This window comes from Betaproteobacteria bacterium, from assembly GCA_016720065.1.
Taxonomy (GTDB): domain Bacteria; phylum Pseudomonadota; class Gammaproteobacteria; order Burkholderiales; family Rhodocyclaceae; genus SSSZ01.
Genome location: JADJXY010000002.1, coordinates 2748212 through 2802245 on the forward strand (window position 1 = coordinate 2748212; position 54034 = coordinate 2802245).

The following is a 54034-nucleotide window of genomic DNA, read 5'->3' on the forward strand; positions in this document are numbered from 1 at the left end:
GCAGCCGCGACATCTTTGTCGGCGTCAACGCGGTGGACTACTCCGGCTATCCCGATTGCCGCCCCGAGTACATCGCCGCCTTCGAGCGCCTTGCCAACCTCGCCACCAAGGCCGGCGCCGAGGGGGCCGCCTTTACGGTGCATGCCCCGCTCATCCACCTTTCCAAAGCGGAAATCGTGGCGACCGGAGCGGCCCTGGGGGTGGACTACGGGCTCACCGTGTCCTGCTATCAGGCCGATGCGGCCGGACGGGCCTGCGGCATTTGCGACTCCTGCCGCCTGCGCCGGGAAGGCTTTGCTGCTGCCGGGTTCGCGGACCCGACCCGCTACACGCCCTGAACCATGGATGGAGACAGGCCTCCGCGCGCACGGGCGCTACGCCCACCCCGCAAGTCCTGGCCGAACGGAGAGGGGGGCAGCGCCGCAACGCCGCCCAGCGCTTGCCCTGAACCATGAGCCAGTCCACCGCCGTCCTCATCCTGGCCTTCGCCGCCGGGGGGCTCTTTGGAGCCCTTTCCCAGAAGACTCGCTTCTGCACCATGGGGGCGCTGGCCGACCTGGTGCTGATGGGCGACCGGCTGCGGCTGCGCATGTGGCTCATGGCCATCGCCGTCGCCATACTGGGTACCTGGGGGCTCCAGGCCGGTGGCTGGGCAGACCTGGGGAAAAGTCTCTATCGCGGGGCAACCCTGCCCTGGCTTTCCCACCTGATTGGCGGTGCGGCCTTCGGCGTCGGCATGGTGCTGGCCTCGGGCTGCGGCGCGCGGACCCTGGTGCGCATCGGCGCGGGCAACCTGAAATCCCTGGTCGTCTTCCTGGTCGTCGGCCTGGGCGCCGCGATGACCCTGCGCGGAGTGCTGGCCGTGGGGCGTGTGGCCTGGCTCGACCCGCCGACCCTGCGCTTCGAGGGCGGCCAGGATCTGGCGTCCTTGGTCGCGGGCCTGGGGCTGGCTCCGGGGGTCGCCCTGGCCGTCGTCAGCCTGACCCTGGGCGGAGGGCTCGCGGCCTATGCCCTGGCCGACGCCCAGTTCCGCCAGCGCGACCCGCTGCTGGGCGGGGTCGGCATCGGCCTCGCCGTGCTGCTCGCCTGGTGGGCAAGCGCCCACTTCGGTTATCTCGCCGAAGATCCGGAAACCCTGCAAGAGGCCTTTCTGACCACGCAGTCCGGCCGGCCGGAGTCCTTGAGCTTTGTCGCCCCCTTCGCCCACACCCTGGACCTCCTGACCCTATGGTCCGACACCAGCCGCAAATTGAGCTTCGGCGTCGCCGCCTGCGCCGGCGTGGTGGCCGGCGCAGCCGTCATGGCCTTGGCCGAAGGCAGTTTCCGCTGGGAGGGTTTCGCCGGGCCCGCCGACACCGCCCGCCACCTGCTCGGTGCCCTGCTGATGGGTTTCGGCGGCGTCACGGCCCTGGGCTGCACCATCGGGCAGGGGATCAGCGGGGTATCGACCCTGGCCCTCGGCTCCTTCCTCACCCTGGGCGCCATCGTCGCCGGGGCCGTCTGTGCCCTGAAGATCAGTGAACGCACGGCGGGCAACGCCTGAAGGACTGCCTTGGGCCCCGCCTTGCGCAGCGTCCGGCGGGGGTGTCCCCCAGGGAGCACAGGCGGGTGCCCTCCCTTTACCCCGCGCTCCAGGTGACGGCGCTCGGGCCGCCGCAGTTTGACAGCCTCCGGCGGCCTCAATATAATCGCGCCTCCCTGCTGGGTCGGTAGCTCAGTCGGTAGAGCAGCGGACTTTTAATCCGTTGGTCGCGAGTTCGAATCTCGCCCGACCCACCACCCGCAGAGCATGGCAGCCTTGGGCTGTCGCAGGAAAAATTCTGGGTCGTTAGCTCAGTTGGTAGAGCAGCGGACTCTTAATCCGTAGGTCGAGTGTTCGAATCACTCACGACCCACCAGAATTCAAACGGCTTCCCGAGGTTTTCCTCCGGAAGCCGTTTCGTTTTCAGGCACCCTCCGCTGCAACGGGCGCGCGAGTGTCAGTCAAGCGATCAGGCGGCGACGCCCGGCTTGCCCGGTGGTCGGATCGCCTCGTTCCACGAGCGGGCGAAGCACTCGGACTGGGCGCCCATGGTGACGCCGTGGCGCGATTGGGCGGTGAGGCAGAGGGCGAGACCGGCCTGGTCCACGGCGGTCACCGCGCTGGTGTCGATTTCCTGTACGCCCACCCGGGTGAGGGCATGCATGAAGTCATTGCGCAAGCCGCCGTTGAGACCGCCGCTGATACGCAGGACGCGCCGCCCGCCGGTCTCGTGAGTGCTGAGGATGGACGCCTTGCCCTGGGCCAGGGCGCCGTCGATGGCGTCGTCGATGGCCAGTTCGCTGATGGGGCCGGATTCGAAGCGCACGCCGTAGAGATTGCCCACCCGGCTGACGACGACCGCCGCTACGTCGACGACGGCGGAACCGAAGAGGGAGAATTCGCAGCCGCAATGGCGGCCGATGGTCATGTCGAGCCCACTGCGCAGCATCAGGCCCGCCAGGGAAAGATTCTCGATGGTGCCGATTGCCACCGATCCGCCATAACCGATGGAGATCGCGGGAGGTTCGCAGAAACGGATGCGCTGGTGGCGTCGCTGGTCGAGCATGGACAGAGCTCCGAGCGAAAAGTGGGGGGGAGGCGCCCATGTTACCAGCAGGCGGCAGTCCAGGGGAGGCGGCCGCTGGGCGCTGCGGAACCTCGATTGACTTTGCCTGACCATGTGGGTATCTTGCCCCAACCCGGGATTTCCGGCGGCGCCGATTTGACTTCAGCTTGCGGGCGCCCGACAAATGCGGCTAAAGCGAGGTCGGTTGAAAAACACCCGGTCCGCGATGAGCCACCGGGTTTTTCTTTTTCCGGAGCAGGAATGGCAGGAGAGCAACAAGGCGTCGGGCAGGTCGAAGCGCAGCGGGCCCATTTTTCCGAGCCCCTCAACTTGCGCAGCGGCGGGGTCATTCCCGAGTACGACCTCGTCTATGAAACCTACGGCAGCCTCAATGCCGCGAAGTCGAACGCCATCCTGGTGTGCCACGCCCTTTCGGGGCATCACCACGTCGCCGGTCACTATGCCGACCAGCCGGACAACCTCGGCTGGTGGGACAATATCGTCGGCCCGGGCCGGCCGCTGGATACCGACCGCTTCTTCATCGTCGGAGTAAACAACCTGGGGGGCTGCCACGGCTCCACCGGCCCTTCGTCGATCAACCCGGCCAGCGGCAAGCCCTGGGGAGCCGATTTCCCCATGGTCGCCGTCATCGACTGGGTCAAGGCCCAGGCCCGCCTGGCGGACCTTCTGGGCATCGATGCCTGGGCGGCTGTGGTCGGCGGCAGCCTGGGAGGCATGCAGGCCCTGCGCTGGACCATCACCTTTCCCGAACGGGTTCGCCACGCCGTGGTCGTCGCCGCGGCGCCTCGCCTGTCGGCCCAGAACATCGCCTTCAACGACGTCGCCCGCCAGGCCATCCTCACCGACCCCGATTTCCACGGCGGCCACTATTACGAGCACGGCACCCGCCCCATTCGGGGACTGCGTCTGGCCCGCATGCTGGGCCACATCACCTACCTGTCCGACGATCAGATGGGGGAGAAATTCGGGCGGGAACTCAGGAACGGCTCGTTCTCCTTCGATTTCGATGTCGAATTTCAGATCGAGTCCTATCTGCGCTACCAGGGCGACAAATTCGCCGGCTATTTCGACGCCAATACCTATCTCCTGATGACCAAGGCTCTGGATTACTTCGATCCGGCCCGGGAGGAGAACGGGGACCTGGTGGCCACGCTGGCCCGCAGCCAGGCTGGCTTCCTCGTCGTGTCCTTCACCACGGACTGGCGCTTTTCGCCGGCGCGCTCCAAGGAGATCGTGCATGCCCTGGTGGCGAGCGGCCGCGACGTGTCCTACGCCGAAATCGACCTCAATTTCGGCCACGATTCCTTCCTGATGGCCGATCCGCACTATCACGGCGTCGTCGGCGCCTATCTCGCCAACATCACGCTATGACCGACCACCTGGGGCGTCCCGACTTCGAACTCATCGCCGGCTGGGTGCTGCCCGGTCACCGCGTCCTCGACCTGGGGTGTGGCGACGGCTCCCTGTTGCGTCTGCTGATCGACAGCAAGGGCGTGCGCGGCTGGGGGGTGGAAATCGACGACGCCAACGTGCTGGCCGCGGTGCGACGGGGCATCAACGTCATCCAGGGCAACCTGGAGGACGGCCTTACCGGCTTCGCAGACGGGGCCTTCGACCATGTGGTTCTTTCCCGCACCCTGCAGACCGTCCGCCATACCGAGAGAATCCTGGCCGAAATGCTGCGCGTGGGGCGGGAAGCGGTGGTGTCCTTCCCCAATTTCGCCTACTGGAAGAACCGCCAGGCAGTGCTCAACGGCCGCATGCCCGTTTCCGAGGATCTGCCCTACGAGTGGTACGACTCGCCCAATCTGCGTTTCTTTGCCATTCCTGACTTCGAAGCCCTGGTGGGCAAGATGGGGCTCTCCATCCGGGAAAGACGGGTGCTGGACGAAAAGGGGCAATGGGTGACCGAGGAACCCAACTTCCTCGGCAGTCTGGCGGTCTACCGCCTGACCCGCCCCCGGTGAGCGGTTCCGCGCCGGCGTGGCTGGCGCCGCTCCTCACGCGGCGCATGGCGATTTGCGTCGTCACGGGGTTTTCATCCGGCCTGCCCCTCTTTCTCCTGCTCAATCTTCTGCCGGCCTGGCTCAAGACCGAGGGTATCGGCATTCGGGAAATCGGCCTCTTCGCCCTGATCCAGTTTCCCTACACCTGGAAGTTCCTCTGGGCGCCGCTGGTGGACCGCTACGCCCTTCCCCTCCTTGGCCGCAGGCGCGGCTGGATGTTCAGCAGTCAGGTTCTGCTGGCCCTGAGCATCGCCGCCCTGGGCTTCCTCTCCCCCCAGGCCGGCCTGGGCAGCATCGTGGGGGTCGCCGTGGCTGTCGCCCTGCTCTCGGCCACCCAGGACATCGTCCTCGACGCCTATCGCCGCGAGCTGCTGCTGGACAGCGAACTGGGCCTGGGCAATGCCGTGCATGTCAATGCCTACAAGATTGCCGGCCTCATTCCGGGTTCCCTCTCCCTTTGGCTCGCCGACCGCCTGCCCTGGAGCGAGGTGTTCGCCATCACCGCCTTGTTCATGTTGCCTGGCGCCCTCATGACCCTGGTGGTGCGCGAACCCGATGCGGTCGCCCTGGCTCCCAAGACCCTGGCCCAGGCGGTGACCGAGCCCTTCCGGGAATTCCTCGGGCGCCAGGGTCTGAACGGCGCCCTCCTCATCCTGGCCTTCATCTTCCTGTACAAGCTTGGCGATTCCCTGTGCACTGCGCTGGCTACGCCCTTCTACCTGGAAATGGGTTTCACCAAGAGCGAAATCGGGCTGGTGGCCAAGAACGCCGGACTCTGGCCCTCGGTCATCGGCGGCCTCCTGGGAGGCCTGTGGATGGTTCGCCTGGGCATCAATCGCGCCCTGTGGGTTTTTGGGGTGGTGCAGTGGGTCGCCATCCTGGGCTTTGCCGGTCTCGCCGCCCTGGGACCTGCCGCGGCGACGCCGGACCGCCTGTGGGCGCTGGCCGGCGTCATCGGCTTCGAGGCTCTCGGCGTCGGGCTGGGGACAGCGGCCTTCGTGGCCTACATTGCCCGCACCACGCATCCCGCCTTTACCGCGACCCAGTTCGCCCTGTTCACCAGCCTGGCGGCCGTGCCGCGCACCGTGGTCAATGCCTCGGCGGGCTGGCTGGTCGAGGGCCTAGGCTGGACGAATTTTTTCTTCCTGTGCGCGCTGCTCGCGGCCCCCGGCATGATGCTCCTGACCCGGGTCGCGCCCTGGCGGGAACGCTGATCGGCCAAAGCAGCGCCGCTGATGCGTCAGCGGCGTGGCCGGCGCCGGCGATCCAGCCACCAGGCGTATGCCGGAAGCAGTACCGCCGACCCGGGCAGCAACAGGAAGAGAAGATAGGGTGAAAGGTGGCTGAGGCGCCGCAAGTGGGCGATGAGCAGCATTTTGTCGCTGTCGCTCCAGGCCTGGCCATTGCGGGATTTCATCAGGAGGGGCATGAAGCCCCGCAGCGCGACCACCTGGGTTACCACGCGCTGCATCTCCCGCCGCTGGGAAGCCACGAGCAGGCGCCACCAGGGAACCGCGACCGGCAATTCCGGGGAAGTCATGACTCCGTAAAGCGCTTTTTGAGCGAGCGCCAACCGCGCCAGAGAAAGAAGCTGCGCTTGGCCCAGCGCCACGCCCGCGCAGGCCGCGCAGCGAGGAGAGCAAGGGCGAAGGCGGCGACCGGCTTGGGATTGGCCTTCACCCAGCGCCCTGCGGCCAGGAGGCGATCGACCCCCGCCAGGGCGCTCTCGATGGGCCAGGCGCTCTGCGCGAGGTCTTCCCGCTGCCGGGCGCAGCGGGCACGAAGCTCGCCCCGGCGCAGGGCCAGTTCGATGCGGCGGTCGCTCATCGCGGATCGCTGACGCTACGCTTGAGGCGGGCGAGGTCGCTTTCCAGTTCAGCCAGACTCTGGGCAAAGACCGGCGATCCCTGGCGGGCCGCCCCCGCCGCCCGGGCGGCGCAAATGGCCCCCACGAGGAGAAAGAGCAGGGCTGCCAGACCAAAGACGACCAGACGCTGCTCCCAAAAGGCGGCAGCGAGAAAAACGACGACCAGGATGATCCCCAGGCCCAGGAAAAAGAGCGCCGCGCCGGCATAGACGAGCATTCCCAGGAGGCGCAGCTTCTCCTCCTGCAATTCGACCGAAAGGAGCTCGAAGCGCGTCTTGCCGATGGCGACGGCCGTCGCCATCAGGCGCTTCAGGGCGGCGAAGCTGCCTTCGCCGCCTTCGCCGACCGCCATGGAATCAGCGGCGGCCGATCAGCACGCCGAGGGCAAGCCCCAGGGCGGCGGCGACGCCGACGGCCTTCCAGGGTTGCTCGTGGACGAAGTCATCCGTGGCAGTGGCGGCAGCCTTGGCCCGGTCGACGATGGCTGCTTCGGCGTCAGCCAAGCGCTCCTTGGCGTCCCGCAAGCGAATTTCGATCTTTTCCCGCAGGCCGGCCATCTTGTCGCCTGCCGCGCCCGCCGTGGCGCGCAGGATTTCTTCGGCGTCGGAAATGACGACCTTCATGTCGGCAACCAATTTGTCCTTGCCGGCGGTGGTGAGTTCTTGAGACATGTGTGACCTCGATGAGCAGGTGATGACGGGGGATTCCAAGGGTAGCGACTCCCGGCGGCGAAAGCAATGCGCCCGGGAGACGCGGCGGGAGCACCCGCGGTGTCGTTGTTTTTTCGCTGGCTCGACCCGGCAGAACCAAGGGCGGGGATCACCGGCTCACGCGCCCCCTGTTTCCCGATCGGCCGCGTTGGGGACCCGTCAGGAATGCTCGTACTCGACGATCAGCGGCGCGTGGTCCGAGAAACGTGCATCCTTGAATACCGTGGCGCTGCGGGCTCGCGCCGCGAGGGCCGGTGTGGCGATCTGGTAGTCGATGCGCCAGCCCACGTTCTTGGCCCAGGCCTGCCCTCGATTGGACCACCAGGTGTAGGCTTCCTCGCCGGCTTCGGGGTAGAGGCGGCGGTAGACGTCGACCCAGCCGATCTCGTCGAATATGCGGGAAAGCCAGGCCCGCTCCTCCGGGAGGAAGCCCGAATTCTTGCGGTTCCCTTTCCAGTTCTTGAGGTCGATCTCACGGTGCGCGATGTTCCAGTCGCCGCAGATGACCATGTCGCGGCCCTCGGCGTAGAGCCCGGCGAGAACGGGAAGAAATGCCTCCATGAAGCGGAATTTGGCCGACTGGCGCTCCGGCGATGATGACCCCGAGGGCAGATAGAGGGAAATGACGCTGAGATTGCCGAAATCGGCCCGCAGGAAGCGCCCCTCCGCGTCGAATTCCGGCAATCCCAGGCCTTCGACGACGCGGTCCGGCCTGGGGCGGGACCACAGGCCGACCCCGCTGTAGCCCTTCTTGTCGGCGCAGTGGTAAGCGGCGTTCAGGCCTGCGGGCGCAAGCATCTCGGCGCTCAGATCCGCCTGTTGCGCCTTGATTTCCTGCAGGCAAACCAAATCGGGCTGCTGTGCGTTGACCCAAGGCAGGACGCCCTTGCTCCACGCGGAGCGGATACCGTTGAGGTTGAGGGAGATGATGCGTAACATGGCGCTTTCACCGGCTCCAGCAGCCGAAATGACAAGATTCGAGGAGAGGATGGATTTCCGGCGGCAGTTTATCGGCTTCGCGCTCGACTGTAATGTCTTGCGCTTCGGCCAATTCACGACCAAGGCCGGGCGGCTTTCGCCCTACTTCTTCAATGCGGGCCTGTTCAACGACGGTGCCTCGCTGGGACAACTGGCCGAGTATTACGCTGATGCCGTGCAGGCCGGCAAACTGCCCTTCGACATGTTGTTCGGCCCGGCCTACAAGGGCATTCCCCTCGTCGCCACCATCGCCGTGGCCCTGGCGCGGCGCGGTCGCAATCTGCCCTTCGCCTTCAATCGCAAGGAAGCCAAGGATCACGGCGAGGGCGGCAGCCTGGTCGGTGCGCCCTTGCAGGGCCGGGTGCTGATCGTGGACGACGTCATCTCGGCCGGAACTTCGGTACGTGAGTCGGTCGAGTTGATCCGGGCGGCCGGGGCGACCCCCGCTGGCGTCCTGATCGCCCTGGATCGCATGGAGCGCGGTCAGGGTGAGTTGTCGGCGGTGCAGGAAGTCGAACGTGACTACGGCATTCCGGTCATCGCCGTGGCGACGCTCGCCGACCTCCTGGCCTTTCTCGAGAACAAGCCCGAATTTTCCCAGCACCAGCAGGCGGTGAGCCTGTATCGGAATACCTATGGTGTGGGCACTTAAGCTTCCTCTCGCCCTTGCTTTGGCGGCCGGCAGCCTGCTTGCCGAGGCGGCAAATCTTTACTGCTGCCAGGATCCCTCCACTGGACGCCGGGTGTGCTCCGATGGCCTGCCGGAGCAGTGCCGAGGCAAACCTTATCGCATCCTCGATTCGGCCGGGAACGTCATCAAGGAGGTCGAGGGGGCGCTGACCCCGGAACAGAAGGCTGAGCGTGTGGCGGAAGCGAAGCGCCAGCGTGCCCTGGAGGAAGCTGCCCGCATTCAGCGCCGCAAGGATCAGGCGCTCCTGGAGACCTACGGCAGCCTGGAAGACATTGATGCCGCCCGCCAGCGCTCCGAGGGTGAGGTGCGAGAGGCCATGCGACAGGCGGAGGAACGCATTGCCACGGTCCAGAAGGAGCGCAAGCATTGGGCCGATGAAGCCGAGTTCTACCGCCGCAAGACGGCGCCTCCGGAGGTAGAGACCGGGCTGCGCAACGCCGATTACGAGATCAAGGCGCAGACCGAGTTGCTGGAAGCCAAAAAACGCGAGATGGATCTGGTGCGGCAGAAGTACGAAGAGGATCGTCGGCGCTTCATCGAGATTTCCACCCACCTGCGGCAATTGCCTTCCCCGGCCAAACCGTAATACGCGCGCCGCCGGGACCGGTGCCGCTGCGCCGGCCCAATCAAGCCGTCAGGCCTGCAGTTTCTTGCGCAGCAGATCATTCACCTGCTGCGGATTGGCCTTGCCCTTGGCCGCCTTCATCACTTGACCGACGAGGGCGTTGAAGGCTTTTTCCTTGCCAGCCCTGAATTCCGCCACGTTGGCGGCATTGGCCGCCAGCACCGCATCCACCAGGGCTTCGATGGCGCCGCTGTCGGTGATCTGCTTCAGGCCCTGGGTCTCGATGATGGCGTCGGCACTGTCACCTTCGCCGTTCCACAGCGCCTCGAAGACCTTCTTGGCGATGGCGTTGGAAATGGTGTTGTCGGCAATGCGCTGGATGAGGCCGCCCAGTTGGTCCGCGGACACGGGTGAATCGGCCAGATCCTTGCCCTCCTTGTTGAGGCGGGCAGCCAGGTCCACCATGACCCAGTTGGCACAGGGCTTGGCATTGGCCCTGCCGGCGATGCCGACCACGGCTTCGAAGTAGGCGGCGGTTTCCTGGTTGGTGGTCAGCGTGGCGGCGTCGTAGGCGGAAAGCCCCAGCTCGGCCATGAAGCGCTCCCGTTTCTGGCCCGGCAGTTCGGGCAGTTCGCCCTGCACCCGCGCGATCCAGTCGGCGCCGATGACCAGAGGCAGGAGGTCGGGGTCGGGGAAGTAGCGGTAGTCGTGGGCGTCTTCCTTGGTCCGCATGGTGCGGGTCACGCCGCTGTCCGGGTCGAACAGCACCGTGGCCTGCTGAATCCTGCGGCCTTCCTCGATTTCGTTGATCTGCCACTGGACTTCGTAGTCGATGGCTTCCTTGAGGAAGCGGAAGGAGTTGAGGTTCTTGATCTCGCGGCGGGTGCCGAACTCGGCCTGTCCCTTGGGACGCACCGAGACGTTGGCGTCGCAGCGGAACGATCCTTCCTGCATGTTGCCGTCGCAGATGCCGATCCAGCGCACCAGTCCGTGCAGGGCCTTGGCGTAGGCCACGGCTTCGTCGGAGGAACGCATGTCGGGCTCGGACACGATTTCCAGCAGCGGCGTACCGGCCCGGTTGAGGTCGATGCCGGACTTGCCGTGAAAATCTTCGTGCAGGGATTTTCCGGCGTCTTCTTCCAGGTGCGCGCGGGTGAGGCGGACGGTCTTTTCGTAGCCCTTGTCAGCCTGGCCCACCTGGAGGGTCACCGCGCCGCCCACCACCACTGGCAGCTCGAACTGGCTGATCTGGTAGCCCTTGGGCAGGTCGGGATAGAAGTAATTCTTGCGGGCGAAGACCGACCTGGGCGCAACCTGGGCGCCGATGGCCAGACCGAAGCGGATGGCGCACTCGACGGCCGCCTTGTTGAGCACCGGCAGCACCCCGGGCAGCGCCAGATCCACGGCACAGGCCTGGGTGTTGGGCGCAGCGCCGAAGGCCGTGGAGGCGCCGGAGAAAATCTTGGACTGGGTGGCAAGCTGAGCGTGGGTCTCGATGCCGATGACGACTTCCCATTGGGTCATGACGGTTTTCTCACGTGCAACGGCCGGTCTTGGCATCCACCAGGATCGGCCAGAGATAGTTGAAAGCTTCGCCCTCGCAGGCCTTGGGGCAGCTGTTGAAGGCGATGGTGACTTCCTTGCCCTGTTCCCACATGCGGACGGAACACGCGGTGCCGTCCTTGGCCTTGAGCAGCGCCTGGGGCAGCGTGGCGGTCTGCTGGAAATTCTTGAGGTCGAAACGGCAGGTGCCCCGCTTGGGAATGGTCACCTGGGCGCTGAAGGTCTTGACCTGGGCATCCTGGACCAGGAGATTGAGACGGGTCTGGGTTCCCACCGCATCGCGATGGGCGCAGCGCGACTTCACATTGAGGGGACGGGTGGGCATGGGCTTCAGGTTGCGGCCCGCCAGGTGCTTGAGGGGCTGGGAGCGCAGGGGTTCCTCGGCGGGCGGTGCCGGTTCGGAGCGCACCTCAGGCTCAGGCTTGGGCTCAGGCGCCGGCGGGGTCTCGGCACAGGCGCCCAGGAGCAGGACGGCGGTGAGCCAGGGCCCGACCCGGCGCATCAAAGACCCTCCGGGGCCTGCCGGTGCCAGTCGGTCGCCTGCTGGTAGCGATGGGCGACGTTGAGCAGGCGCGCCTCGGAAAAATAATTGCCGATCAATTGCAGCCCCACCGGCAGGCGCGTCCCACCTTCGCTGACGAAGCCACAGGGGGCCGACAGCGCGGGCAGCCCGGCCAGATTGACGGCGATGGTGTAGATGTCGGAAAGGTACATCTGCACCGGGTCGGCGGCCTTTGCCCCCAGTTTGAAGGCGGGGGAGGGGGAGGTCGGCCCGAGGATCACGTCGCAGTGCTTGAAGGCAGCGGCGAAATCGTCGGCGATCAGGCGGCGGATGCGCTGGGCTTGCAGGTAGTAGGCGTCGTAGTAACCGTGGGACAGCACGTAGGCGCCGATCAGGATGCGCCGCTTGACTTCCGCCCCGAACCCCTGGGCCCGGGTCTTGGCGTACATGTCGTTGAGGTCGCTGTACTCAGGTGCCCGGTAGCCGTAGCGCACCCCGTCGAAGCGCGACAGGTTGGAACTGGCTTCGGCCGGCGCGATGACGTAATAGGCCGGGACCGAAAGGTGGGAATTGGGCAGGGAAACGTCGACGGTTCGTGCCCCGAGTTTTTCGTACTGGGCAATGGCGGTCCTTACGGCGGCCATCACGGCGGGATCGCAGCCTTCGCCGAAAAACTCCTTGGGCAGGCCGATGGTGAGGCCATCGAGTGTCCGGTCGAGGTCGCCGGCGTAGTCTTCCCGCGGACGGTCGAGGGAGGTCGAATCGTGCGCGTCGAAACCGGTCATGCTGGCCAGCAAGAGCGCACAGTCTTCGGCGCTGCGGGCCATGGGGCCGCCCTGGTCGAGGGAGGAGGCGAAGGCGATCATGCCGTAACGCGAGACCAGGCCGTAGGTGGGCTTCAGCCCGGTGAGGCAGCAGAGGGCGGCGGGTTGGCGGATGGAACCCCCGGTGTCGGTCCCCGTGGCGGCGGGAGCCAGCCGCGCCGCCACCGCGGCAGCCGAACCGCCGGAGGACCCGCCGGGAACCCGAGTCACATCCCAGGGATTCCTCACCGGGCCGTAGAAGGAAGTTTCGTTGGACGAGCCCATGGCAAACTCGTCCATGTTGGTCTTGCCCAGGCAGACCAGTCCGGCTTCTTCGTGCATGCGCCGGATCACCGTGGCGTCGTAGGGTGAGACGAAGTTGGAAAGAATCTTCGACCCGCAGGTCGTGAGCCAACCTTCGGTGCAGAAAATGTCTTTCTGGGCGATGGGAATGCCAGTGAGCGGCCCGGCATTCCCCGCGGCGATGCGGGCATCCGCTGCCCTGGCCTGGGCCAGGCTCGTTTCCGGATCGACCGTGATGAAGGCGTTGTACTCCGGGTTGAGGCGCGTGATGCGCTCCAGATAGAGCCCGGTAAGCTCAACACTCGAAATTTCCCTCGCCGCCAGGGCGGCCGAGAGTTCCTTGAGAGAACGTTCAATCATATGCGGCATGGCATGAGCAGGCGCCGACTCCTCGCCCCTCAACCCTCACTCCTCGCTATTCTATGACCCGGGGAACCAGGTAAAGGCCCGCTTCGATTTCAGGGGCAATGGCTTGAAAGGCCAGCCGCCGGTCAGGTTCGCTGACCGCGTCTTCGCGCAGGCGCTGAGCGAGATCCTGGGCGTGGGCCATGGGCTCCACGCCGCGGGTGTCCACCGCCTGCATGGCTTCGATCAGTTGGAAGATGCCGTTGAGGTGGCCGACGGTCGCTTCGGCCTCGGTCGCACTGACCTCGATGCGGGCGAGGTGCGCGATGCGCCGGACCTGTTCCAGGGTAAGGGACATGGGATCGTCTCGGGGTTCTGCCGGAGGGCGTTCTGCGTAAAAAACAGGCAGAAATCTTATTTCGTGAAGCGTTATAAGGTATCATAAAAGTTTTCCCTACCGCACCCTCGGCGGAGCTTCCCAGATGTTCGGATTCCTGAATAAATACTTCTCAAACGACCTTGCCATCGACCTTGGCACGGCCAATACCCTGATCTACGTCCGCGGCCGCGGCATCGTCCTCGACGAACCCTCCGTGGTCGCCATCCGCCTCGAAGGCGGCCCCAATGCCCGCAAGACCATCCAGGCCGTCGGTAAAGAGGCCAAGGAAATGCTCGGCAAGGCCCCGGGCAGCATCACCGTCATCCGTCCCATGAAGGACGGGGTGATCGCCGATTTCACGGTCACCGAGCAGATGCTCAAGCAGTTCATCAAGAAGGTGCACGACTCCAAGCTTTTCAGCCCGAGCCCCCGCATCATCATCTGCGTCCCCTCCGGCTCCACCCAGGTGGAACGCCGTGCCATTCGCGAATCGGCCTTGGGTGCAGGCGCCAGCCAGGTGTATCTGATCGAGGAACCCATGGCGGCTGCCATCGGCGCCGGCCTGCCGGTGGCGGAGCCTACCGGATCGATGGTCGTCGACATCGGCGGCGGCACCACCGAGGTGGGCGTCATCTCCCTGGGCGGCATGGTGTATGCCGGTTCCGTCCGCGTCGGCGGCGACAAGCTCGACGAAGCGATCATGAATTACATCAGCCGCAATTACGGCATGATGATCGGCGAGAACACGGCGGAAAACATCAAGAAGTCCATCGGATCGGCGTTCCCGGGCGCCGAGGTCAAGGAGATGGAGGTCTCCGGCATCAACAAGGCCGAAGGCATCCCGCGCAAGTTCACCATCTCTTCCAACGAAATCCTGGAAGCCCTCACCGATCCGCTCAACCAGATCGTTTCCGCGGTCAAGTCGGCCCTGGAGAAGACCCCGCCCGAGCTTGGTGCCGATATTGCCGAGAAAGGCATGGTGCTGACTGGTGGTGGCGCGCTCCTGCGTGACCTGGACCGCCTCCTGATGGAAGAAACCGGCCTGCCGGTGATCGTGGCCGACGAGCCCCTCACCTGCGTGGCCCGCGGTTCCGGCCTGGCCCTCGAAAAGATGGACAAGCTCGGGTCGATTTTCGCCTCGGAATAAGTTTTCTCCACAGCAGTGGCCGGCATCGACCACGCACCGCCGCCGTTCTTCAAGCGAGGGCCAGCACCGCTGGCCCTCCTGACTTTTTACGTCGCCGCTTCGGTCGCCCTCTTCGTGGTGGACCTGCGTTTCAAGAGCCTCGATTTCCTTCGCCAGAGCGTGGCCCTGGTCATCGACCCCGTGCAGCGGGTGGCCCAGACGCCGGGTAGCCTGGTAGATATCGCGCACGGCTATTTCGAGGGTATTGCCCTCCTGCGGGACGAAAACGCGGAGTTGAAGCATGCCAAGCTCAACAGCGCTCCCGATCTCCAGCGCCTCGCCCATCTGGAAGTGGAGAACGAACGCCTGCGCCGCCTGCTTGCCGTTCGCGACAGGGAAAGGGCGCAGGGACAGGTCGCCCAGATTCTGTACACCGCGCGGGATCCCTTTGCCCGCCGCATCGTCGTGGACAAGGGGCAGCAGGCCGGCATCGTCGCCGGCCAGCCCGCCATCGACGAAAACGGTGTGGTCGGCCAGGTGACGCGGGTCTATCCGTTTTCAGCCGAAGTGACCCTCATTACCGACAAGAATCAGGCCGTCCCGGTCCAGGTGGTGCGCAGCGGCCTGCGCTCGGTGGCTTTCGGCCTGGGCAATGGTCAGTTGGAAATGAAGTACATGCCCGCCAACGCAGATGTCCAGGAGGGAGATACCCTGGTCACCTCGGGTCTCGACGGCATCTATCTGCCGGGATTTCCGGTGGCCAGGGTGGTCAAGGTCGAGCGGGACAGCGCCTATTCCTTCGCCCGCATCTATTGTCAGCCGGTGGCGGCGGTCGAGAATTTCGGCGAAGTCATGATTCTCGACCGCCGCGAAAACCTGCCACCCCCACCGCCGGAGGAAGCCTCCCGCGCAACCGCGGAGAGCGAGAAGTCCGGCCTGCGCCCGGCAAAGCGGCGCGCCGCGAGAGGAACGCCCTGATGCAGCCGACATTCTCCTCGTCCCGCATCCTCCTGCCGGTACGCCCCTGGTACATCGCCCTGACCTTTGTCGTGGCCTTGCTGCTCAATCTCGTCCCCACCGCGCCCTGGCCGGGCGTCCCGGACTGGCTGGCCCTGGTTCTGTGTTTCTGGTCGGTGCGTGAGTTCCGTCGCGTCGGCATGGGATGGGCTTTCCTGTGTGGCCTCCTGATGGATGTCGCCGACGGAGCTGTCCTTGGCCAGCACAGCCTGGCCTATGTGCTGCTCGCCTTCGCCGCTTCGGCCCTGTCGCGCCGTATCCTGTGGTTCCCGTTGGCGCAGCAGGCCCTGCAGATTCTTCCCCTCCTGCTGCTCTGCCAGATCATCCAGGGGGCAGTGCGCCTTGCCGCGGGGGCCGATTTCCCGGGCTGGGGCTACTTTGTCGGACCCCTGATCGCCGCCCCGTTGTGGATCCCGGCCACCTTCGTTCTGCTTCTGCCCCAGTTCCAGCCGGTGGAGCGTGACGACAATCGCCCGATCTAGTCGGGACCGGCAGTGAGCGACTTTCACAATCCGGAAGGGAACCTGGAACGCTTTCGCTTCCGGGTGCTCGTTGCAGGATTCGCCATCCTCGGGGCCTTCGCGCTGCTGGTCGGACGCTTTACCTACCTGCAGGTCATCCAGCACGACTATTACCAGACCCGAGCCGAGGATAATCGTATCGCCCTGGTACCCATCGTCCCCAACCGGGGGGTCATCACCGATCGCAATGGCATTGTCCTGGCGCGCAACTACTCCGCCTTCACACTGGAAATCACGCCTTCGCGCGTCGCGGCCCTGGATGCGACCATCAACGGTCTGGCCGAACTGATCGATATCCAGCCCAAGGACCGCAAGCGCTTCAAGCGCCTGCTCGACGAAGCCAAGAATTTCGAATCCATTCCCATCCGCACTCGCCTTACGGACGAGGAAGTCGCCCGCTTCGCCGCCCACCGCTATCGCTTCCCCGGGGTCGAGGTCAAGGCCCGTCTCTTCCGCCAATACCCCCTGGGTTCGGTGGCATCCCATGCCCTGGGATACATCGGCCGCATCACCGACCGGGATCTGGAGTGGATCGGAGAGCGCGCTCAGGAGGCCAATTACAAGGGCACCGATCACATCGGCAAAACCGGGCTGGAACAGCGCTACGAGTTCGAATTACATGGCGAGACCGGTTACGAACAGGTCGAGATCGACGCCGGCGGTCGCGCCGTGCGTAGCCTGAAGCGCATTCCCCCAGTCTCCGGCAACAACCTCGTCCTGACCCTGGACGTGAAGTTGCAGGAAATGGCCGAGAAAGCTTTCGGGGACCGCATGGGTTCCCTGGTCGCCATCGAACCTGCCACGGGGGGCATCCTGGCCCTGGTCTCGACACCGACCTACGACCCCAATCTCTTCGTGGACGGCATCACCCCGGACAACTGGAAGGAGCTGAACGAGGATCCCCACAAGCCCATGGTCAATCGCGCCATCAACGGCGCCTACCCGCCGGGGTCGACCTTCAAGCCCTTCATGGCCCTGGCCGCCCTGGAAGCCGGCAAGCGCACCCCGGCCCAGGCCATCAGCGACCCGGGCTTTTTCACCTTCGGCAACCACACCTTCCGGGACGACAAGAAGGGCGGCCATGGCATGGTCGACATGTACAAATCCATCGTCCACTCCTGCGATACCTATTACTACATGCTGGCCAACGACCTGGGAATCGACGGTATCGCCCGCTTCATGGGAAGCCTCGGCCTCGGTCAGCGGACCGGTGTTGACCTCGGCAAGGACGAAAACGGCGAATCCAGGGGCGTTCTCCCGTCCCCGGAGTGGAAGAAACAGCGGTTCCGCAAGCCGGAACAGCAAAAATGGTACGCCGGAGAAACGATTTCCATCGGTATCGGCCAGGGCTACAACGCCTACACCCCCATCCAACTTGCCCAGGCCACCGCCACACTGGCCAACGACGGAATCATGTTCAGGCCCCATCTGGTGCGCGAAATCATCAATACACGCAGCGGCGAAAAGCGCCTCATCGAACCCCGGCCTCTGCGCGATCTGCAATGGAAGAGCCAGAACATCGAGGTCATCAAACACGCCATGGTGGGAGTAAACAAGGAGGGCACCGGCACCCGCGCGTTCGCCGGAGCCCCTTACCAGGCGGCGGGCAAGACCGGGACGGCGCAGGTCTTTTCCTTGAAGGGGGCTGACTACAAAGCCCATAGCGTGAAGAAGGAGCTGCGCGATCACGCCCTCTTCATCGCCTACGCTCCGGCCGAGAAGCCGGTCATCGCCTTGGCCATCCTGGTGGAAAACGGTGGCTTCGGTGCCCAGTCGGCAGCCCCCATCGCGCGCATGGTTTTCGACTACTATCTCGCGGGCAAGATGCCTGCCGGGGCGGCGGATGAGGACGCCGCCGCGGTCGAGAACGACAACGAGGAGGAATAGGGGCCCATGGTCAACTGGCGCGGATGGCTGCGGCGCGGCTGGAACGGCCTGGTAGGCCCCCTGGATGGCCCTCTTCTGGGCATCGCCCTCACCATCATGGCCATCGGGGTGGCGACCATCCATTCAGCCACCTATGACGGCGTCGATCGTAGCGCCTCCCAGACTCTGCACCTGGGTCTCGCCATGACCATCATGTGGGCTGCGGCGCGCGTGCCGCCCCAGAAGCTCATGCGTTTCGCCATTCCGCTCTACGTGCTGGGGGTCGTGCTCCTGGTCGGGGTGTTCATTTTCGGCGTCACGGTCAATGGCGCCCGGCGCTGGCTTCCCCTCGGCTTCACACGCATCCAGCCCTCGGAAATCATGAAGATCGCCATGCCCCTGATGCTGGCCTGGTACTTCCACAAGTACGAATCGGCCCTGAATTTCCGCCATTACGGAGTAGCCGCCCTCCTGCTCTTCGTCCCCTTCGCGCTCATCGCCAAGCAGCCCGACCTGGGAACGGCAATCCTCGTGGGGGCTGCCGGGTTCTATGTCATCTTTTTCGCGGGCCTGCCCTGGAAAGTGATCGGAGGCCTGGCCGCAGCCGGTGCCGCGGCGGCCCCCCTGCTCTGGAACCTCATGCACGACTACCAGAGAAAACGCATCCTGACCCTCATCGATCCCAGCAGCGACCCCCTCGGTGCCGGTTATCACATCATCCAGGCGACCATCGCCATCGGATCCGGTGGCCCCTTCGGCAAGGGTTACCTGAATGGCACCCAGACCCACCTGGAATTCATACCGGAGCGCCACACCGACTTCATCTTCGCCGTCTTCTCGGAAGAGTGGGGCCTGATGGGTAACCTGACCCTGGTCTTCCTCTACACCCTGCTCATCGGGCGGGGACTGATGATCGCCTCCGCGGCGCCCATGCTCTTTTCCCGGCTTCTGGCCGGCGCCATCACCCTGGGCTTCTTCACTTATGCCTTCATCAACATGGGTATGGTCAGCGGCATCCTGCCGGTGGTCGGCGTGCCGCTGCCCTTCATGAGCTACGGTGGCACGGCGCTCGTCACGCTCTTCCTCGCTATCGGCATCCTCATGTCGATCAACAGTCACCGCATGCTGGTCCAGAAATGACCCGGCTTCTCCGCCTGCGCGGCACCTTCAACCCGGCCGTGGTCGCGCTTGTCGTCACCGCCTGTGGCAGTGCGCCACCTCTGGCACCGGCCCCCGACTCCGGCGCCAGCCCCACTTCTGCGACACCCTCTTCCCGCACGCCGACCCGCAAGCCCCAGGTCACCCTCAAACGGGGGGGAGGCTTCTACAAGGACGATGGTCCCGGCGACGAGATCCCCGACGGTCTCGACGACGTTCCCGACGCGGAACCCCGCTGGGAGGCCCTGCACAAGCCCGCCCTCAGGCCCTACGTGGTCCTGGGCAAGGAATACGTCCCCAACACCGCGCTGCGGCCCTACAAAGCCCGCGGCATCGCCAGTTGGTACGGCAAGAAGTTCCACGGCCAGAAGACCTCCATCGGCGAACCCTACGACATGTTCGCCATGACCGCAGCCCACCCCACCCTGGCGCTCCCTTCCTACGTGCGGGTCACCCAGGTGCAGAGCGGCAAGTCTGTGGTCGTTCGGGTCACCGACCGGGGCCCCTTCCACGCCGACCGCATCATCGACCTCTCCTACACCGCCGCCTACAAACTGGGGCTCATCAACGGCGGCAGTGGCCTGGTCGAAGTCGAAGCGCTACTCCCTGGAGAAAGCGCCGTCGTACGGCCCCTGCCCCCGGCCGAAAGGGACGAGATCGAAGAACTCAGCCGCCGCCTGGCCCGGGAGGAAGCTCCCGCTCAGGCGGCCCCGGCGACCGACGGCCCTCTGGCACGAGGCGTCTATCTCCAGTTGGGCGCTTTTGGCAATGCGGACAATGCCGAGACCCTGCGCAATCACCTGATCCGGGAACTCGACTGGCTGAGCGAGCCGGTGCGCGTGGTTGCGGGCAGCGGGGTGCATCGCCTCCACCTCGGCCCCTACGGCAATCGTGCCGAAGCCGAGCGTGTGGCAGAAAAAATCCGCCTCGCCCTGGGCTATCGCCCGACCTTCGTGACGCGACCGTAGGGCTGCCCCCGCCGACCCCGGCCCAGCCCCTGGGGGCTATGCGCTGGGGGGACCAAGAAAAACCGTGGCGACGACCTCGTTGCCGCGGCCACGGTATTCGATATTGCCAAAACTCATCATCTTGGCCATGGCAATGCCGCGGCCATTGGGATCGAAGGCCCGTTCAGGGTCGAAATCGAGAAATTTCTTCCAATCGAAGCCTTCGCCCTGGTCGATGATGGTGAAGGTGATGCGGTCGGGGAAGCGCTCGCAGCGCACCGTCGCGAATCGTGCGCAAAACTGGGGTAGCGCCAGACGGCGGGTGATTTCCGCCTCCCATTGGCCTTCCCACTTGAGCAGCGCTTTTTCTTTGTAGGTGACCCCAAGGTTGCCATGTTCGACCGCATTCACCAGCAGGTCCGCCAGACCGGGCGCCACGGTTTCCGGCTGGGGACACAGCGCAGCCAAAAGGGGCACCAGACGGCTCACGTCCTCCAGGGTGGAGAAGCGTTCCTCGACCCCCAGGGCAACTCCCTCGCCGGGGCTGCCATCGCCGACTTCCTGCAGCACCCGTGCCCGGGTGCGCAAGTCGTCCAGGGCCGAACGCACGATCTGCACGAGCGCCTCGGGCTCGTAGGGCTTGGTGAGGTAGTAGTAGGCCCCGGCGTCCAGCCCCTCGCGAATCTGCTGTGGCGTCGAAGCGGCTGTCTGCATGATGACGGGGATGTCCACGAGGCGTTCCTCGGCCTTGAGCCGCCGCAGGAACTCCATTCCGTCCAGCTTGGGCATCATGCGGTCGAGCACGACGAGATCGAAGGGCTGTTGCGTGTGCAGCAGCGCATCCCAGGCCGCCACGGGATCGGGGAACAGTTCGAGGTCGAGCCCCTCTTCGGCGAGGAACTCCTCGATGATGAAAAGATTCATCTCTTCATCGTCGACGACGAGCACGCGCTCCTTCTTCATCGGGTCTGTCTCCTCTGCACCTGGCTCAGCGCCGCCACCCTTCTTTTCGGATCATCATACCCGAAGATGCCGCTGAAACCGGCCCTTGACCCGGATCAAGGGCCAATCCGGAGCGCCGACTATACTGCCCGGTCCGCCCCGCCATCCCTCGTCCATGTCCGCCCTGCCTGATCTCGTCTGCCCGGCCGGCAGCCTGCCTGCCCTCAAGGCCGCCGTCGACAACGGCGCCGACGCCGTCTATCTCGGCTTTCGCAACGACACCAACGCACGCAACTTCGCGGGGCTCAATTTCGACCCCGCCACCCTGGCCGAGGGCATTCGCTACGCCCGGGGCAAGGGCTGCGAAGTGCTGCTCGCCATCAACACCTTTGCGCAGCCCGGGCGGGTCTGCGAATGGCGCAAGGCCGTCGACGCCGCGGCCGATCTGAAAGTGGACGCGGTCATCCTGGCCGACGTGGGCCTCCTCGATTACGCCAGCCGCCACCACCCGGGCCAGCGCCTCCACCTTTCGGTCCAGGGATCGGCCACCAGCTACGAAGCCATCAACTTCGCCCACCGGGAATTCGGGGTGCGCCGGGCGGTGTTGCCGCGGGTGCTCACCCTCCCCCAGGTCGAGCACGTCATCCACAACACGCCGGTGGAGATCGAAGTCTTCGGCTTCGGCAGCCTGTGCGTCATGAACGAGGGCCGCTGCTGGCTCTCCTCCTACGCCTGCGGCGAATCGCCCAACACCGTGGGCGCCTGCTCGCCGGCCAAGTACGTCAAGTGGGACAAGGCGCCGGGGCGCATGGACACCCGCCTCAACGGAATCCTCATCGACCGCTTCGCCGACGACGAACCGGCGGGCTACCCAACCCTGTGCAAAGGCCGCTTCGAAGTGCAGGGGGAAACCTATTACGCCCTGGAAGAGCCCACCAGCCTCAACGTCCTTTCCATCCTGCCCGATATCGTCAAGGCCGGCGTGCGCGCCATCAAGGTTGAAGGTCGCCAGCGCAGCCCGGCCTACGTGGCCCAGGTCACCCGCACCCTGCGCGCCGCCCTGGATGCCCTGGCCACCGACCGGGAGCGCTACCATGTCCGCCCCGACTGGCAGGCCCAATTGGCCAAGGTCTCCGAAGGCACCCAAGCCACCCTGGGCGCCTACAACCGGCCCTGGCGGTGAGGATCGGTGTGAGGAGTGAAAGGGGCAACGCGAAGCGTGCAAAGACGTTCCCCGCTGACACTGCACCTCGCACCTCTCGCCTTGTACTTTTCACTCAAAAGCACCCATGAAACTCGCCCTCGGACCCCTCCTCTATTTCTGGCCCAAGAACCGGGTCCTCGAGTTCTACGCCGAGATGGCGGAGAACGCCGCCCTGGATGTGATCTACGTCGGCGAAGTCGTCTGTTCGCGGCGCCAGCAGATGCGCGTGGCCGACTGGATCGGTCTGGCCCGGGATCTGCGCGATGCGGGCAAAGAGGTGGTGGTCTCCGCCCAGGCCCTGCTGGAATCGGAAAGCGATCTCAAGGCCCTGCGTCGCCTGGTGGATGAGGCCGGTTGCCTGATGGAGGCCAACGATCTCGGGGCTGTCAATCTAGTGCGGGGCCAGGCCTTCGTTGCCGGACCCCATCTCAACATCTACAACGAGGCCACCCTGGAGACATTCGCCCGCTTCGGACTGAAGCGCTGGGTACCGCCCCTGGAGGCCGACCGCCGGCTGGTGGAAACCCTGCACCGGGCACGGCCGGCGGGGGTGGAAACGGAAGTCTTCGCCTTTGGCAGGCTTGCTCTCGCCTTCTCGGCCCGCTGCTTCACCGCCCGTCACTACAACCTGAACAAGGACGATTGCCAGTTCAAGTGTCTCGACCACCCGGAAGGGCTGACCCTGTCCACCCGGGAGGGTCAGGAATTCCTCAACCTCAACGGCATTCAGACGCAGTCGGCCCAGACCTACAACCTGCTCGCCCAGGTGCCGGGCATGGCTGCCCTGGGCATCGAGATCCTGCGCCTCAGCCCGCAGCCGGAACATACCGGCGCCGTCATCGCCGCCTTCGACGCCGCCCGGCGGGGACTGCCCGCCCGCGCCGACGCCGCCTGGAATCCCTGCGGGCTGGTGGATGGCTACTGGTTCGGTGACGCCGGCATCGCCCGCCACGCCATCCCATCCTCACCTGGGGTTCCCGCATGAGCACCGCCTTCACCGTACCCAAGTTCCGCCTTCCCCCTGCCGTGGCCGCGCTCGGCCGCCGTCTTCCCCAATGGCCCCACGCCCTGGCCCTGGTCGCCGGACTCAACGTTGCCCTGCGCCTGCGCCTCTTGCCCGCGGAGAGCCTGGCGGCCCTGGAAGACAAGCGCTTCCACGTTCGCGTCCTCGACAGTGGAGGAGAAGCCCGCTTCTGTTACCGCGGCGGACTGTTCCGGCCGACCTTGGGCGACACGCGCGAGGCTGACCTCTGTTTCTCGGCCAATCTCTCGGCCTATCTGCAACTCCTGGCCCGCCAGGAAGACCCGGACACCCTGTTCTTCAATCGGGAGCTGGAAATCACAGGCGACACCGAACTCGGGCTCCTGGTAAAGAACATGCTCGACGCCATCGAGTGGCCCAGCCTGCCGCGCCTGCCCCTGCCGAGTCGCTGAATCTCGAGGAACGACGCTGCTTCAACCTGGGTTCATCGAAAAGCTGGCGTCGACCCTGGGGTCGCCTTCTCTTTGGTGACTTTCTCTTGGCGAGACAAGGGAAAGTCACATGCCCTCAAGGCGGAACGCTGAGGTTCGGCAATCCCAACTGCCTCCGGAGAAAAAGACCAAGTCATTCCCGACCTCGCCGCACCAAGCCCGCCATTTCCGGCTGCCTACCCTCCAGCGCCGCCGCCAGACTCTCCCGATTCACCGCCGGCTGGTTCTGGCTCACCTTCCACTTCCCCTCCAGCCGATCGATCACGATTTCGATCCCGCAAATGGCCCGCAGCAACCTGTCCGTATAGTCGGCCGGCGCATCGCTCACGGCCCAGGGGTACGCCCGGCCTGCTTCGTGCTCCGAAGTCAGCGCACCAACCTGTGCGCGAATCCATTCGGCGTCGGGGTAAGTCCGCAGCACCCCGTGGGCATGGACCACGGCGTAGTTCCAGGTCGGGACCACCCGGCCATCCACGGCCTTGGTGGCGTAATCGCCCGGACTCACGTAGGTCTGCGGACCGTGGAAGATGACCAGAACTGGCGAACCGTCGGCAGCGGCCAGGGGATTGCCGCGGGCCACGTGGCCGCGCAGGACGCCCCATTCGCCGGCCTTGCCGTCGAGGACCAGGGGAAGGTGATTGGCGCTCAGGCCGTCGCCGTCCTGCATCACCACCGTGGCCAGGGGATGGGCGGCCATCAGGCCGTGAAGCTGGGCGCGGTCGGTGACGGCGAAGTGGGCGGGCAGGTACATGGGGCTACATCCGGAAAATGCCGAAACGGGTATCCCCGATCGGCGCATTGAGGGCGGCCGAGAGGCTCAGGCCCAGTACGCGCCGCGTATCCGCCGGGTCGATGATGCCGTCGTCCCACAGGCGGGCGCTGGCGTAGTAGGGGTGGCCCTGGCGCTCGTATTGGGCGCGGATGGGTGCCTTGAAGGCTTCCTCTTCCTCGGGAGTCCAGGGTTTGCCGGCGGCCTCCAGGCTGTCCCCCTTGACCGTCGCCAGCACGCCGGCCGCCTGCTCGCCGCCCATGACCGAGATGCGGGCATTGGGCCACATCCAGAGAAAGCGGGGGCCGAAGGCGCGGCCGGCCATGGCGTAGTTGCCGGCGCCGAAGGAGCCCCCGATGACGACCGTGATCTTGGGCACCGCGGCGGTGGCCACGGCAGTCACCATCTTGGCGCCGTCCCGGGCGATGCCGGCGTTTTCGACTTTGCGGCCGACCATGAAGCCGGTGATGTTCTGCAAAAAAACGAGGGGGATGTGCCGCTGGGCGCACAGTTCGATGAAGTGGGCGCCTTTGAGCGCCGATTCGCTGAACAGGATGCCGTTGTTGGCCACGATCCCGACCGGAGTGCCGAAGAGGCGGGCGAAGCCGCAGACCAGGGTGGTGCCGTAGCGGGCCTTGAATTCGTCCAATACCGAGCCGTCCACCAGGCGGGCGATGATTTCCCGCACGTCGTAGGGTTTCTTGGCATCGGTGGGGATGATGCCGTAGAGCTCCTCGGCGGCGTAGCGGGGCGCCACCGGCTCGCTCAGGGCCAGGCTGGGTGGCTTCTTCCAGTTGAGGTTGCCGACGATGCGGCGGGCGATGGCCAGGGCGTGGGCGTCGTTTTCCGCCAGGTGGTCGGCGACGCCGGAGAGCCGGGTATGGACGTCGGCGCCGCCCAGGTCCTCGGCGTTGACCACTTCGCCGGTGGCAGCCTTCACCAGGGGCGGGCCGCCGAGGAAGATGGTGCCCTGGTTGCGCACGATGATGGACTCGTCGCACATCGCCGGCACGTAGGCGCCGCCGGCGGTGCATGAGCCGAGGACGGCGGCGATCTGGGGAATGCCCCGGGCCGACAGGTTGGCCTGGTTGTAGAAGATGCGGCCGAAGTGCTCCTTGTCGGGGAAGACCTCATCCTGCAGGGGCAGGAAGGCGCCGCCGGAATCCACCAGATAGACGCAGGGCAGGCGGTTCTCCAGGGCGATCTCCTGGGCCCGCAGGTGTTTCTTGACGGTGAGGGGGGTGTAGGTGCCGCCCTTCACCGTGGCGTCGTTGGCCACCACCAGGCACTCGACGCCGGCAATGCGCCCCACCCCGGCAATGAGGGAGGCCGCCGGTACCTCGTACTCGCCGCCGTAGAGGCCGTAGGCGGCGAACTGGCCGATTTCCAGGAAGGGCGTGCCGGGATCGAGGAGGGCGTCCACCCGCTCCCGCGGCAGCAGCTTGCCCCGGGCGAGATGCTTCTGGCGGGCGGCTTCCGGGCCGCCCAGGGCGATGGTGCCGGCTTTCTCGCGCAGATCGGCCACGAGCGCCGTCATGGCGGCGGCGTTGGCCTGGAATTCGGCAGTGCGGGGATCGAGCTGGGAGCGGAATTCGCCCATGGCGATCTCAGTGGTGATGAGCGGGGCGTTCGCCCACCGGGTGGCCGGCCGTCTTCCAGGCCTTGAAACCGCCTTCTATATGGGCGATGGGCGCCAGGCCCATGTCCTGCAGGGCGGCGGTGGCGAGGCTGGAGCGCCAGGCGGACTGGCAGTAGAGGACGAACTCCTTGCCCGAGCCGAAAATGTCCTTGTAGTAGGGGCTATCCGGATCCACCCAGAATTCCAGCATGCCGCGGGGGGCGTGGAAGGCGCCGGGGATCATGCCTTCCCGCTCCAGTTCCCGCACGTCGCGGATATCGACGAAGACGACCTCGGGGTCGTCGAACTTGGCCCGGGCTTCGTCCAGGGAAAGGGTGCGGATGCGGGTGCGGGCCTCGGCGATGAGCTGCTGGCAGCCTTTGGTGATGGGCATGGTGCTTCTCCTCGTTAGAAACTGCCTTGCGCCAGCCAGCGTTCGAGCTGGGGCAGGCGGTCGGCGCCGAAGAACATTTCACCGTCCACGATCACGGTGGGGGAGCCGAAGACCCCTGCCGCGAGGGCACTCTCCACCTCGGTCTTGAGGCGCTCCTTGACTTCCGGGCTGACCAGGGCGGTGCCCAGGGCCGTACGGTCCACACCCAGGCCAGCGGCGATGTCCAGCACGGCTTCCGGGGAGGAAATATCCCGGTCGTCCACGAAAAGTGCCCGGTACGTGGCATGGGCGAAGGCCCGGGCCAGGGCACAGTCCTGGTCGTGGAGCCAGTAGTAGGCCCTGGCGGCCTGTTGGGTGGGGAGGGGAAACTTGGCCGGCAGCCGGAAGGGCACGCCCAGGAAGCGGGCCGAGCGGGCGAAATCCAGCTTGTAGTAGGCGGCTTTGGCCGGCCCCTGGAGGGTGAGGGGAGCGCTGTTCGTGGTCTGGAAGACGACACCGAGCAGCAGCGGCCGCCACTGCACCTTGCGACCGTGGCGGGCGGCGAGATCGTCGATCTTCTCGCTCATCAGATAGCCGTAGGGGCTGGAGAAGTCGAAGTAGAAGGTGATAGGTTCGGCCACGATGATCTCCTTGATTCACCCGCCTGCCGCGAGCGGCGTCACGGGCCCACGAGTCCGCGCCATCGGGATCATGAGCGGGATTGCTCGGGAAGCGTTGCCAGGGCGACACCGGCGATGACCAGAGCGCCGCCGGCCAGCACGGTGACCCCGAGGTGCTCATCGAGCAGCACAGCCGCCTGGAACACCGCAAATACTGGCACAAGGTTGATGAAAACGGATGCCTGACCCGCCCCCAGGCGATGGACGGCGGCGGTGAACCAGGTATAGGCCACGGCGGTGCCGAAAAAAGCGAGAAAGGCAGTACTCGCCCAAACGCGCCAGGACCAGGCCGCCGGGTCGACGTCTCCTTCCGCCAGGGCAGCCAGCCCAAGGAGCAGGGCACCGGCCAGACAGGCATGGAGCGTCGTCGCCACGGGCGACAGCGTGTCTGTCGCCCGGCGGCTGATGAAGGTATAGGCGGTCCAGGTGAGCACACAGCCCACGATCAGGGCTTCACCCAGTCCGACCGTACCGCGCACCAGTGCAAGCAAGTCGCCGTTGCCAATGACCAAAAGGCAGCCGGCCAAGGCCACCAGGCAGCCTGCGGCCCGGCGCGGAGTCATCCGTTCCTGGCCGCAGGCCCAGGCGACGAGGACGACGGTGACCGGGTTAAGGGCAACGACCAGGGCACCCCGACCGGCGGGGATGCGCTGCAGCCCGTAAAAGAAGCAAAGGCCGTAAAGGAAGATGCCGAAGAACCCCAGACCCCACACGATGCCCCAGCTCTGGCGGTCCGCCGGCAGGGGAATGCGACCTTCCCGGACCAGGGCGACCGCCGCCAGGACCAGTCCAGCCAGGAAAAAGCGCAGCGAGGCCACCGCCAGGGGGGCGGCCAGTTCCTTGGCGACGATGCGCCCGGCAATCCAGGTGCCGCCCCATATCGCCATGACTGCGACGAGTCTCGCGTAGTCGAGGGAGCGGCTTGCCGCGACCGGCACTCAGCAGACCTCCACGGCCAGGGCGACCGCTTCGCCGCCGCCGATGCACAGGGCGGCAACGCCTCGCTTGCCGCCGGTGCGGCGCAGGGCGCCGAGCAGGGTGACGACGATGCGCGCGCCGGTGGCCCCGATCGGGTGGCCCAGGGCACAGGCGCCGCCGTGGATATTGACCTTTTCCAGCGGCAGGTCGAGTTGGCCCAGGGCGGCCAGGGTGACGACGGCGAAGGCCTCGTTGATCTCGAACAGGTCGACATCCCCCGCCTTCCAGCCGCAACGGGCGAGGAGCTTCTCCACGGCCCGGCCCGGGGCCGTGGGGTAATCGGCGGGAGCCTGGGCGTGGCTCGCGTGGGCGACGATGCGGGCCAGGGGCGCGATGCCCAGAGCCTCCGCCCGGGAGGCGCGCAGGAGCACCACGGCAGCGGCGCCGTCGGCAAGCGACGAGGCATTGCCGGCGGTAATGGTTCCCCCTGCGCTGAACGCCGGTTTCAGGCCAGTGATCCTTGCCGGGTCGAAGCGTTGCGGACCCTCGTCCGTCGCGACGAGGCCCCCCCCTCCCGGGCCGGGAACGCCCACCGGCTCGATCTCCCAGGCGAAGGCCCCAGCCGCCGAGGCCTGCCGGGCGCGCTCCCCCGAAAGGCGGGCATAGGCATCCTGTTCGGCGCGGCCGATGCCCAGGCGGGCCGCGCAATCTTCGGCCAGGGCCCCCATCAGGCGGCCCCGGTCGGTGGCACCGCAGGCTTCTTCCAGACCGTCGAGGAAGAGGTGATCCACCAGTTGCCCGTGCCCCAGGCGATAGCCGCTCCGCGCCCGGGCCAGGAGATAGGGCGCTTGGCTCATGGATTCCATGCCGCCGGCGGCGACGACAGCGGCGGAGCCGGCCAGAAGGGCATCGTGGCCGAGCATGATGGCCTTGAGGCCCGATCCGCAGACCTTATTGACCGTAGTGCAGCCCGTGGCTTCGGGCAGACCGGCCATCAGGGCCGACTGACGGGCCGGCGCCTGGCCGAGGCCTGCGGTGAGCACGCAGCCCAGGAGCGCCTCGTCCACGCACGCGGGCTCGATCCTGCTGCGGGCAATGGCCCCCCGTAGCGCCGCCGCGCCGAGGGCCGTCGCCGTCAGGCCGGAGAGGCTGCCCTGGAAGGCCCCCAGAGGGGTACGGGCGGCGGCGGCGATGACGACGGGGTCGGCCATGGCGGTGTCAGGTCGGTGGGGGAACGCTCAGGGCGCCCAGGGCTTCGACGTAGCGCCGTTCCAGTTCGTCGGCGCTCTGCACCGTAAGCCCCAGGTTCTTGATGCGGCCGTCCTTGATACCGTAGATCCAGCCGTGCACGGTGAGCTTCTGATTGCGGTACCAGGCGTCCTGGACGACGTTGGTGCGGCACAGGTTGACCACCTGTTCGATGACGTTCAGCTCGCACAGGCGATCATGGCGGTGCTCGGGCGGAAGGGCTTCGAAGGCGCGGCGGTGCTTGTTGCGCACGTCTTCCACATGGCGCAGCCACAGGTTCACCAGACCCATCCATTGATTGTCCACCACGGCCTTCACGCCACCGCAGCCATAGTGGCCCACGACCATGATGTGCTTGACCCGCAGCGAATCCACGGCGAACTGGATGACCGACTGGCAATTGAGGTCGGTATGCACCACCACATTGGCGATATTGCGATGGACGAAAACCTCGCCGGGCAGGAGTCCCACGATCTGGTTGGCCGGCACGCGGGAATCGGAACAACCGATCCACAGGTAGTCCGGCGCCTGGAGCTTGGAGAGGCGATCGAAGTATTCCGGGTCGCGTTCCTGCATCTGGCGCGCCCAGGTGCGGTTGAAGTCGAAAAGATGATCCAGATTGGCGTTGTGGCGCTCGTCCTCGGACCAGTTCTCCAGGTCCAGGGCCAGGAACATCACGCCTTCCGCCGGGGTCTGGTAATAGCAGGGGGTTTCGGTGAAGCCGAGTTCGCGGTAGAGGCGCACGGCCATGCGCATATTGGGCAGGGTATCGACCAAGAGACGGCGATAACCCATGGTCTTGGCGGCCTTGATCGCCGCTTCGGCAAGGAGTTTGCCGACGCCCTGATTGCGGAATTCAGGGGTGACGTAGAGGCGCTTCATTTCACAACTGCCGCCTTCCCCGTAGGGACGTACGCCGACGCAGCCCGCGGGCTTGCCATCGACCTCGGCGTAGAAAAGACGGCCCGAGGGTTCCGCGTAAGTGCCCGGCAGGGCGGCCATTTCGCGGTCGAAGTTTTCGTAACTGAGGTCTACGCCCAGCCAGGCCGCGTAGCTGCGGAAGAATTGGCGGACGTGGTCGAGGGCGGCGGTATCGGCGGCGGAGAGGGTGCGCAGGCTGAGCATGGTGGGAGGGAAAGGGTGGATGGGCGGATTCTACCGTCGTCCCGGGAGCTTACCGGAGAGGCAGCGAGCAAGTCAGGAGTCTGGCCGCATCGGGCCGAGATCGCCTTGACTGCGGCTAAGTGTTGGCGCCTTCAACGGCTGATCTCGAACAATTCCCGTCCGATCAGCATGCGCCGAATCTCGGAAGTCCCCGCCCCGATCTCGTAAAGCTTGGCGTCGCGCCACAGGCGGGCGGCGGGGTAATCGTTGGTGTAGCCGTTTCCGCCCAGGGCCTGGATGGCCTCGCCCGCCATCCAGGTTGCCTTCTCGGCGGCGTAGAGGATGGCCCCGGCGGCGTCGCGGCGGGTGATCGATCCGCGGTCGCAGGCCTGGCCCACGGCGTAGACGTAGGCCCGGGCCGCGTTGAAGCCCACGTAGAGGTCGGCGAGCTTGCCCTGCATGAGCTGGAATTCGCCGATGGCCTGGCCGAACTGCCGCCGCTCATGGATGTAGGGCAATACCACATCGAGGCAGGCGGCCATGATGCCCAGGGGGCCGCCGGCCAGGACGGCGCGTTCGTAGTCCAGGCCGCTCATGAGCACCCGCACGCCTTCGCCCGCGACGCCCAGGACGTTTTCCTGGGGCACCGCGACATCGTCGAAAAAGAGGGGGCAGGTGTTGGAGCCCCGCATGCCCAGCTTGTCCAGGTGACTGCCGTGGCTGAAGCCGGCCATGCCCTTTTCCACCACAAAGGCTGTGATGCCGTCCTTGCCCGCCGGGCCGGTGCGGGCATAGACAACGAGGACATCCGCCTCGCCGCCGTTGGTGATCCACATCTTGGAACCGTTGAGGCGGTAGTGGCCGCCCCTCTTCCCGGCCCGCAGCTGCATGGCCAGCACGTCGGACCCGGCGGCGGGTTCCGACATGGCCAGAGCGCCCACGTGCTCTCCACTGAGCAGGCGGGGCAGAAATCTCGCCCGCTGCTCCGCGTTGCCGTTGCGCCAGATCTGATTGACGCAGAGATTCGAGTGGGCACCGTAGGAAAGGGCGACGCTGGCCGAGGCCCGGGAAAGCTCCTCCAGGGCGACGATATGGGCCAGATAGCCGAGGCCGGCGCCGCCGTGGGATTCGGGCACGGTGATGCCGAGGAGTCCCATGGTGCCCAGCTTGGGCCACAGGTCGGCGGGAAAGAGGTTGTCCCGGTCGATGGCCGCGGCCCGGGGAGCGATCTCCCGTGCCGCAAAGTCCTGCACGGCAGCGCGCAGGGCAACAAGGGTTTCGTCATGGTCGAAGGAGAGGCCCGGGATATCCACGCAATGCCCTTTCAGGGGGTCGTTTGGCCCCAGTACAGCAGAGCTGCGGGCTTTTTTCAATCGAAAGCCCTGTGGTAAGGTGGCCTCCCCTGCTCCCGATGCCCATGGCCCTTCTGACGCCCTTTCCCCAAGCCCCGGCCGCCGGCGAGACCCTGGAGGTCGCCCCCGGCGTGTTCTGGCTGCGCATGCCGCTGCCCTTCCAGCTCGACCACATCAACCTGTGGCTCCTGAAGGACGGGGAGGGGTGGACCGTCGTCGACACCGGCTTTGCCGGCGACGAAACCCGTGGGGCCTGGGAGAACATCCTTGGCCGCCTGGCAGGGCCTGTCCTCCGACTGGTGGTCACTCACTTCCACCCGGACCACCTGGGCCTCGCCACCTGGCTGCTGGAAAAGACCGGCGCCCAGCTCTGGATGACCGCCGCCGAATTCCTGACTGCCCACGCCGTGTGGAACGAGATCGGCGGCCATGGTGCCCGCTTCATGACCGAGCAGTTTCGCCAGCACGGCCTGAGTGGCGAACTGCTGCAGCGCTTTGCCCAGCGGGGATCGGGCTATACCCGGGCGGTCCCCGCGCTGCCCCAGCACTATCGGCGGCTTCTCGCCGGGGATCGCCTCGTTGTCGGCGGCTGCGACTGGAAAGTCGTCGTTGGCCACGGCCATTCGCCTGAGCATGCTGCGCTTTACTGCCGGGAACTCGGCGTGTTAATTTCGGGCGACATGCTTTTGCCGCGGATTTCCACCAACATCAGTGTGATGGCGGTCACCCCGGCGGCCGATGCCCTGGGCAGCTATCTGGCTTCCCTGGACACCATGGCCCGGGAAATCCCGGATTCGACCCTGGTGTTACCGTCCCACGGCCTGCCCTTCCAGGGCATCCGGGAGCGGGTCGCGGCTTTGCATGCGCATCATGGAGAACGCCTGCAGGCGGTGGAAGACGAATGTGAAGCGCCGAAGAGCGCTGCCGAGTTGCTCGCGACGCTGTTTCCGCGGCCGCTCGATACGCATCAGACGATGTTTGCGCTGGGCGAGGCGATCGCCCATCTCAATCATCTGGAAATCGCCGGACGGCTGTCGCGCACCCTAGGGGGCGACGGCGTCATCCGTTTCGCCAGGGCCGATAAGGTCCGTTTGGAAAACTGACAGAGGGAGTTTCACATGTCGCAGCACACCGAGGATAAGGCCGCCAGCCTGCCCAATCCGGCCGAAATGGCCCAGACCTATGCCGAAGTCGCCCAGCGCGCTTCCCGGCTTCTCACCCAGTTCATGGAAAAGAAGGCCAAGGATGGCGTCGATGCGCCTTCCGACGAACTCGGGGTCGCCAAGGCCTTCATGGATCTGTCTGCCCACCTGCTGGCCAATCCCTACAAGCTGGCCCAGACCCAGATGAACATGATGTGGGACTACTTCTCCCTCTGGCAGGGCAGCATGATGAAGATGATGGGCATGCCGGTCACCGGCCCCGTCGCCTCGCCCAAGAAGGGGGACAATCGCTTCCGGGACGAGGACTGGGAACAGCATTTCCTCTTCGATTTCATCAAGCAGTCCTACCTCATCACCGCGCGCCACCTGCACGACACCGTGAGCGGCGCCGAGGGCCTCGACGAGCACACCCAGCAGAAGGTCAATTTCTTCACCCGCCAGTACATCGACGCCCTGTCGCCGTCCAACTTCGCCCTGACCAACCCGGAAGTGTTCCGCGAAACGGTCAAGAGCCACGGCCAGAACCTCATCAAGGGGCTCAACAACCTGCTGCACGACGTCGAGCAGGGCGATGGTCAGTTGCGCATCCGCATGACCGATACGGCGGCCTTCGAGATGGGCAAGAACGTGGCCACCACTCCGGGCAAGGTCATTTTCCAGAACGAGCTGTTCCAGCTCATCCAGTACGACCCCACCACCAAGGACCAGTACAAGAAGCCCTTCCTCATCGTCCCGCCCTGGATCAACAAGTACTACATCCTCGATCTGCGCGAAAAGAATTCCCTGGTCAAGTGGGCGACCGACCAGGGCCACACCACCTTCATCATGTCCTGGATCAATCCGGACGAGAAGCTGGCCCAGAAGAGCTTCGAGAACTACCTGCTGCAAGGTTCCGTGGAAGCTCTCAATCAGGTCTGCGCCCACACCGGCGAGGACAGCGTCAACATGGCCGGCTACTGCCTGGGCGGTACCCTGCTCATGACCACCCTGGCCTACCTGACCGGCAAGAAGGACAAGCGGGTCAATTCCGCCACCTTCTTCACCACCATGCTCAATTTCTCCGAGCCGGGCGAACTGGGCGTCTTCCTGGACGAGAACGCGGTCGCCGGTCTGGAAAAGAAGATGGCCGAGCGCGGCTACCTGGAAGGCACCGAGATGGCCGGCACCTTCAACATGCTGCGGGCCAACGACCTCATCTGGTCCTTCGTGGTCAACAACTACCTGATGGGCAAGGATCCCTTCCCCTTCGACCTGCTCTACTGGAACTCCGATTCCACGCGCATGCCGGCGGCCATGCACAGTTTCTACCTGCGCAATATGTACCTGGGCAACAAGCTCAAGGATCCGGGCGGCATCACCCTGGACGGCGTCAAGATCGACATCGGCAAGGTCAAGACCCCCTGCTACTTCATCTCGACCATCGAGGATCACATCGCTCCGTGGAAGAGCACCTACATGGGCGCCTGCCTGCCTTCGGGCAAGACCAAGTTCGTGCTGGGCGGTTCCGGTCACATCGCCGGCATCGTCAATCCCCCGGTGGCCAACAAGTACGGCTACTGGGTCAATGACGCCACCGACGGCAACCTGCCCGAGAGTCCCGAGGACTTCCTGGCCGGCGCCACCCAGAACGCCGGTTCCTGGTGGACCCACTGGCACGCCTGGGTCACCGGCCTGCCCGGTGGCAGCGCCCAGGTTTCCGCCCGTGCTCCGGGCAAGGGCAAGCTCAAGGTGCTGGAAGATGCTCCAGGTAGCTACGTCAAGTTCCGCCTCGACGCCCAGAAGAAGGTGAAGTAAGCGGCGCAGGCTGCAAAACGGAAAGGCCCGCGTCCACGACGCGGGCCTTCTTCTTTGCAGCGCCCGGTACGAGCGCCGGTGGGCGGCAGGAGGGCGCTACTGCACCCGAATTTCCACCCGTCGACCTTCTTCGGGGCTGCCGCTGCCCACCGTGGTTTCCGGTTTGCGCAGCTTGATGCGATCCGCGGCGACGCCGCCGGCGACCAGGGCATCCTTGACCGACTCGGCGCGTTTGCGGGCCAGTTCGGCGTTCTGGGCCGCATCCCCCGAGGGATCATGAAAGCCGGAAAGGAGCACGATGGACCCCGTCTTGGCCGCCAGTGCTTCTAGGGTACGCCCCACGACCGCCTGGTCGGCGGCGTCGAGTTGGGCCTTGCCCACGGCGAAATACACCTTGGCCAGGGCCTCGCCCACGGGGGCGACTTCGCCTTCCACCACCGGCGTCTGGGGCACGACTGCGCCCTTGCCGGCACTCGCCCCGTAGATGGCCGCGGTGGCCGCCAGCATGATGCCGGCCAGTGCGCCCACAAAAACTGCTGTGTTCTCGTCGTCGTCGTTTGCTGCCATGGCAGACTACCCTTCGCAAAAAATTGGAACGGCGATTGTAGCCCGACTACGGTAAGACCAGCCCGTGCAATGCGTTTGTCGAAGGACTCCAGAACTCCCGTGCGAGGCGCTTCGCCTCCCCCGCCCGAGTGCGAAGGGGGGCGATGCAACCGCCTGCAATTTGGGGAGTCGAACGAGCGTCGGCCACGCATCGCGGACCGTCCCCCCGCCCATTCTCAAGGAGGCCCACCATGTTTGAATCCCCGGTCGTCAGCGTCCACATCCCCCTGGCTCTGCGTTGCCATACCGGAGGCGCCGAGGAAGTGACCGTCAGCGGAGATACCGTGGGTGACGCCTTCTCTGCCCTCGACCATGAACACCCCGGTGTGCTGGGCCGGGTCCTGGAGCCTGGTTCAGCGGCGCCGCGCGCGGGTTATCGCATCTTTCTCGGCAGCCAGAACATCATGGTCCTGCAGGGGCTGGATACCCCCATCGGGACCGAGGAAGTCGTCAGCATCGTCGCCCCGGCCGGCCTCTCCAATTGAGGGTTGGTCGACCATTCCCGGGCTCCCTGGCCTGACCGGTCTTCTGAACCCATGAGTTCAGAAGACCCACCTGCTTGAAGAAGCCCGAATCCATGCCCTACCAGACCCTCGAACTAGAATCCACCGGCCCCATCGCCACCCTGTGGATGAACCGCCCCACGGTTCACAACGCCTTCGACGCCACCCTCGTCGCCGAGCTCGCTGCCGCCTGCCTCGGCCTGGACGCGGACCCGGCCATCCGCGTGGTGATCCTCGCCGGCCGCGGCAGGAGCTTCTCCGCCGGCGCCGACCTGCAGTGGATGCAACGCGCCGCCGCTCGGGACACCGACGCCAACCTCGCCGAGGCCCGCGCTCTTGCCCGCATGCTGCGCTCCCTGGCCGAGATGAAGAAGCCCACCGTCGCCCGCATCCAGGGTGCCGCCCTGGGTGGGGGCACGGGCCTGGCGGCGGCCTGTGACATCGCCGTGGCTTCAGCCGACGCCGTCTTCGCCACCTCCGAAGTGCGTCTGGGCATCATCCCGGCCACCATTTCTCCCTACGTCTTGCGCGCCATAGGCGCCCGCCAGGCCCTGCGCTACTTTCAGACCGGCGAGCGCATCGACGCCGCCCGGGCCAGGGAGATCGGCCTGGTGCACGAGGTCGTCGCCCCGGAGGAGCTCGACGCCAAGGTGGCGGAGATTGCCGCAACCCTGTTGCTTGGCGGGCCCCAGGCCCAGGCCGCCGCCAAGGAGCTGATCCGGGCGGTCGATCACCAACCGGTCAACGACAATCTGCTCGAAGACACCGCCCACCGCATTGCCCACCTGCGGGCCGCGCCGGAGGGCCGGGAGGGCGTGGCCGCCTTTCTGGAAAAACGCTTACCAGCCTGGGCGGAAAAGGACTGAGGATGTTCGACAAAATCCTCATCGCCAACCGAGGTGACCAGCCCCGCAGGGGTGCAGCGACGCAGGCACATCGCCGGAGAGCGCGCAGCGCTCTGGCGATCTCGCCCCGGAGAGCCGCCTGTGTTTGAAAAAATCCTCATCGCCAACCGGGGCGAGATCGCCTGCCGGGTCATCCGCACCGCCCACCGCCTGGGCATCTGCACGGTGGCGGTCCATTCCGCGGCCGATGCCGAGGCCCGCCACGTGCGCCTGGCCGACGAGGCGGTGCTCATCGGGCCCGCCGCGGCGCGGGATTCCTACCTGGCCGGGGAAAAGATCATCGCCGCCGCCCAGCGTACCGGCGCCCAGGCCATCCACCCGGGCTACGGCTTTCTCTCGGAAAACGCCGACTTTGCCGAAGCCTGTGCCGCCGCGGGTCTGACATTCATCGGCCCGCCACCGGCGGCCACTCGCGCCATGGGGTCGAAGGCGGCGGCCAAGGCCCTGATGGCGGCGGCCGGGGTGCCCGTCACCCCCGGCTACCACGGCGACGACCAGGACGCCGCCCGCTTGCAGCAGGAGGCAGACACCCTCGGCTACCCGCTGCTGATCAAGGCGGTGGCCGGTGGGGGCGGCAAGGGCATGCGCCTGGTCGAATGCAGTGCGGACTTCCCCTCCGCCCTGGCCGCCTGCCAGCGGGAGGCCGCTGCCGGCTTCGGTGACGCCCGGGTGCTGCTGGAGAAATACATCGTCCGGCCCCGCCACATCGAAATCCAGGTCTTCGCCGACGGCCACGGCAACTGTATCCATCTCTTCGAGCGGGATTGTTCCGTACAGCGCCGCCACCAGAAGTTGCTGGAGGAGGCGCCGGCTCCGGGCATGACGCCGGAACGCCGGCGGTGCATGGGCGAGGCCGCTGTGGCCGCCGCCAAGGCCGTGGGCTACGTCGGCGCAGGCACGGTGGAATTCATCGCCCGCCAGGACGGCAGCTTTTACTTCATGGAAATGAACACCCGTCTGCAGGTGGAGCACCCGGTCACCGAGATGATCACTGGCCAGGATCTGGTGGAATGGCAGCTGCGCGTCGCCGGCGGGGAACCCCTGCCGCTTGCCCAGGAGCAGTTGGAGATGCGCGGCCACGCCATCGAGGCCCGGCTCTACGCCGAGGACGCCGACCGGGGCTTTCTCCCCGCTACCGGGCGCCTCGTCCGCCTGAGAACACCGCGGGAAACCCTCCACGTGCGCGTCGATGCCGGGGTCGACGAGGGCGACGAGATCACGCCCCACTACGACCCCCTGCTCGCCAAGCTCATCGTCTGGGACGAAGACCGGGAGCGCGCCCTCACCCGCCTGCGCCGGGCCCTGGCGGACACCCAGGTGGCCGGGGTCGCCACCAACGTCGGCTTCCTCTCCCGGGTCGCGGCCTGCCCGGCTTTCGCCAGTGCCGACCTGGACACCGGGCTCATCGAGCGCCAGCGGGATTTCCTCTTCCCCGCCCCCCAGACCCTGCCGCGGGACGTGCTGCTGGTGGCCGCCGTCGGCGAGCTGCTGTGGGAGCGCCACAGCGCCCGGGAGGCGGCGCGGGGCGGCAGCGACCCCGGCTCCCCCTGGCACGCCCGGGATGGCTGGCGCCTCAACCTCTCCTCCACCCGCATCCTGGGATTTCGCAGCGGCGACACGCTGATCGAGGCCCAGGTGCGCTACGACCGGGAGCACTGGCACATCACCCTCGACGGGGTGAGCACCGTCGCCCGCGGCTGCAAGCTGGGAGGCGACCGCCTGGCCGTGGAGACGGACGACCGGCGCCTGCTGGCCAGCGTCGTCGCCGCGGACGACAAGCGCTACATCTTTCTCGCCGGCATGACCTACGTGCTGCGCCGGGACGACCCCCTGCACCTGGTGGAAGCCGGCGGCCATGCCGGCGGCGGCCTCACCGCCCCCATGCCGGGCAAGGTGGTGGCCCTGGTGGCGCCCCTCGGCGAGCCGGTGGAAAAGGGCGCGCCGCTGCTCATCCTGGAAGCGATGAAGATGGAACACACCCTCACCGCGCCGGAGGCGGGTTGCGTCGAGGCGTACCGCTACGGCGTCGGCGAGCGGGTCGAGGAAGGCGCCGCACTGCTTGAATTCACGCCGCACCGGGCTTAGTATTACGGATGTAATAACACCCCGGGAGATCGCCATGCATGCCCTCAAACTGACCCAGATCGGCAATTCCGTCGGCCTCGTGTTGCCGAAGGAACTGCTTTCCTTGCTGCAAGTCGAGAAGGGAGACACGCTTTACGCCACGCGGACGCCGGACGGCGTGCGCCTGACCCCCTTCGATCCTGCTTTCGAGGAGCAAATGAAGGCGGCCCGGGGAATCATGAAGGCCCGGCGCAACGTCCTGCATGAACTGGCCAAATGAATCCGGCCTGGGTCTGGATCGAGGACGCCGTGGTGCTGGCAGTCCACGACGAGCAGTTGGCGGAACACGGGGGTGCCGCCGGCACCCGCGATGCCGGTCTCCTCGCGTCCGCCCTTGCCAGACCCCAGCAACTCGCAGCCTATGGCGAACCGCCGCCCGGCGTGCACGCCCTGGCTGCCGCCTACGCCTACGGAATCGCCCGCAACCACCCCTTCATTGATGGCAACAAACGCACCGCCTTTGTCTGCGCCGAGCTTTTTCTCGTCCTCAACGGCTGGCGGCTGACGGCAAGCGACGCCGACTGCGTAACCCGCATGCTTGCCCTCGCCGCCGGCGACCTCGACGAAGCTGCCTTCGCCGCCTGGCTGCGGGCCGGCAGCCTCGAGTGCCGCCCATGACCCTGCCCGAACGCGTGCGCATCGTCGAAGTCGGCCCCCGGGACGGCCTGCAGAACGAGAAGCAACTCGTCCCCACCGCCACCAAGGTCGAGCTGATCGAACGCCTGGCCGCCGCCGGCCTGTCGGCGGTGGAAGCCACCGCCTTCGTCTCGCCCAGATGGGTGCCGCAGATGGGCGACGCCGCCGCGGTCATGCACAGCCTCACCCGCCGCGCCGGGGTGGATTACCCCGTGCTGGTGCCCAACCTGAAGGGTTTCGACGCAGCGGTGGAGGCCGGCGCCACCGAGGTGGCGGTGTTCGCGGCGGCCTCCGAAACCTTTTCGCACAAGAACATCAACTGCTCCGTGGCCGAAAGCCTGAAGCGCTTCGAACCGGTCATCTGCGCCGCCACGGCGCTGGACCTCAAGGTGCGGGGCTACGTCTCCTGCGTCGTCGGCTGTCCCTACGAGGGGGCGGTGGCGCCGGAGAAGGTCGCCGCCGTCGCCCGTACCCTGGCCACCATGGGCTGCTACGAGGTCTCCCTGGGCGACACCATCGGCGTCGGCAACCCGGCCTGCGTCAGCCGACTGATCGAGGCCTGCGCCCGGGAAGTCCCCATAAAACGTCTGGCCGGCCACTACCACGACACCTACGGCATGGCCGTCGCCAACATCCATGCTTCCCTGCAACTGGGCATGGCCACCTTCGACAGCTCCGTCGCCGGCCTCGGCGGCTGCCCCTATGCCCCCGGCGCCAGTGGCAATGTGGCCACCGAGGACGTGGCCTGGCTGCTGGCGGGGCTAGGCATCCCCACGGGTATCGATCTGGACGCCCTGGTGGCCGTCGGTACCTGGATTGCGGAAGTCCTCGGCCGTCCCAGCGGCTCCCGCGCCGGCCGCGCCCTGGCGGCAAGGGGCGTCTGATGGGCCTGCTCGCCGCCATCACCGGCCTGCTGCACCGGGCGCCGCCGCCGGATTCCGCTACTCGCGAGGGGCTCGCCCGCATCGCCGAACTGGTCGATCCCCTCCTCAAGGCGGCTCCGGACTTCGACCGCCGGCTGGAGGCCCCCGTGCACCACGCCCTGGCCTACTGCCAAAGCCTGGTCGGCAGCCTGCCCGGGCCCTGCACCATCGATGCCCGCGCCTTTGCCGCCGATCCTCTGGTCCATGCCCTCTTCGCCACCGCCGACGACATCCGGGGCATGCTGGGGCGCAGCCAGGCGGTGCGGGATTTCCTGGCCGATCCCGCCAGCCGCGGGAGCGACAGTTTCTACGCCCTGCTGGCTGCCCGCCGCCAGCAGAAAAAACAGCTGGGCATGGGGCTCCTGGGCGATACGGCGCACAACGGCGTCCCCCAGACCGTCCTTTACTTCGCCGACCATACCCTGGTGGAACCGCGTTGTGAGCTGGTCGAAGCCCGCAGCGCCCTGCGGGCCAGCGCCTTCGACAGCCTGCTGAAAAATTTCCACGCCCACCTGGAGGGTCTGCGCCTGGAAAGGGACGAGACCCGCGGCGACCGCTCCCGGGAGGAGGCCCACCTCGCCCTGCTGCGGGGCAACACGCCGGGTCCTGAATACGCGGTCCACACCCGGCGCCTGGCCGAACTCGATGCCCATTTGCGTTCCGTCGCCACCTCCCTGGAACCGGACCCCCTGGTGCGGGCCCTGGCCGAGTTTCTCCTGGCGCCGGAATTGTCCCTCGCCCTGCGTCCCTGCTCCCTGGCGGTGGATCGCCTGGGCGTCGTGGCCGACACCGAGAAGGCGGGCAGCGCCGAGGTCCTCGATTTTCCTGAACTGTGCGGCCGCGACAAGCGCCACTATCTCGTCATGCTGGTCCGCGTGAGTCGCGCCGAGGCCGAGGCCGCGGTGGCCTCGATCCTCGATCTCAAGCACCGTTTCGTCATCCTGTGAGCCCCGTCGCCTCCCCCTGCATCGACGTGTGCTGCATGGACGCCACCTGCGGCTTCTGCCGCGGCTGCCTGCGCACCCTGGACGAAATCGCCGCCTGGGGCGATGCCGACGAGGCGGAGCGCATCGCCATCCTGGCCGCGGTCGCCCGGCGGCGCCAGGACTTTGATCCCTGGGACGGCCCCATGCGCCGCAATTGCGAACCATGAGCGACGAAGAACTCTACCCCTGCGTCGGGATTTGCATGCCCGACCCCGATTCCGGCCGCTGCATGGGTTGCGGCCGGCCCCCACTGGAATCGCCGGAGGCCGTCGTCGTGCGCGAAGCGCGGCGCAGTGCCCCCACCGAGCCCCGCCCGGCGGGCGACCCGGATACCCCCGCATGAGCCTCCCCCCCACCCTGCGCGTCCTCGAACGCGGCTGGCTGTCGGCCAACAATATCGTCTTCCTCGATGGGGACGAAGCCACCGTGGTCGATACCGGCTATGTCACCCACGCCGCCCAGACGGTGGCACTCGTGCGCCACGCCCTCGACGGCCGGCGCCTGGCCCGCGTCGTCAATACCCATTCCCACTCCGACCACATCGGCGGCAACGCCGCCTTGCAGGCCGCCTTCGGCTGCCGCATCGTCGTTCCCGGCGGCCTGGCCGCCAGCGTGGCGGAATGGGACGAAAACGCCCTGCTCCTTTCGCCCCTGGGGCAGCAGGCCGCACGCTTCAGCCACGACGCCACCCTTCAGGCCGGAGACCACCTGGAGATGGGGGGCCTGGAGTGGGAAGCCCTGGCCGTCCCCGGCCACGACATGGAAGCCCTGGCCTATTACAACGCGGAGAAACGCATCCTCATTTCCGGTGATGCCTTCTGGCAGAACGGCTTCGGCGTCGCCTTCCCGGAACTGCTCGCCCAGGCCGACGGTCTCGCCGCCACCCGCGCCACCCTGGAGCGCCTCGCCGCGCTGCCCCTGGATTGGGTGATCCCCGGCCACGGCAGCCCCTTCTGCACGGTGCAGGAAGCCTTCGCCAAGGCCTTCGGCAAACTGGCCCATTTCGAATCCAATCTGGACCACCTGGCCTGGCACGGCATCAAGGTCATCGTCTCCTTCGCCATCATGGAGCGGCGTTCCCTGGCCCGGGACGAGGTGGCGCCTTTCCTGGCCGGGCTTACCTTTGCCCATGCAGTGAATGAGCGCTACCTGCGCCTCACCCCCGATGAACTCGCCGCCCGCGTGGTGCGCGACCTCCTGGCCGTCGGCGCCCTGCGCCGCGAAGCGGGGGGAATCCTGGTGCCGGCCTGAGGCAGGCCGGGCGCCGCCGTCGCTAACTCCGGCCTGACTTGGGCGCCACGATCTGATTGCGCCCGGCGTTCTTGGCCCGCTTGAGGGCCTTGGTCGCCGCCTCGCACAAATCCTCGAAGCTTTGCCCCGCCGACCATTCGGCGATGCCGCCCGATACGGTGAGGGAAACGTCCAGCCCCATGGGCAGGCGGATGGGGGTCGCTGCGATGGCCCCGCGCAGGCGTTCGGCGGTCAGGCGCGCGTGCACCGATTCGGTGGCCGGCATGAGCACGGCAATCTCGTCGCCCCCGAAGCGGGCGCAGAGATCGTTGAGGCGCAGGCTGTGGCCGACGATGCGCCCGGCGTGGCGCAGGGCCTGGTCGCCCGCTTCGGTACCGTAGAGTTCGTTGAGCTTGGCGAAGTAATCGACGTCGAGCAGCAGCAGGGAAACCCGCTGCCCGATGCGTTCGCAGAGATCGATCTGGCGCGGGAAGACATCATCGGCCCAGGCGCGGGTGCGCAGACCGGTGACGTCGTCGGTTTCCACCTCTCGGCTGTGTTCCCGACGCAGTTCCAGGCTGGAGAGGAGCACCGCGTTGTTCTCCCGGATGCGCCCGGCCAGAATACGCAGGAGATTGAAGGCCGTGGCCTGGTGGCGGGCCAGCAGGTTCCACAGCACCGCCTGGGGAATGGCCAGCAGGCGGCAGGTGCCGTGGGCCATGACGTAGGCCGATGGCGGCCTGGAATCGACGATGGACAGCTCCCCCACGCATTCGCCGGTGCCCAGGCGAACGATGGGCTTGGAAGCGTCGGGCTCCAGACAGACCAGCAGTTCGCCGTCGAGGATGACGTAGATTTCGCTATTGTTCTGGGCCGGATCGAGCAGGGTTTCCCCGCCTGCCAGCATGACCTCCCGGCTGCCGTCCAGGGTGCCCCGCAGGGCATCGGGGTCCACACCGCGGAACAGCGGCGCAGCGGCCAGAATGAGATCGATGGTTTCCATGGTCTTCCCTTTCTCCCGTTCAGGAACGCGGCAGTGCCCGTTGCACCAGGCGGACCCAGTAGGCGACGCCCAGAGCCAGGGCGTCGTCGTTGAAATCGTAATGGGGATTGTGCAGGGTACAGCCGCCGGTGCCCGGGCCATTGCCCAGCCAGACGTAACAGCCCGGCTTTTCCCGCAGCATGTAGGCGAAATCCTCGGCCCCCATGGAGGGCAGCTCGTCGTCGCGCACCCGATCGGCCCCCAGCACCTCGGCAGCCACCGCATGGCAGAAGGCGCTCGCGGCGGCACTGTTGACGGTGGGGGGGTAGCGGTGATCGAAGTGCACCGTGATCTGGCCGCCGAAGGCGCTGGCGATTCCGCCGCAGAGGCGTTCGATGGCCCGCTCGACGGTCTCCTGCACTTCGGCCTTGAAGCTGCGGATGGTGCCGCGCAGGACGACTTCCTCGGGAATCACGTTCCAGGCCTCGCCGCCGTGAAACTGGGTCACGCTCACCACTGCCGCCTCGCAGGGATGCAGGTTGCGGCTGACCACGGTCTGCAGGGCCTGCACCAGTTGGCTGCCGGCGACGATGGCATCCACCCCCTGGTGGGGCATGGCGGCATGGCAGCCGTGCCCGCGCACCACGATCTCGAAGCCGCAGGTACCCGCCATCACCGGCCCCGACATGACCGCCATTTCCCCCACCGGGATGCCGGGCCAGTTGTGCAGGCCATAGACCGCCTCGACCGGGAAACGGCTGAATAGCCCCTCGGCGATCATCACCGCCGCGCCGCCTTCGGCTTCCTCTGCGGGTTGGAAGATGAACACCGCGGTGCCGTCGAAATCGGGCTCCGCCGCCAGCCGACGCGCGGCGCCCAGGAGCATGGCGGTATGGCCATCATGGCCACAGGCGTGCATGCGGCCCGGATGGCGCGAGCGGTGAGGAAACGCGTTCAGCTCGGCCAGGGGCAGCGCATCCATGTCGGCCCGCAGGCCCACCATGCGCGGCGAACTGCCCGCCCGCAGCACGCCCACCACGCCGGTGCGGGCCAGTCCGCGGTGGACTTCGAGGCCGGCCCGGGCCAGTTCCGCCGCCACCCGCTCGGCGGTGCGGTGCTCGTCGAAGGCCAGTTCCGGGTGGGCATGCAGATCCCGGCGCAGGGCCACCAGTTCGGCAAGATCGGGGATTTCGAGGGACGGCATGGGGAAAACTCCAGGGGAAGACTATTAGACCGGCAAATGGTCGGTGCGACAACCGTCCCTGGCGCCGTGACCCGAGTCCGGCGGGCCGGATTGCACGAAGCCACGGGGAACCCGGGCCAAGGTCTATGCCGGCTTTTTATTTGCTGCCTTGCCGCGATCGGGCGGCTTCATTATCCTGCGGACCATGGACCTCATCCTCATCAGCGGCCTCTCCGGTTCCGGCAAGTCCGTCGCCCTTCACCTCCTGGAGGATTCGGGCTACTACTGCGTGGACAATCTGCCCGTGGTCATGCTGACCATTCTGGTGCGCATGTTGAAGGAAGAGGGCATCCGCAAAGTGGCCGTCGGGGTCGACGCCCGCTCCGGAGACGGCATCACGCTCCTGGAAGACAAGTTGAAGACCCTGAACGAGGAATGCGAGCGCTTCGCCTTCCTCTTTCTGTACTGCAAGGAAGACACCCTCCTGAAGCGCTATTCGGAATCGCGGCGGCGCCACCCGCTGGCATCCGAGGGCCGCACCCTGGAAGAAGCGATCCGACTGGAGCAGGAACTGCTCGACCCGGTCGGCGCCCTGGGGCACCGCATCGACACCAGCGACCTCAAGGCCAATGCCCTGCGCGAGTGGGTACGGCAGTTCATCGACGCCGAACCGGGGCGGGGCCTCATCCTGCTCTTCGAGTCCTTCGGCTTCAAGCATGGCGTCCCCCTCGACGCCGACCTGGTCTTCGACGTGCGCTGCCTGCCCAATCCCTACTACGACGTGCTTCTGCGGCCCCTCACCGGCATCGACGCTCCGGTGATCGAGTTTCTGGACAGCCAGTATGAAGTCCGCGCCATGCGGGAGGATATCCGCCGTTTCGTCGCCACCTGGCTGCCCGCCTACATCCGCGACAACCGCAACTACCTCACCGTGGCCATCGGCTGCACCGGTGGCCAGCACCGCTCGGTGCACATCGCCGACTGGCTGGCCCGGGAATTCCGCGACCGTGCCCGGGTGCTCATCCGCCACCGGGCGCTGTCCGGCGCCAGCTGACGGGCCCGTGCCTGAGCGAAGAACGGCGCCGACCCCATCCGTGGCCCCGCTGCCCGCGCCGCTGCGAGAGCGTCTTTCCCCCTGGCTGGCCCTGCTGCGGCCGGGGGACTGGGGCGTCTTCCTGGCCGCCGCCCTGGCCGCGGGGGGATCGTTTCCCCTCTTCTGGCAGGGCGGTCTGGCCGAGCGGGCGGTGATCCGCCAGGAGGGGGCCATCTTCGCCCAGGTCGATCTGCACGCCCGGCGCCGCATCGAAGTGGCGGGCCCCCTGGGTACCACGGTCATCGCCATCGAGCCGGGCCGGGCCCGCGTCGTCTCCGACCCCGGCCCGCGCCAGTACTGCGTACGTCAGGGTTGGCTCAGCCGCCCCGGCGAAATCGCCATTTGCGCCCCCAACCGGGTGAGCCTGGCCATCGCCGGTCGCACCAAGGCCTATGACAGCCTCAGTTATTGAACTGCCGGTCACCGCCGCCGACCGGCGCATCGCCCGTCTGGCCGCGGCCGCCGTGGGCCTGTCCCTGGTGGACGCCGCCATCCCCACCCCCCTGCCGGGCGTCAAGCCGGGGCTGGCCAATATCGTCACGCTGCTGGTCCTGCACCGCTACGGCTGGGGCACCGCCGCCTGGGTCACCGGCCTGCGCGTGGTCGCAGGCAGCATCCTCCTCGGGCAGTTCCTGGCGCCGGGGTTTTTCCTTTCCCTCACCGGCGCCGTGGCGAGCCTCCTGGTCCTGGCCGGGGCCCGTCATCTGCCGGCCCGCCACTTCGGGCCCGTGAGCTGGAGCCTCCTCGCCGCCCTGGCCCACATCGGCGGCCAACTGCTCCTTGCCCGGGCCTGGCTCATCCCCCATGATGGCGTCTTCCTGCTGGCGCCGCTCTTCGCCGCCGCTGCCGTCGTCTTCGGCACCGCCAACGGCCTGATCGTGGCGCGCCTGCTGGCCGAAGCCCCGCTTGCGGAGAAAACCCATGCCTGAAACCATCTGCCTCGCCTGGACCGGCGCCTCGGGCATGCCCTACGGCCTGCGCCTGCTCGAATGCCTCCTGGCGGCCGGGGTGCGCGTCCAGTTGCTCTACTCCCAGGCCGCCCAGATCGTCGCCCGCCAGGAACTCGGCCTCGACCTGCCCTCGCGGCCGGCCGAAGCCCGCGACCTCCTGCTCGCCCACCTGGCGGCCGACCCGGATCGCCTGGCCGTCTACGGCCGCGAGGAATGGTTCGCCCCCATGGCCTCCGGCTCCAACCCCCCCGACGCCATGGTGATCTGCCCCTGCACCATGGGCACTCTGGGGGCCGTCGCCCAGGGCCTGGCCGACAAGCTCATCGAACGGGCCGCCGACGTCATGCTGAAGGAGGGCCGCCCCCTCATCCTGGTGCCGCGGGAAACGCCGCTTTCCGCCATCCATCTGGAGAACATGCTGCGTCTCGCTCGGGCGGGGGCCATCCTCCTGCCCCCCAACCCGGGTTTCTACCACCATCCGCAGAGCGTGGGCGACCTGGTCGATTTCGTCGTCGCCCGCATCCTGGATCGCCTGGGCGTTCCCCATACGCTCGTGCGCCCCTGGGGTGCCGACGCCTGATGGGGCTCTTCCGCTTCGGGCGCGCCACCCCGGCGCCGCAGACCCGCGACATCGCCCTGTTTCCGCTCAACACGGTGCTTTTTCCCGGCGGAATCCTGAAGCTCAAGCTCTTCGAACAGCGCTATCTCGACATGGCCAGCGCCTGCCTGCGCCAGGACGAGGCCTTCGGGGTCTGCCTCATCCTCAGGGGCCAGGAAGTGGGGACACCCGCCGAGGTCCATCCGACAGGCACCCTCGCCCGCATCATGGCCTGCGACGTGCCCCAGCTGGGCCTCATGCAACTCCGCGTGCAGGGCGAGAGGCGCTTCCGTCTCCTGGACAGCAGCGCCACCCCGGACCATCTGCTGCGCGGGCGGATCGAACTCCTGCCCCCGCCAGCCAGGATGCCCTTGCCCGACTGGGCCGAGCGCCTCCTGCCGCTGCTGGAGCGCATCGTCGGCGACCAGGGCGACGATGCCGTGGCCCGGCCGCACCGCTATGACGACGCCGACTGGGTCGGCTGCCGCCTCACCGAGGTGCTGCCGGTGCAGAACCTGGCCAAGCAGAAGCTGCTGGAACTGGACGACCCCGTGGTACGGCTGGAAATCCTGGAGAAATTCCTCAGCCAGCGGGGGCTGCTGGGCGCTTGAGCGCACCGCTTTCCCCCTGCCGGCGAGCCGGGGTTGTGGACTCGCAGGCAGGCAGCACGGCTCGCGGCCGCCCCCGCGGAGCCGTCCCACCAGGGCGCCTCCCCCGATCGGCCCCGCTCGCCTCGGGCTTCGGCCCAAAGAACTAGTCCTTCGCCGGGGGCCGCGGGCGCTATGCCATCCGGTACCATCGGCGTCTCCCCTTCGGCCCCGGGACCATGGCCTTCGATTTCAAGCGTTTCGCGCTGCACTACCTGATCGCCGACACGCCGCCCCTGGCCGCGGCGGAGCGGCGCAAGGCGGCCCTCGGAGCCCTGCTCGGCATGGCCGTGGCGGCGGGTCTCATCGCTGCGGCGCCGGCGGGCAGCCTGTGGCTGGTGGCCGCCGTGGGGGCCACATCGATCATCCTCTTCGCCCTGCCCCACAGCCCCCTGGCGCAACCCTGGTCCATCTTCGGCGGCTATCTGGGGGCGACGGTGTGCGCCCTGGGCGCAGCCGCCCTGCTTCCCTGGCCCCCCGCGGCGGCGGCCCTCGCCCTGGGCGCCACGGTCCTCTTCATGACCCGTTACAAGTGCCTGCACCCCCCGGGGGGCGCTCTGGTGCTGCTCATCGTCGCCGAGGGGGCTCCCACGCTGCTGCGGGCCGGGCAGATCATGGCCGTCGTGCTGGGCAACGCCGTGGCCACCCTGGTGGCGGCCCTGCTCATCAACAATCTTCTCCTCGGCCGCCGCTACCCCAAGTGCCGCACCGACCCCCCCGCCAGCCCCCACCGCACCCGGGACGGCGCCCCCACCGAGCGCACCGGCCTCTCCCACGCCGACCTGGACCACGCGGTGCGCGCCCTGGGCACCTTCGTCGACATCCAGGAGCAGCAACTGGTCGATATCTACACCCTGGCCGTGAACAACGCCTTCGAGCGCCACCTGGGCGTTTCCTGCGGCGACATCATGGCCCGCGACGTGGTCACGGTGGAATTCGGCACCGACCTGGAGGAAGCCTGGAATCTCCTGCGTCGCCACAAGATCAAGGCCCTGCCGGTGGTGGACGGCTTTCGCCGTGTGGTGGGTATCGTGACTGTCGCCGACTACCAGCGCCAGCTCGACGACACCACGGCCGCCGGCCTCGCCGCCCGGCTGCAGGGCCTCCTGCGCCGCACCCCGGGCGAGAAGTCGGAGAAAGCCGAGGTGGTGGGGCAGATCATGACCGGCGAGGTCTACACGGCCAGCATCTCCACGCCTGTGGCCGAACTGGTGCAGCAATTGTCCGACAAGGGGCTGCACCACATTCCGGTGGTGGATGACAAAAAGAAGCTGGTGGGCATGGTCACCCAGTCCGACCTCATCGCCGCCCTCTACCGGCGCGTGGCGCTGGCCTCGGCCTGAGCTACGGCTGCGCGGCCGCTACGAAAAGCGCTGGGCGGTCAGCAGGAGGCGTTGGGCTTCCCGGCTCATGTCTTCGGCGGCTTCCGAGGCGGCCTGCACCTGCGTGAGGTTGGACTGGATTGCACCCGCCACCTTTTCCACCTGCTGGGCGATTTCCTCGCTGGCCGCCCGCTGTTCGGTCATGGCCAGGGTGATGTCCGAAACCGCCTCTTCGACCTTCTGGGCGCTCTGACGCATTTCCTGGATGGCCTGCCGGGCGGTGGCGGCCAGGGTCAAGCCCTGTTCCACCCGGGAAATGCCTTCGTCCATGCGGCGGGACGACTCGCCCAGCCCGCTTCTGAGGTCGCCGACGATGCGGGTGATTTCCACCGTCGATTTGGCGGTGCGTTCGGCGAGCTTGCGCACTTCGTCGGCGACGACGGCAAAGCCCCGGCCGGATTCCCCGGCCCGGGCCGCTTCGATGGCGGCGTTCAGGGCCAGGAGATTGGTTTGGTCGGCGATGTCGTGGATCACTGCGACGACGTTGTCGATTTCCTGGGAGCGCCCCGCCAGGGCATTGAGGTTTACCGAGGATTCCTTGGCGACGGCGGCGATCGAACTCATGGCTTCGAGGGCGCTGCCCACCACCGTTGCCCCGTCGTTGGCCAGCTTTTCGGATTGGACCGAGGTGTCGCGCACGGCGGAGGCGCGAACGGCGACCTGGGCGATGCTCACCGACAGTTCCTCGATGCCCGCGGCAATGCTGCTTGCGGCGGCCGACTGCCGTTCGGATTCCTCCTGGACCTGCTTGGCGGCGACGAAGGTCTTGATCGAACGGTCGCGGATGTTCTCGGCGCTCTGGCGCAGATTGACCATGGTCTGGCGCACCCGGTTGCGCATGCGCGCCAGGGTGGCGGCGATGCTGCTGTTATCGGCGGCGTCCCGCCGGACCGAGATGCCCAGATTGCCGGCGCCGATGTGGTTGACGACTTCCCGCAGGTATTCGGCTTCGCCGCCCAGGGCCCGATTGAGCACCCGGGCGATGCCGAGGCTGATGAGGATGGCGACGATCAAGCCGGCGCCGCAGGCTGCGGCCAGTCGCAGCAAGCTGGTGCGGAGGGTCTCCGCGGCCTCCCGCTCCACGTCTGCCGTAGCCTTGGTCGACGCTTCGACCAGCTTGTCCACCGCGGCCCGATGGCGTTTGAAGAGGACGGCCATCTCGGCCTTGAGGGCCTTCAGGTCGCCGTTGCGCTCACGCACCGCAGGCAGCCACTTCTCATCGCGGAAGGCGAGGAAAGCCTTGCCGGCCGGGACCACTTCGCCAACCAGCAGGGCCTTGAGGGCTGGGTCGCGCAGCGTGTCGTTCCAGTATTGGTGTCGCTCCTCGAAGGCCGCCGCCAGCGCCCGCGAACTTTCTTGCAGACGGCCGAGTTCGGTGGCGTCGGCATCTTCCATTTCCAGGGCCGTCGACCAGGACTCCAGGAGGTATTGCGGCGGCGGCAGGATGTCGGCCAGGAGATCCTTGTTGGCGACGACGGCCTGGTAGATCGGTCCGCCGACCTTCACGCTGTCGAGGGTGGAAAAAGTGAACAGGGCGGTGAAGAGAAAGACGGCGACGAAGGCCCCGATGCTGACGAAGCTCTGTTTGAACAGCGTCAGGCCGCTGAAGGGCAGGGCGACCCAGCGCGACCAGGGGGTATTGCGCACCGCCCGCCCGCGGTGAATGAAGTGGCGCTTTCTGCCGGCCTTGATCTCGGCGTAAATCGCCGTGGCTGCGGCGACCTCCTCCCGGGAGGGCAGGGTCCGCGCCGAGGTGTAGCCCTCGGCGCGGCCATTGACCATGATCGGCGCCACATGGGCCTTGACCCAGTAGTAGTCGCCGTTCTTGCAACGGTTCTTGACCAGTCCCACCCAGGGAAGGCCGCTCGCCAAGGTGCGCCAGAGGTCGGCGAAGGCCTCGGGCGGCATGTCGGGATGGCGTACCAGATTGTGGTTCTTGCCGATCAGCTCGTCCCGCGAGAAGCCGCTGATACGGCAAAAATCCTCGTTGGCGTCGGTGATGATGCCCTTGGCGTCGGTGCGGGTGACGATGGAATCGTCTACCGCGAGCAGCAATTCGTTGGCAGTGACGGGAAGATTGACTTTCATGGGCCCTGGATGCGAAGAGGTTCTTTGAACAACGGCGAAAGGCGCTACAACTTTAGGCGTAGTCGCGGGAAACTCAAAGGGCCACCCGCGCCCCGCAGGAAACCTCGCCCCCTTGCCCTGCCACCGGCGAAGGCCTATGCGCGTCCGCTCCGGCCTTCCGCACATCGCAGGCCACCCCTCGCAGGGCGTTGCTTCCCGACACCGGATCGAAGGTTTCGCCGTCCATGCAGGCGTTGTAGTCGACCGGCACCGCCACATCCCGCCAGCCGTAGCGGGCCCATGCCGTGCCGGCGGCGAGGCAAAGACGATGCGGGTGTCCGGCCGGCCTCCCCTGGGGGCAGGGCCAAGGCGGGCGGTCAGCCTGGCTTCTTCCCGGCCACCGATTTCCGCCCCCGCAAGGCGGCGGCGAAGCCCAGGCGGGCCAGCGCCAGGAGGTCGGTGCGGTCGTCCAGAGCCTCGGGCGGGACGGCGTGGTAGGCGATGGTGATGGTCTTGCCCTGGCGCGTGTAGAGGAAGGGCGGCATGGCGCGCTTTTCGTATTCGCCGCGGTTTTCGGCGTCGGCCTTGACGTAGAGGGTGTCGTCGGCGATGAGGGCGAACATGAGGCCCTCCCGGTAGAGGCCGTAGCCGCCGAACATGCGCCGGGCGCTGACGGCCCCCAGGGGCTCCAGCAATTCGACGACGTAGGCGGCGAATTCCCGGCTGGCCATGGCTATTCTTCCGAAAGCAGGTCGCGCACCAGGTTGCTGTTGGGTTCGGCCAGGCCCAGGTGGCGGTAAATGGCCGGGGTGGCGATGCGCCCGCGCAGGGTGCGCTGCAGGTAGCCCTGCTGGATGAGGTAGGGCTCCAGCACGTCCTCGATGGTGTCGCGGGCTTCGCCGATGGCGGCGGCGAGGTTGTCCACGCCCACCGGGCCGCCGCCGAACTTGTCGATCACCGCGCTCAAGAGCTTCCTGTCCATGATGTCCAGCCCGGCCGGGTCCACGTCGAGCATGGCCAGCGCCGCGTCGGCGACGGGGCGGGTGATGGCGCCGTCGGCCTTCACTTCGGCGTAGTCGCGCACCCGGCGCAGGAGGCGGTTGGCGATGCGGGGGGTGCCGCGGGAACGCTTGGCGATTTCCAGGGCGCCGTCCGGGTCGATGGGGGCGTTCAAAAGGCTTGCCGAGCGGCTGACGATGCTCTGCAATTCCGCCGCCGTGTAGAACTCCAGGCGGGCGACGATGCCGAAGCGGTCGCGCAGGGGGTTGGTCAGCATGCCGGCCCGGGTGGTGGCACCGACCAGGGTGAAGGGCGGCAGGTCGAGCTTGACCGAGCGGGCGGCGGGGCCTTCGCCGATCATGATGTCGATCTGGAAGTCTTCCAGCGCCGGGTAGAGGATTTCCTCCACCACCGGGGAGAGACGGTGGATTTCGTCGATGAAGAGGACGTCGTGGGGTTCCAGGTTGGTGAGGATGGCGGCGAGATCGCCGGCCCGCTCCAGCACCGGCCCCGAGGTCTGGCGCAGGTTCACGCCCATTTCGTGGGCGACGATGTGGGCCAGGGTCGTCTTGCCCAGGCCGGGGGGGCCGAAAAGCAGGACGTGGTCGAGGGAGTCGCCCCGTTTCCGGGCCGCCTGGATGAAGATTTCCAGTTGCTCGCGAATCTTGGTCTGGCCGGTGTAGTCGGCCAGGCGCTTGGGCCGGAGCGCCCGCTCCAGGGCTTCTTCCTGGGCGGATTTGGATTGGGGCGCGATGAGGCGGTCGGCGCCCCGCAGGGCGTCCCCTTGGGGGGCGGCAAGTTTGTCGGTTTCAATCATGCCGGCGTTTCTTCCCGCGTCCACGCGGCGATCAGGGCGTGGCCCAGGGCCAGCAGCACCGGCCCGAGGAAGATGCCGATGAAGCCGAAGACCATCACCCCGCCCAGGACGCCCAGGGCAATGAGGGCGATGGAAATGCCGGCGCCGCGGGAGATGAGAATGGGCTTGACGAAATTGTCGATGCTGCTGATGACCAGGACACCCCAGGCCACCATGAAGATGGCCCAGCCGGTCTGGCCGGAATCGTAGAGCCACCACGCGGCACCGCCCCACAGCAGCACGGGGCCGGCGGGGATGAGGGAAAGGAAGAAGGTGGCGAAGCCCAGGAGGACCGCCGCCGGCACCCCGGCGATGAGGAAGCCGATGAGCGCCACCACCCCCTGGGCCGCCGCCGTGCCCACCAGCCCGAGCATGACGCCGATGACGGTGCCCCGGGCCAGTTCGAGCATCCTGCCCCCCAGTTCGCCCCCCAGCTTGCGGGCGGCGGTGGACAAGGCCTGGCCGATGGCCTCGCCGTCGCGGTAGAGGAAGAAGACGATGAACAGCACCAGGGAGAGTTGCAGCAGCCCGTTGGCGACCACCCCGCCCAGGGAGAGCGCCAGGCTGCGGGCCGGCTCCAGGAGCGGGCGCAGCAGCTTGTTGAGTTCCTCGCGGCTGCTTGCCGCCTTGCGCCAGCGCTCGTCCAGGTCTCCGCCAACCACGGGAATCTTCTTCACGAAGGCGGGCGGCTCGGCAGGCAGGCCCTGCTCGATGTAAGGACGGCTCTGGGCGACCAGGGTCTCCACGCCATCGACAAGACCGCCGGAGAG

61 protein-coding genes and 2 tRNA genes (2 of these 63 cut by a window edge) are annotated in these 54034 nt (G+C 67.0%); 36 read left to right on the plus strand and 27 right to left on the minus strand.

Annotated elements, in window-relative coordinates; all coding sequences use genetic code 11:
• The 4 genes from queC to IPM73_16120 all read left to right on the plus strand — a co-directional run.
• Positions 1–338: the final stretch of a 7-cyano-7-deazaguanine synthase QueC gene (gene queC, locus IPM73_16105; GenBank protein ID MBK8919518.1), read on the plus strand. Its footprint begins 340 nt before the window's first position; 338 of the gene's 678 nt are visible here — the last part of the coding sequence; its start codon lies beyond the left edge, outside the window; it ends in the stop codon at positions 336–338.
• A 113-nt stretch (positions 339–451) separates the two neighbouring features.
• Complete coding sequence (locus tag IPM73_16110) at positions 452–1543, plus strand: YeeE/YedE family protein (GenBank protein ID MBK8919519.1); 1092 nt, start codon at positions 452–454, stop codon at positions 1541–1543.
• A gap of 160 nt (positions 1544–1703) precedes the next feature.
• A tRNA-Lys gene (locus IPM73_16115) sits at positions 1704–1779 on the plus strand.
• Positions 1780–1822: 43 nt separating this feature from the next.
• Positions 1823–1898, plus strand: a tRNA-Lys gene (locus IPM73_16120).
• Between the two features lie 93 nt (positions 1899–1991).
• On the opposite strand, the gene IPM73_16125 is transcribed toward IPM73_16120, so the two are convergent.
• Entirely contained in the window at positions 1992–2588 is a 597-nt protein-coding gene (locus tag IPM73_16125; protein ID MBK8919520.1) for a PilZ domain-containing protein, read from the minus strand.
• A 261-nt stretch (positions 2589–2849) separates the two neighbouring features.
• On the opposite strand from IPM73_16125, the gene IPM73_16130 reads away from it, so the two are divergent.
• Genes IPM73_16130 through IPM73_16140 form a run of 3 tightly spaced genes read left to right on the plus strand, consistent with a single transcriptional unit; the run spans position 2850 to position 5829 of the window.
• Positions 2850–3980, plus strand: coding sequence for a homoserine O-acetyltransferase (locus tag IPM73_16130; GenBank protein MBK8919521.1), 1131 nt, complete (start codon positions 2850–2852; stop codon positions 3978–3980).
• Complete coding sequence (gene metW / locus IPM73_16135) at positions 3977–4576, plus strand: methionine biosynthesis protein MetW (protein ID MBK8919522.1); 600 nt, start codon at positions 3977–3979, stop codon at positions 4574–4576. Before IPM73_16130 ends, metW begins: the two co-directional genes overlap by 4 nt.
• Before the next feature lie 44 nt (positions 4577–4620).
• Entirely contained in the window at positions 4621–5829 is a 1209-nt protein-coding gene (locus IPM73_16140) for an AmpG family muropeptide MFS transporter (GenBank protein ID MBK8919523.1), read from the plus strand.
• Positions 5830–5855: 26 nt separating this feature from the next.
• Here IPM73_16140 and IPM73_16145 read toward each other — a convergent pair whose 3' ends face one another.
• The 5 genes from IPM73_16145 to xth form a co-directional block, all read right to left on the minus strand.
• The gene (locus tag IPM73_16145) at positions 5856–6155 is read right to left on the minus strand and encodes a hypothetical protein (GenBank protein MBK8919524.1); all 300 of its coding nucleotides are present in this window, start codon (positions 6153–6155) and stop codon (positions 5856–5858) included.
• Entirely contained in the window at positions 6152–6442 is a 291-nt protein-coding gene (locus tag IPM73_16150) for a hypothetical protein (GenBank protein ID MBK8919525.1), read from the minus strand. Before IPM73_16150 ends, IPM73_16145 begins: the two co-directional genes overlap by 4 nt.
• Positions 6439–6834: a phage holin family protein gene (locus tag IPM73_16155; GenBank protein MBK8919526.1), complete on the minus strand. Its 396-nt coding sequence runs from the start codon at positions 6832–6834 to the stop codon at positions 6439–6441. Before IPM73_16155 ends, IPM73_16150 begins: the two co-directional genes overlap by 4 nt.
• Positions 6835–6838: 4 nt before the next feature.
• On the minus strand, positions 6839–7153 hold the full coding sequence (locus IPM73_16160) for a DUF883 family protein (protein ID MBK8919527.1): 315 nt from the start codon (positions 7151–7153) through the stop codon (positions 6839–6841).
• 198 nt (positions 7154–7351) lie between these two features.
• Positions 7352–8131, minus strand: coding sequence for an exodeoxyribonuclease III (gene xth, locus IPM73_16165; protein MBK8919528.1), 780 nt, complete (start codon positions 8129–8131; stop codon positions 7352–7354).
• Positions 8132–8180: 49 nt separating this feature from the next.
• Between xth and pyrE the strand changes: the two genes are divergently transcribed.
• Together pyrE and IPM73_16175 are read left to right on the plus strand one after the other, a co-directional pair.
• Positions 8181–8822, plus strand: coding sequence for an orotate phosphoribosyltransferase (pyrE, locus tag IPM73_16170; protein ID MBK8919529.1), 642 nt, complete (start codon positions 8181–8183; stop codon positions 8820–8822).
• Complete coding sequence (locus tag IPM73_16175; protein ID MBK8919530.1) at positions 8806–9447, plus strand: hypothetical protein; 642 nt, start codon at positions 8806–8808, stop codon at positions 9445–9447. Before pyrE ends, IPM73_16175 begins: the two co-directional genes overlap by 17 nt.
• Positions 9448–9495: 48 nt before the next feature.
• On the opposite strand, the gene gatB is transcribed toward IPM73_16175, so the two are convergent.
• The 4 genes from gatB to gatC are packed head-to-tail and all read right to left on the minus strand — an operon-like array spanning position 9496 to position 13300.
• The gene (gene gatB / locus IPM73_16180; GenBank protein MBK8919531.1) at positions 9496–10950 is read right to left on the minus strand and encodes an Asp-tRNA(Asn)/Glu-tRNA(Gln) amidotransferase subunit GatB; all 1455 of its coding nucleotides are present in this window, start codon (positions 10948–10950) and stop codon (positions 9496–9498) included.
• A 10-nt stretch (positions 10951–10960) separates the two neighbouring features.
• Positions 10961–11491, minus strand: a complete 531-nt coding sequence (locus IPM73_16185; GenBank protein ID MBK8919532.1) for a hypothetical protein — start codon at positions 11489–11491, stop codon at positions 10961–10963.
• Positions 11491–12957: an Asp-tRNA(Asn)/Glu-tRNA(Gln) amidotransferase subunit GatA gene (gene gatA, locus IPM73_16190; GenBank protein ID MBK8919533.1), complete on the minus strand. Its 1467-nt coding sequence runs from the start codon at positions 12955–12957 to the stop codon at positions 11491–11493. The genes IPM73_16185 and gatA overlap by 1 nt, the downstream gene beginning before the upstream one ends.
• Positions 12958–13012: 55 nt before the next feature.
• Positions 13013–13300, minus strand: coding sequence for an Asp-tRNA(Asn)/Glu-tRNA(Gln) amidotransferase subunit GatC (gatC, locus tag IPM73_16195; protein ID MBK8919534.1), 288 nt, complete (start codon positions 13298–13300; stop codon positions 13013–13015).
• 124 nt (positions 13301–13424) lie between these two features.
• Here gatC and IPM73_16200 point away from each other — a divergent pair, with 124 nt between their 5' ends.
• From IPM73_16200 to IPM73_16225, 6 genes are read left to right on the plus strand one after another with little or no spacing between them, the layout of a single operon-like run.
• Positions 13425–14468 (plus strand): rod shape-determining protein, encoded by a 1044-nt coding sequence (locus IPM73_16200; GenBank protein ID MBK8919535.1) that lies wholly within the window; start codon positions 13425–13427, stop codon positions 14466–14468.
• A 15-nt stretch (positions 14469–14483) separates the two neighbouring features.
• Positions 14484–15425 (plus strand): rod shape-determining protein MreC, encoded by a 942-nt coding sequence (gene mreC, locus IPM73_16205; protein MBK8919536.1) that lies wholly within the window; start codon positions 14484–14486, stop codon positions 15423–15425.
• Positions 15425–15946 carry a rod shape-determining protein MreD gene (mreD, locus tag IPM73_16210; GenBank protein ID MBK8919537.1) on the plus strand — a complete coding sequence of 174 codons (522 nt, stop codon included), beginning with the start codon at positions 15425–15427 and terminating at the stop codon, positions 15944–15946. The genes mreC and mreD overlap by 1 nt, the downstream gene beginning before the upstream one ends.
• Before the next feature lie 12 nt (positions 15947–15958).
• Entirely contained in the window at positions 15959–17872 is a 1914-nt protein-coding gene (gene mrdA / locus IPM73_16215) for a penicillin-binding protein 2 (protein MBK8919538.1), read from the plus strand.
• A 6-nt stretch (positions 17873–17878) separates the two neighbouring features.
• Positions 17879–18991 (plus strand): rod shape-determining protein RodA, encoded by a 1113-nt coding sequence (gene rodA / locus IPM73_16220; protein ID MBK8919539.1) that lies wholly within the window; start codon positions 17879–17881, stop codon positions 18989–18991.
• Positions 18988–19977 carry a septal ring lytic transglycosylase RlpA family protein gene (locus IPM73_16225; protein MBK8919540.1) on the plus strand — a complete coding sequence of 330 codons (990 nt, stop codon included), beginning with the start codon at positions 18988–18990 and terminating at the stop codon, positions 19975–19977. The genes rodA and IPM73_16225 overlap by 4 nt, the downstream gene beginning before the upstream one ends.
• Positions 19978–20013: 36 nt before the next feature.
• Here the strand turns inward: IPM73_16225 and IPM73_16230 are convergent, their stop codons facing one another.
• Positions 20014–20919, minus strand: coding sequence for a response regulator (locus tag IPM73_16230; GenBank protein MBK8919541.1), 906 nt, complete (start codon positions 20917–20919; stop codon positions 20014–20016).
• A gap of 154 nt (positions 20920–21073) precedes the next feature.
• On the opposite strand from IPM73_16230, the gene IPM73_16235 reads away from it, so the two are divergent.
• The 3 genes from IPM73_16235 (at position 21074) to IPM73_16245 (ending at position 23536) form a co-directional block, all read left to right on the plus strand.
• The gene (locus tag IPM73_16235) at positions 21074–22081 is read left to right on the plus strand and encodes a U32 family peptidase (GenBank protein MBK8919542.1); all 1008 of its coding nucleotides are present in this window, start codon (positions 21074–21076) and stop codon (positions 22079–22081) included.
• 106 nt (positions 22082–22187) lie between these two features.
• Positions 22188–23087, plus strand: coding sequence for a U32 family peptidase (locus IPM73_16240; protein ID MBK8919543.1), 900 nt, complete (start codon positions 22188–22190; stop codon positions 23085–23087).
• Positions 23084–23536: an SCP2 sterol-binding domain-containing protein gene (locus IPM73_16245; protein MBK8919544.1), complete on the plus strand. Its 453-nt coding sequence runs from the start codon at positions 23084–23086 to the stop codon at positions 23534–23536. The genes IPM73_16240 and IPM73_16245 overlap by 4 nt, the downstream gene beginning before the upstream one ends.
• A 172-nt stretch (positions 23537–23708) precedes the next feature.
• Here IPM73_16245 and IPM73_16250 read toward each other — a convergent pair whose 3' ends face one another.
• The 8 genes from IPM73_16250 to IPM73_16285 all read right to left on the minus strand — a co-directional run bounded on the left by IPM73_16250 (position 23709) and on the right by IPM73_16285 (position 31598).
• Positions 23709–24326, minus strand: coding sequence for an FMN-binding negative transcriptional regulator (locus IPM73_16250; protein MBK8919545.1), 618 nt, complete (start codon positions 24324–24326; stop codon positions 23709–23711).
• A 4-nt stretch (positions 24327–24330) separates the two neighbouring features.
• Positions 24331–25944 (minus strand): methylcrotonoyl-CoA carboxylase, encoded by a 1614-nt coding sequence (locus IPM73_16255; GenBank protein ID MBK8919546.1) that lies wholly within the window; start codon positions 25942–25944, stop codon positions 24331–24333.
• Between the two features lie 7 nt (positions 25945–25951).
• Positions 25952–26356, minus strand: coding sequence for a rhodanese-like domain-containing protein (locus IPM73_16260; protein MBK8919547.1), 405 nt, complete (start codon positions 26354–26356; stop codon positions 25952–25954).
• Positions 26357–26370: 14 nt separating this feature from the next.
• A complete protein-coding gene (locus IPM73_16265) occupies positions 26371–26976 on the minus strand; it encodes a 2-hydroxychromene-2-carboxylate isomerase (GenBank protein MBK8919548.1) in 606 nt (201 codons plus the stop codon).
• Between the two features lie 68 nt (positions 26977–27044).
• On the minus strand, positions 27045–27953 hold the full coding sequence (locus IPM73_16270) for a DMT family transporter (GenBank protein MBK8919549.1): 909 nt from the start codon (positions 27951–27953) through the stop codon (positions 27045–27047).
• Positions 27954–29144, minus strand: a complete 1191-nt coding sequence (locus IPM73_16275; GenBank protein MBK8919550.1) for an acetyl-CoA C-acyltransferase — start codon at positions 29142–29144, stop codon at positions 27954–27956. It abuts the gene before it with no gap.
• A gap of 7 nt (positions 29145–29151) precedes the next feature.
• Positions 29152–30306 (minus strand): carbonate dehydratase, encoded by a 1155-nt coding sequence (gene can / locus IPM73_16280; GenBank protein MBK8919551.1) that lies wholly within the window; start codon positions 30304–30306, stop codon positions 29152–29154.
• A 131-nt stretch (positions 30307–30437) separates the two neighbouring features.
• Positions 30438–31598 carry an isovaleryl-CoA dehydrogenase gene (locus IPM73_16285; protein MBK8919552.1) on the minus strand — a complete coding sequence of 387 codons (1161 nt, stop codon included), beginning with the start codon at positions 31596–31598 and terminating at the stop codon, positions 30438–30440.
• A gap of 98 nt (positions 31599–31696) precedes the next feature.
• On the opposite strand from IPM73_16285, the gene IPM73_16290 reads away from it, so the two are divergent.
• On the plus strand, positions 31697–32740 hold the full coding sequence (locus tag IPM73_16290; protein ID MBK8919553.1) for an MBL fold metallo-hydrolase: 1044 nt from the start codon (positions 31697–31699) through the stop codon (positions 32738–32740).
• 15 nt (positions 32741–32755) lie between these two features.
• The gene (gene phaC, locus IPM73_16295; protein MBK8919554.1) at positions 32756–34594 is read left to right on the plus strand and encodes a class I poly(R)-hydroxyalkanoic acid synthase; all 1839 of its coding nucleotides are present in this window, start codon (positions 32756–32758) and stop codon (positions 34592–34594) included.
• A 96-nt stretch (positions 34595–34690) separates the two neighbouring features.
• On the opposite strand, the gene IPM73_16300 is transcribed toward phaC, so the two are convergent.
• Positions 34691–35161, minus strand: coding sequence for an OmpA family protein (locus tag IPM73_16300; GenBank protein ID MBK8919555.1), 471 nt, complete (start codon positions 35159–35161; stop codon positions 34691–34693).
• 230 nt (positions 35162–35391) lie between these two features.
• Here IPM73_16300 and IPM73_16305 point away from each other — a divergent pair, with 230 nt between their 5' ends.
• From IPM73_16305 to IPM73_16350, 10 genes are all read left to right on the plus strand, one after another.
• Positions 35392–35685 (plus strand): molybdopterin synthase sulfur carrier subunit, encoded by a 294-nt coding sequence (locus IPM73_16305; GenBank protein ID MBK8919556.1) that lies wholly within the window; start codon positions 35392–35394, stop codon positions 35683–35685.
• 92 nt (positions 35686–35777) lie between these two features.
• Positions 35778–36569 (plus strand): enoyl-CoA hydratase/isomerase family protein, encoded by a 792-nt coding sequence (locus IPM73_16310; protein MBK8919557.1) that lies wholly within the window; start codon positions 35778–35780, stop codon positions 36567–36569.
• A gap of 120 nt (positions 36570–36689) precedes the next feature.
• On the plus strand, positions 36690–38693 hold the full coding sequence (locus IPM73_16315) for an acetyl/propionyl/methylcrotonyl-CoA carboxylase subunit alpha (GenBank protein MBK8919558.1): 2004 nt from the start codon (positions 36690–36692) through the stop codon (positions 38691–38693).
• Between the two features lie 34 nt (positions 38694–38727).
• Positions 38728–38952: an AbrB/MazE/SpoVT family DNA-binding domain-containing protein gene (locus IPM73_16320; protein ID MBK8919559.1), complete on the plus strand. Its 225-nt coding sequence runs from the start codon at positions 38728–38730 to the stop codon at positions 38950–38952.
• Positions 38949–39350 (plus strand): type II toxin-antitoxin system death-on-curing family toxin, encoded by a 402-nt coding sequence (locus tag IPM73_16325; GenBank protein ID MBK8919560.1) that lies wholly within the window; start codon positions 38949–38951, stop codon positions 39348–39350. Before IPM73_16320 ends, IPM73_16325 begins: the two co-directional genes overlap by 4 nt.
• Positions 39347–40252 carry a hydroxymethylglutaryl-CoA lyase gene (locus tag IPM73_16330; protein MBK8919561.1) on the plus strand — a complete coding sequence of 302 codons (906 nt, stop codon included), beginning with the start codon at positions 39347–39349 and terminating at the stop codon, positions 40250–40252. Before IPM73_16325 ends, IPM73_16330 begins: the two co-directional genes overlap by 4 nt.
• A complete protein-coding gene (locus IPM73_16335; protein MBK8919562.1) occupies positions 40252–41238 on the plus strand; it encodes a hypothetical protein in 987 nt (328 codons plus the stop codon). Before IPM73_16330 ends, IPM73_16335 begins: the two co-directional genes overlap by 1 nt.
• Complete coding sequence (locus IPM73_16340; GenBank protein MBK8919563.1) at positions 41235–41444, plus strand: DUF1289 domain-containing protein; 210 nt, start codon at positions 41235–41237, stop codon at positions 41442–41444. The genes IPM73_16335 and IPM73_16340 overlap by 4 nt, the downstream gene beginning before the upstream one ends.
• Positions 41441–41620, plus strand: coding sequence for a DUF1289 domain-containing protein (locus IPM73_16345; GenBank protein MBK8919564.1), 180 nt, complete (start codon positions 41441–41443; stop codon positions 41618–41620). Before IPM73_16340 ends, IPM73_16345 begins: the two co-directional genes overlap by 4 nt.
• A complete protein-coding gene (locus IPM73_16350) occupies positions 41617–42528 on the plus strand; it encodes an MBL fold metallo-hydrolase (GenBank protein MBK8919565.1) in 912 nt (303 codons plus the stop codon). Before IPM73_16345 ends, IPM73_16350 begins: the two co-directional genes overlap by 4 nt.
• A gap of 22 nt (positions 42529–42550) precedes the next feature.
• Here IPM73_16350 and IPM73_16355 read toward each other — a convergent pair whose 3' ends face one another.
• Both IPM73_16355 and IPM73_16360 read right to left on the minus strand, forming a co-directional pair.
• Positions 42551–43510 (minus strand): GGDEF domain-containing protein, encoded by a 960-nt coding sequence (locus IPM73_16355; protein ID MBK8919566.1) that lies wholly within the window; start codon positions 43508–43510, stop codon positions 42551–42553.
• Positions 43511–43529: 19 nt separating this feature from the next.
• On the minus strand, positions 43530–44693 hold the full coding sequence (locus IPM73_16360; GenBank protein MBK8919567.1) for an amidohydrolase: 1164 nt from the start codon (positions 44691–44693) through the stop codon (positions 43530–43532).
• Between the two features lie 184 nt (positions 44694–44877).
• Here IPM73_16360 and rapZ point away from each other — a divergent pair, with 184 nt between their 5' ends.
• The 6 genes from rapZ (at position 44878) to IPM73_16390 (ending at position 49303) form a co-directional block, all read left to right on the plus strand.
• A complete protein-coding gene (rapZ, locus tag IPM73_16365; GenBank protein ID MBK8919568.1) occupies positions 44878–45726 on the plus strand; it encodes an RNase adapter RapZ in 849 nt (282 codons plus the stop codon).
• A 61-nt stretch (positions 45727–45787) separates the two neighbouring features.
• A complete protein-coding gene (locus IPM73_16370) occupies positions 45788–46177 on the plus strand; it encodes a NusG domain II-containing protein (protein MBK8919569.1) in 390 nt (129 codons plus the stop codon).
• Positions 46158–46694: a Gx transporter family protein gene (locus IPM73_16375; GenBank protein ID MBK8919570.1), complete on the plus strand. Its 537-nt coding sequence runs from the start codon at positions 46158–46160 to the stop codon at positions 46692–46694. Before IPM73_16370 ends, IPM73_16375 begins: the two co-directional genes overlap by 20 nt.
• Positions 46687–47295 (plus strand): UbiX family flavin prenyltransferase, encoded by a 609-nt coding sequence (locus tag IPM73_16380; GenBank protein ID MBK8919571.1) that lies wholly within the window; start codon positions 46687–46689, stop codon positions 47293–47295. Before IPM73_16375 ends, IPM73_16380 begins: the two co-directional genes overlap by 8 nt.
• Positions 47295–47924 (plus strand): LON peptidase substrate-binding domain-containing protein, encoded by a 630-nt coding sequence (locus tag IPM73_16385; protein ID MBK8919572.1) that lies wholly within the window; start codon positions 47295–47297, stop codon positions 47922–47924. The genes IPM73_16380 and IPM73_16385 overlap by 1 nt, the downstream gene beginning before the upstream one ends.
• Before the next feature lie 215 nt (positions 47925–48139).
• A complete protein-coding gene (locus IPM73_16390; protein MBK8919573.1) occupies positions 48140–49303 on the plus strand; it encodes a CBS domain-containing protein in 1164 nt (387 codons plus the stop codon).
• A gap of 18 nt (positions 49304–49321) precedes the next feature.
• On the opposite strand, the gene IPM73_16395 is transcribed toward IPM73_16390, so the two are convergent.
• From IPM73_16395 to IPM73_16415, 5 genes are all read right to left on the minus strand, one after another.
• A complete protein-coding gene (locus IPM73_16395) occupies positions 49322–51430 on the minus strand; it encodes a PAS domain S-box protein (GenBank protein MBK8919574.1) in 2109 nt (702 codons plus the stop codon).
• Positions 51431–51503: 73 nt separating this feature from the next.
• Complete coding sequence (locus IPM73_16400) at positions 51504–51680, minus strand: hypothetical protein (protein MBK8919575.1); 177 nt, start codon at positions 51678–51680, stop codon at positions 51504–51506.
• A gap of 106 nt (positions 51681–51786) precedes the next feature.
• Positions 51787–52140: a TfoX/Sxy family protein gene (locus IPM73_16405; GenBank protein MBK8919576.1), complete on the minus strand. Its 354-nt coding sequence runs from the start codon at positions 52138–52140 to the stop codon at positions 51787–51789.
• 2 nt (positions 52141–52142) lie between these two features.
• Complete coding sequence (gene ruvB / locus IPM73_16410) at positions 52143–53225, minus strand: Holliday junction branch migration DNA helicase RuvB (GenBank protein ID MBK8919577.1); 1083 nt, start codon at positions 53223–53225, stop codon at positions 52143–52145.
• Positions 53222–54034 carry the 3' portion of an AI-2E family transporter gene (locus IPM73_16415; protein MBK8919578.1) on the minus strand. Its footprint extends 249 nt past the window's final position, so the window shows 813 of its 1062 coding nt (coding positions 250–1062); its start codon lies off the right edge, out of view — the gene reads right to left on this strand; the stop codon is at positions 53222–53224. The genes ruvB and IPM73_16415 overlap by 4 nt, the downstream gene beginning before the upstream one ends.

What these genes read in the sequence shown, in the direction of transcription:
- IPM73_16200 (MBK8919535.1), top strand. Translation starts at nt 13,425, where the DNA reads ATGTTCGGATTCCTGAATAAATACTTCTCAAACGACCTTGCCATCGAC.
- IPM73_16320 (MBK8919559.1), top strand. Translation starts at nt 38,728, where the DNA reads ATGCATGCCCTCAAACTGACCCAGATCGGCAATTCCGTCGGCCTCGTG.
- mreD (MBK8919537.1), top strand. Translation starts at nt 15,425, where the DNA reads ATGCAGCCGACATTCTCCTCGTCCCGCATCCTCCTGCCGGTACGCCCC.
- rapZ (MBK8919568.1), top strand. Translation starts at nt 44,878, where the DNA reads ATGGACCTCATCCTCATCAGCGGCCTCTCCGGTTCCGGCAAGTCCGTC.
- IPM73_16380 (MBK8919571.1), top strand. Translation starts at nt 46,687, where the DNA reads ATGCCTGAAACCATCTGCCTCGCCTGGACCGGCGCCTCGGGCATGCCC.
- IPM73_16300 (MBK8919555.1), bottom strand. Translation starts at nt 35,161, where the DNA reads ATGGCAGCAAACGACGACGACGAGAACACAGCAGTTTTTGTGGGCGCA.
- gatB (MBK8919531.1), bottom strand. Translation starts at nt 10,950, where the DNA reads ATGACCCAATGGGAAGTCGTCATCGGCATCGAGACCCACGCTCAGCTT.
- gatA (MBK8919533.1), bottom strand. Translation starts at nt 12,957, where the DNA reads ATGATTGAACGTTCTCTCAAGGAACTCTCGGCCGCCCTGGCGGCGAGG.
- IPM73_16125 (MBK8919520.1), bottom strand. Translation starts at nt 2,588, where the DNA reads ATGCTCGACCAGCGACGCCACCAGCGCATCCGTTTCTGCGAACCTCCC.
- IPM73_16255 (MBK8919546.1), bottom strand. Translation starts at nt 25,944, where the DNA reads ATGGGCGAATTCCGCTCCCAGCTCGATCCCCGCACTGCCGAATTCCAG.
- IPM73_16225 (MBK8919540.1), top strand. Translation starts at nt 18,988, where the DNA reads ATGACCCGGCTTCTCCGCCTGCGCGGCACCTTCAACCCGGCCGTGGTC.
- ruvB (MBK8919577.1), bottom strand. Translation starts at nt 53,225, where the DNA reads ATGATTGAAACCGACAAACTTGCCGCCCCCCAAGGGGACGCCCTGCGG.
- IPM73_16335 (MBK8919562.1), top strand. Translation starts at nt 40,252, where the DNA reads ATGGGCCTGCTCGCCGCCATCACCGGCCTGCTGCACCGGGCGCCGCCG.
- IPM73_16175 (MBK8919530.1), top strand. Translation starts at nt 8,806, where the DNA reads ATGGTGTGGGCACTTAAGCTTCCTCTCGCCCTTGCTTTGGCGGCCGGC.
- IPM73_16260 (MBK8919547.1), bottom strand. Translation starts at nt 26,356, where the DNA reads ATGCCCATCACCAAAGGCTGCCAGCAGCTCATCGCCGAGGCCCGCACC.
- IPM73_16110 (MBK8919519.1), top strand. Translation starts at nt 452, where the DNA reads ATGAGCCAGTCCACCGCCGTCCTCATCCTGGCCTTCGCCGCCGGGGGG.
- pyrE (MBK8919529.1), top strand. Translation starts at nt 8,181, where the DNA reads ATGGATTTCCGGCGGCAGTTTATCGGCTTCGCGCTCGACTGTAATGTC.
- xth (MBK8919528.1), bottom strand. Translation starts at nt 8,131, where the DNA reads ATGTTACGCATCATCTCCCTCAACCTCAACGGTATCCGCTCCGCGTGG.
- IPM73_16305 (MBK8919556.1), top strand. Translation starts at nt 35,392, where the DNA reads ATGTTTGAATCCCCGGTCGTCAGCGTCCACATCCCCCTGGCTCTGCGT.
- IPM73_16150 (MBK8919525.1), bottom strand. Translation starts at nt 6,442, where the DNA reads ATGAGCGACCGCCGCATCGAACTGGCCCTGCGCCGGGGCGAGCTTCGT.
- IPM73_16395 (MBK8919574.1), bottom strand. Translation starts at nt 51,430, where the DNA reads ATGAAAGTCAATCTTCCCGTCACTGCCAACGAATTGCTGCTCGCGGTA.
- metW (MBK8919522.1), top strand. Translation starts at nt 3,977, where the DNA reads ATGACCGACCACCTGGGGCGTCCCGACTTCGAACTCATCGCCGGCTGG.
- IPM73_16325 (MBK8919560.1), top strand. Translation starts at nt 38,949, where the DNA reads ATGAATCCGGCCTGGGTCTGGATCGAGGACGCCGTGGTGCTGGCAGTC.
- IPM73_16240 (MBK8919543.1), top strand. Translation starts at nt 22,188, where the DNA reads ATGAAACTCGCCCTCGGACCCCTCCTCTATTTCTGGCCCAAGAACCGG.
- IPM73_16230 (MBK8919541.1), bottom strand. Translation starts at nt 20,919, where the DNA reads ATGAAGAAGGAGCGCGTGCTCGTCGTCGACGATGAAGAGATGAATCTT.
- IPM73_16350 (MBK8919565.1), top strand. Translation starts at nt 41,617, where the DNA reads ATGAGCCTCCCCCCCACCCTGCGCGTCCTCGAACGCGGCTGGCTGTCG.
- IPM73_16250 (MBK8919545.1), bottom strand. Translation starts at nt 24,326, where the DNA reads ATGTACCTGCCCGCCCACTTCGCCGTCACCGACCGCGCCCAGCTTCAC.
- rodA (MBK8919539.1), top strand. Translation starts at nt 17,879, where the DNA reads ATGGTCAACTGGCGCGGATGGCTGCGGCGCGGCTGGAACGGCCTGGTA.
- IPM73_16275 (MBK8919550.1), bottom strand. Translation starts at nt 29,144, where the DNA reads ATGGCCGACCCCGTCGTCATCGCCGCCGCCGCCCGTACCCCTCTGGGG.
- IPM73_16160 (MBK8919527.1), bottom strand. Translation starts at nt 7,153, where the DNA reads ATGTCTCAAGAACTCACCACCGCCGGCAAGGACAAATTGGTTGCCGAC.
- IPM73_16145 (MBK8919524.1), bottom strand. Translation starts at nt 6,155, where the DNA reads ATGACTTCCCCGGAATTGCCGGTCGCGGTTCCCTGGTGGCGCCTGCTC.
- IPM73_16140 (MBK8919523.1), top strand. Translation starts at nt 4,621, where the DNA reads ATGGCGATTTGCGTCGTCACGGGGTTTTCATCCGGCCTGCCCCTCTTT.
- can (MBK8919551.1), bottom strand. Translation starts at nt 30,306, where the DNA reads ATGCTCAGCCTGCGCACCCTCTCCGCCGCCGATACCGCCGCCCTCGAC.
- IPM73_16130 (MBK8919521.1), top strand. Translation starts at nt 2,850, where the DNA reads ATGGCAGGAGAGCAACAAGGCGTCGGGCAGGTCGAAGCGCAGCGGGCC.
- IPM73_16375 (MBK8919570.1), top strand. Translation starts at nt 46,158, where the DNA reads ATGACAGCCTCAGTTATTGAACTGCCGGTCACCGCCGCCGACCGGCGC.
- IPM73_16245 (MBK8919544.1), top strand. Translation starts at nt 23,084, where the DNA reads ATGAGCACCGCCTTCACCGTACCCAAGTTCCGCCTTCCCCCTGCCGTG.
- IPM73_16360 (MBK8919567.1), bottom strand. Translation starts at nt 44,693, where the DNA reads ATGCCGTCCCTCGAAATCCCCGATCTTGCCGAACTGGTGGCCCTGCGC.
- gatC (MBK8919534.1), bottom strand. Translation starts at nt 13,300, where the DNA reads ATGTCCCTTACCCTGGAACAGGTCCGGCGCATCGCGCACCTCGCCCGC.
- IPM73_16390 (MBK8919573.1), top strand. Translation starts at nt 48,140, where the DNA reads ATGGCCTTCGATTTCAAGCGTTTCGCGCTGCACTACCTGATCGCCGAC.
- IPM73_16185 (MBK8919532.1), bottom strand. Translation starts at nt 11,491, where the DNA reads ATGCGCCGGGTCGGGCCCTGGCTCACCGCCGTCCTGCTCCTGGGCGCC.
- IPM73_16385 (MBK8919572.1), top strand. Translation starts at nt 47,295, where the DNA reads ATGGGGCTCTTCCGCTTCGGGCGCGCCACCCCGGCGCCGCAGACCCGC.
- IPM73_16345 (MBK8919564.1), top strand. Translation starts at nt 41,441, where the DNA reads ATGAGCGACGAAGAACTCTACCCCTGCGTCGGGATTTGCATGCCCGAC.
- IPM73_16235 (MBK8919542.1), top strand. Translation starts at nt 21,074, where the DNA reads ATGTCCGCCCTGCCTGATCTCGTCTGCCCGGCCGGCAGCCTGCCTGCC.
- IPM73_16155 (MBK8919526.1), bottom strand. Translation starts at nt 6,834, where the DNA reads ATGGCGGTCGGCGAAGGCGGCGAAGGCAGCTTCGCCGCCCTGAAGCGC.
- IPM73_16330 (MBK8919561.1), top strand. Translation starts at nt 39,347, where the DNA reads ATGACCCTGCCCGAACGCGTGCGCATCGTCGAAGTCGGCCCCCGGGAC.
- phaC (MBK8919554.1), top strand. Translation starts at nt 32,756, where the DNA reads ATGTCGCAGCACACCGAGGATAAGGCCGCCAGCCTGCCCAATCCGGCC.
- IPM73_16310 (MBK8919557.1), top strand. Translation starts at nt 35,778, where the DNA reads ATGCCCTACCAGACCCTCGAACTAGAATCCACCGGCCCCATCGCCACC.
- IPM73_16290 (MBK8919553.1), top strand. Translation starts at nt 31,697, where the DNA reads ATGCCCATGGCCCTTCTGACGCCCTTTCCCCAAGCCCCGGCCGCCGGC.
- IPM73_16355 (MBK8919566.1), bottom strand. Translation starts at nt 43,510, where the DNA reads ATGGAAACCATCGATCTCATTCTGGCCGCTGCGCCGCTGTTCCGCGGT.
- IPM73_16405 (MBK8919576.1), bottom strand. Translation starts at nt 52,140, where the DNA reads ATGGCCAGCCGGGAATTCGCCGCCTACGTCGTCGAATTGCTGGAGCCC.